70 protein-coding genes and 3 tRNA genes (2 of these 73 cut by a window edge) are annotated in these 53,243 nt (G+C 72.6%); 60 read left to right on the top strand and 13 right to left on the bottom strand.

Translation table 11 applies throughout. The features are described from left to right. Both OEB99_RS16865 and pheA read left to right on the top strand, forming a co-directional pair. On the top strand, positions 1–2,293 hold the 3' portion of the coding sequence (locus tag OEB99_RS16865) for a hypothetical protein (RefSeq protein WP_263578459.1). It extends 2,291 nt beyond the left edge of the window; the window shows 2,293 of its 4,584 coding nt (coding positions 2,292–4,584); the start codon falls outside the window, past its left edge; it ends in the stop codon at positions 2,291–2,293. Between the two features lie 34 nt (positions 2,294–2,327). Next, a complete protein-coding gene (gene pheA / locus OEB99_RS16860) occupies positions 2,328–3,281 on the top strand; it encodes a prephenate dehydratase (protein WP_263578458.1) in 954 nt (317 codons plus the stop codon). A gap of 1 nt (position 3,282) precedes the next feature. Here the strand turns inward: pheA and OEB99_RS16855 are convergent, their stop codons facing one another. Then, positions 3,283–4,434, bottom strand: coding sequence for a diacylglycerol/lipid kinase family protein (locus tag OEB99_RS16855; RefSeq protein WP_263578457.1), 1,152 nt, complete (start codon positions 4,432–4,434; stop codon positions 3,283–3,285). Positions 4,435–4,538: 104 nt separating this feature from the next. Here OEB99_RS16855 and serS point away from each other — a divergent pair, with 104 nt between their 5' ends. Genes serS through OEB99_RS16840 form a run of 3 tightly spaced genes read left to right on the top strand, consistent with a single transcriptional unit; the run spans position 4,539 to position 7,519 of the window. Further along, a complete protein-coding gene (serS, locus tag OEB99_RS16850) occupies positions 4,539–5,816 on the top strand; it encodes a serine--tRNA ligase (RefSeq protein WP_263578456.1) in 1,278 nt (425 codons plus the stop codon). Further along, entirely contained in the window at positions 5,813–6,655 is an 843-nt protein-coding gene (locus tag OEB99_RS16845) for an HAD family hydrolase (protein ID WP_263578455.1), read from the top strand. Before serS ends, OEB99_RS16845 begins: the two co-directional genes overlap by 4 nt. Before the next feature lie 18 nt (positions 6,656–6,673). Continuing rightward, positions 6,674–7,519 carry an EamA family transporter gene (locus OEB99_RS16840; RefSeq protein WP_263578492.1) on the top strand — a complete coding sequence of 282 codons (846 nt, stop codon included), beginning with the start codon at positions 6,674–6,676 and terminating at the stop codon, positions 7,517–7,519. A gap of 58 nt (positions 7,520–7,577) precedes the next feature. Here the strand turns inward: OEB99_RS16840 and OEB99_RS16835 are convergent, their stop codons facing one another. Then, positions 7,578–7,955, bottom strand: coding sequence for a hypothetical protein (locus OEB99_RS16835; RefSeq protein WP_263578454.1), 378 nt, complete (start codon positions 7,953–7,955; stop codon positions 7,578–7,580). Positions 7,956–8,010: 55 nt separating this feature from the next. Then, the gene (locus tag OEB99_RS16830) at positions 8,011–9,027 is read right to left on the bottom strand and encodes a zinc-binding dehydrogenase (protein ID WP_263578453.1); all 1,017 of its coding nucleotides are present in this window, start codon (positions 9,025–9,027) and stop codon (positions 8,011–8,013) included. A gap of 182 nt (positions 9,028–9,209) precedes the next feature. Between OEB99_RS16830 and OEB99_RS16825 the strand changes: the two genes are divergently transcribed. The 11 genes from OEB99_RS16825 (at position 9,210) to OEB99_RS16775 (ending at position 22,052) form a co-directional block, all read left to right on the top strand. Then, positions 9,210–13,160 (top strand): sensor histidine kinase, encoded by a 3,951-nt coding sequence (locus OEB99_RS16825; RefSeq protein ID WP_263578452.1) that lies wholly within the window; start codon positions 9,210–9,212, stop codon positions 13,158–13,160. 26 nt (positions 13,161–13,186) lie between these two features. Next, entirely contained in the window at positions 13,187–13,636 is a 450-nt protein-coding gene (locus OEB99_RS16820; RefSeq protein WP_263578451.1) for a roadblock/LC7 domain-containing protein, read from the top strand. A 5-nt stretch (positions 13,637–13,641) separates the two neighbouring features. After that, positions 13,642–14,046, top strand: coding sequence for a DUF742 domain-containing protein (locus OEB99_RS16815; RefSeq protein ID WP_263578450.1), 405 nt, complete (start codon positions 13,642–13,644; stop codon positions 14,044–14,046). Continuing rightward, on the top strand, positions 14,027–14,629 hold the full coding sequence (locus tag OEB99_RS16810) for a GTP-binding protein (protein ID WP_263578449.1): 603 nt from the start codon (positions 14,027–14,029) through the stop codon (positions 14,627–14,629). The genes OEB99_RS16815 and OEB99_RS16810 overlap by 20 nt, the downstream gene beginning before the upstream one ends. Positions 14,630–14,726: 97 nt before the next feature. Then, positions 14,727–15,137 carry a PIN domain-containing protein gene (locus tag OEB99_RS16805; RefSeq protein WP_263578448.1) on the top strand — a complete coding sequence of 137 codons (411 nt, stop codon included), beginning with the start codon at positions 14,727–14,729 and terminating at the stop codon, positions 15,135–15,137. A gap of 380 nt (positions 15,138–15,517) precedes the next feature. Next, positions 15,518–15,605: transfer RNA gene (locus OEB99_RS16800), tRNA-Ser, on the top strand. A 75-nt stretch (positions 15,606–15,680) separates the two neighbouring features. Further along, on the top strand, positions 15,681–16,961 hold the full coding sequence (locus tag OEB99_RS16795; protein ID WP_263578447.1) for a threonine/serine exporter family protein: 1,281 nt from the start codon (positions 15,681–15,683) through the stop codon (positions 16,959–16,961). 125 nt (positions 16,962–17,086) lie between these two features. After that, positions 17,087–17,177, top strand: a tRNA-Ser gene (locus tag OEB99_RS16790). A gap of 1,130 nt (positions 17,178–18,307) precedes the next feature. Beyond that, a complete protein-coding gene (locus OEB99_RS16785) occupies positions 18,308–18,982 on the top strand; it encodes a hypothetical protein (protein ID WP_263578446.1) in 675 nt (224 codons plus the stop codon). 90 nt (positions 18,983–19,072) lie between these two features. Continuing rightward, complete coding sequence (locus tag OEB99_RS16780; RefSeq protein ID WP_263578445.1) at positions 19,073–20,560, top strand: coiled-coil domain-containing protein; 1,488 nt, start codon at positions 19,073–19,075, stop codon at positions 20,558–20,560. 103 nt (positions 20,561–20,663) lie between these two features. Further along, complete coding sequence (locus OEB99_RS16775; RefSeq protein ID WP_263578444.1) at positions 20,664–22,052, top strand: pyridoxal phosphate-dependent decarboxylase family protein; 1,389 nt, start codon at positions 20,664–20,666, stop codon at positions 22,050–22,052. Between the two features lie 76 nt (positions 22,053–22,128). Here OEB99_RS16775 and OEB99_RS16770 read toward each other — a convergent pair whose 3' ends face one another. Next, positions 22,129–23,211: a ScyD/ScyE family protein gene (locus tag OEB99_RS16770; RefSeq protein ID WP_263578443.1), complete on the bottom strand. Its 1,083-nt coding sequence runs from the start codon at positions 23,209–23,211 to the stop codon at positions 22,129–22,131. A gap of 149 nt (positions 23,212–23,360) precedes the next feature. Here OEB99_RS16770 and OEB99_RS16765 point away from each other — a divergent pair, with 149 nt between their 5' ends. Together OEB99_RS16765 and OEB99_RS16760 are read left to right on the top strand one after the other, a co-directional pair. Then, positions 23,361–23,801, top strand: coding sequence for an OsmC family protein (locus tag OEB99_RS16765; RefSeq protein WP_263578442.1), 441 nt, complete (start codon positions 23,361–23,363; stop codon positions 23,799–23,801). A gap of 70 nt (positions 23,802–23,871) precedes the next feature. Further along, positions 23,872–23,944 (top strand) — tRNA-Arg (locus OEB99_RS16760). Positions 23,945–24,022: 78 nt separating this feature from the next. On the opposite strand, the gene OEB99_RS16755 is transcribed toward OEB99_RS16760, so the two are convergent. From OEB99_RS16755 to OEB99_RS16745, 3 genes are read right to left on the bottom strand one after another with little or no spacing between them, the layout of a single operon-like run. Then, on the bottom strand, positions 24,023–24,241 hold the full coding sequence (locus OEB99_RS16755) for a DUF3263 domain-containing protein (RefSeq protein ID WP_263578441.1): 219 nt from the start codon (positions 24,239–24,241) through the stop codon (positions 24,023–24,025). Beyond that, positions 24,238–24,654: an ImmA/IrrE family metallo-endopeptidase gene (locus tag OEB99_RS16750; protein WP_263578440.1), complete on the bottom strand. Its 417-nt coding sequence runs from the start codon at positions 24,652–24,654 to the stop codon at positions 24,238–24,240. Before OEB99_RS16750 ends, OEB99_RS16755 begins: the two co-directional genes overlap by 4 nt. A 60-nt stretch (positions 24,655–24,714) precedes the next feature. Beyond that, on the bottom strand, positions 24,715–25,425 hold the full coding sequence (locus OEB99_RS16745; RefSeq protein ID WP_263578439.1) for a helix-turn-helix domain-containing protein: 711 nt from the start codon (positions 25,423–25,425) through the stop codon (positions 24,715–24,717). Between the two features lie 210 nt (positions 25,426–25,635). Between OEB99_RS16745 and OEB99_RS16740 the strand changes: the two genes are divergently transcribed. The 12 genes from OEB99_RS16740 to OEB99_RS16685 all read left to right on the top strand — a co-directional run bounded on the left by OEB99_RS16740 (position 25,636) and on the right by OEB99_RS16685 (position 31,133). Next, positions 25,636–25,911 carry a helix-turn-helix domain-containing protein gene (locus OEB99_RS16740; RefSeq protein WP_263578438.1) on the top strand — a complete coding sequence of 92 codons (276 nt, stop codon included), beginning with the start codon at positions 25,636–25,638 and terminating at the stop codon, positions 25,909–25,911. After that, positions 25,911–26,132, top strand: coding sequence for a helix-turn-helix domain-containing protein (locus OEB99_RS16735; RefSeq protein ID WP_263578437.1), 222 nt, complete (start codon positions 25,911–25,913; stop codon positions 26,130–26,132). The genes OEB99_RS16740 and OEB99_RS16735 overlap by 1 nt, the downstream gene beginning before the upstream one ends. A gap of 151 nt (positions 26,133–26,283) precedes the next feature. Next, the gene (locus OEB99_RS16730) at positions 26,284–26,559 is read left to right on the top strand and encodes a hypothetical protein (protein WP_263578436.1); all 276 of its coding nucleotides are present in this window, start codon (positions 26,284–26,286) and stop codon (positions 26,557–26,559) included. After that, positions 26,556–26,822: a hypothetical protein gene (locus OEB99_RS16725; protein ID WP_263578435.1), complete on the top strand. Its 267-nt coding sequence runs from the start codon at positions 26,556–26,558 to the stop codon at positions 26,820–26,822. The genes OEB99_RS16730 and OEB99_RS16725 overlap by 4 nt, the downstream gene beginning before the upstream one ends. Next, entirely contained in the window at positions 26,819–27,217 is a 399-nt protein-coding gene (locus OEB99_RS16720; protein ID WP_263578434.1) for a hypothetical protein, read from the top strand. The genes OEB99_RS16725 and OEB99_RS16720 overlap by 4 nt, the downstream gene beginning before the upstream one ends. Positions 27,218–27,409: 192 nt before the next feature. Next, the gene (locus tag OEB99_RS16715) at positions 27,410–27,595 is read left to right on the top strand and encodes a hypothetical protein (RefSeq protein ID WP_263578433.1); all 186 of its coding nucleotides are present in this window, start codon (positions 27,410–27,412) and stop codon (positions 27,593–27,595) included. Continuing rightward, positions 27,592–27,966 (top strand): hypothetical protein, encoded by a 375-nt coding sequence (locus OEB99_RS16710; RefSeq protein ID WP_263578432.1) that lies wholly within the window; start codon positions 27,592–27,594, stop codon positions 27,964–27,966. The genes OEB99_RS16715 and OEB99_RS16710 overlap by 4 nt, the downstream gene beginning before the upstream one ends. A 151-nt stretch (positions 27,967–28,117) precedes the next feature. Continuing rightward, the gene (locus OEB99_RS16705; RefSeq protein ID WP_263578431.1) at positions 28,118–29,137 is read left to right on the top strand and encodes a YqaJ viral recombinase family nuclease; all 1,020 of its coding nucleotides are present in this window, start codon (positions 28,118–28,120) and stop codon (positions 29,135–29,137) included. Position 29,138: 1 nt separating this feature from the next. Beyond that, positions 29,139–30,053 (top strand): recombinase RecT, encoded by a 915-nt coding sequence (locus OEB99_RS16700; RefSeq protein ID WP_263578430.1) that lies wholly within the window; start codon positions 29,139–29,141, stop codon positions 30,051–30,053. Beyond that, positions 30,050–30,499 carry a hypothetical protein gene (locus OEB99_RS16695; protein WP_263578429.1) on the top strand — a complete coding sequence of 150 codons (450 nt, stop codon included), beginning with the start codon at positions 30,050–30,052 and terminating at the stop codon, positions 30,497–30,499. Before OEB99_RS16700 ends, OEB99_RS16695 begins: the two co-directional genes overlap by 4 nt. Then, on the top strand, positions 30,496–30,678 hold the full coding sequence (locus OEB99_RS16690) for a hypothetical protein (protein WP_263578428.1): 183 nt from the start codon (positions 30,496–30,498) through the stop codon (positions 30,676–30,678). Before OEB99_RS16695 ends, OEB99_RS16690 begins: the two co-directional genes overlap by 4 nt. Beyond that, complete coding sequence (locus OEB99_RS16685; RefSeq protein ID WP_263578427.1) at positions 30,675–31,133, top strand: ASCH domain-containing protein; 459 nt, start codon at positions 30,675–30,677, stop codon at positions 31,131–31,133. The genes OEB99_RS16690 and OEB99_RS16685 overlap by 4 nt, the downstream gene beginning before the upstream one ends. A gap of 11 nt (positions 31,134–31,144) precedes the next feature. Here the strand turns inward: OEB99_RS16685 and OEB99_RS16680 are convergent, their stop codons facing one another. Next, the gene (locus OEB99_RS16680) at positions 31,145–31,354 is read right to left on the bottom strand and encodes a hypothetical protein (RefSeq protein WP_263578426.1); all 210 of its coding nucleotides are present in this window, start codon (positions 31,352–31,354) and stop codon (positions 31,145–31,147) included. 44 nt (positions 31,355–31,398) lie between these two features. On the opposite strand from OEB99_RS16680, the gene OEB99_RS16675 reads away from it, so the two are divergent. The 9 genes from OEB99_RS16675 (at position 31,399) to OEB99_RS16635 (ending at position 36,356) form a co-directional block, all read left to right on the top strand. Further along, positions 31,399–31,629 (top strand): hypothetical protein, encoded by a 231-nt coding sequence (locus OEB99_RS16675; RefSeq protein WP_263578425.1) that lies wholly within the window; start codon positions 31,399–31,401, stop codon positions 31,627–31,629. After that, positions 31,626–31,997 carry a hypothetical protein gene (locus OEB99_RS16670; protein ID WP_263578424.1) on the top strand — a complete coding sequence of 124 codons (372 nt, stop codon included), beginning with the start codon at positions 31,626–31,628 and terminating at the stop codon, positions 31,995–31,997. Before OEB99_RS16675 ends, OEB99_RS16670 begins: the two co-directional genes overlap by 4 nt. Then, on the top strand, positions 31,994–32,839 hold the full coding sequence (locus OEB99_RS16665; protein WP_263578423.1) for a DUF2303 family protein: 846 nt from the start codon (positions 31,994–31,996) through the stop codon (positions 32,837–32,839). Before OEB99_RS16670 ends, OEB99_RS16665 begins: the two co-directional genes overlap by 4 nt. A 78-nt stretch (positions 32,840–32,917) precedes the next feature. Next, a complete protein-coding gene (locus OEB99_RS16660) occupies positions 32,918–33,121 on the top strand; it encodes a hypothetical protein (protein ID WP_263578422.1) in 204 nt (67 codons plus the stop codon). After that, positions 33,118–34,308, top strand: a complete 1,191-nt coding sequence (locus OEB99_RS16655) for a hypothetical protein (RefSeq protein WP_263578421.1) — start codon at positions 33,118–33,120, stop codon at positions 34,306–34,308. The genes OEB99_RS16660 and OEB99_RS16655 overlap by 4 nt, the downstream gene beginning before the upstream one ends. After that, entirely contained in the window at positions 34,305–34,631 is a 327-nt protein-coding gene (locus tag OEB99_RS16650) for a hypothetical protein (protein WP_263578420.1), read from the top strand. Before OEB99_RS16655 ends, OEB99_RS16650 begins: the two co-directional genes overlap by 4 nt. Then, on the top strand, positions 34,628–35,125 hold the full coding sequence (locus OEB99_RS16645) for a hypothetical protein (protein ID WP_263578419.1): 498 nt from the start codon (positions 34,628–34,630) through the stop codon (positions 35,123–35,125). The genes OEB99_RS16650 and OEB99_RS16645 overlap by 4 nt, the downstream gene beginning before the upstream one ends. Then, positions 35,125–35,823, top strand: coding sequence for a hypothetical protein (locus OEB99_RS16640; RefSeq protein ID WP_263578418.1), 699 nt, complete (start codon positions 35,125–35,127; stop codon positions 35,821–35,823). The genes OEB99_RS16645 and OEB99_RS16640 overlap by 1 nt, the downstream gene beginning before the upstream one ends. Continuing rightward, entirely contained in the window at positions 35,823–36,356 is a 534-nt protein-coding gene (locus OEB99_RS16635) for a hypothetical protein (RefSeq protein ID WP_263578417.1), read from the top strand. Before OEB99_RS16640 ends, OEB99_RS16635 begins: the two co-directional genes overlap by 1 nt. A gap of 14 nt (positions 36,357–36,370) precedes the next feature. On the opposite strand, the gene OEB99_RS16630 is transcribed toward OEB99_RS16635, so the two are convergent. Then, entirely contained in the window at positions 36,371–36,844 is a 474-nt protein-coding gene (locus OEB99_RS16630; protein ID WP_263578416.1) for a hypothetical protein, read from the bottom strand. Between the two features lie 51 nt (positions 36,845–36,895). Continuing rightward, a complete protein-coding gene (locus OEB99_RS16625; RefSeq protein WP_263578415.1) occupies positions 36,896–37,630 on the bottom strand; it encodes a hypothetical protein in 735 nt (244 codons plus the stop codon). A gap of 201 nt (positions 37,631–37,831) precedes the next feature. Between OEB99_RS16625 and OEB99_RS16620 the strand changes: the two genes are divergently transcribed. The 4 genes from OEB99_RS16620 (at position 37,832) to OEB99_RS16605 (ending at position 40,281) form a co-directional block, all read left to right on the top strand. Beyond that, positions 37,832–38,548 (top strand): hypothetical protein, encoded by a 717-nt coding sequence (locus OEB99_RS16620; protein ID WP_263578414.1) that lies wholly within the window; start codon positions 37,832–37,834, stop codon positions 38,546–38,548. After that, complete coding sequence (locus OEB99_RS16615; RefSeq protein ID WP_263578413.1) at positions 38,545–38,763, top strand: hypothetical protein; 219 nt, start codon at positions 38,545–38,547, stop codon at positions 38,761–38,763. The genes OEB99_RS16620 and OEB99_RS16615 overlap by 4 nt, the downstream gene beginning before the upstream one ends. A gap of 265 nt (positions 38,764–39,028) precedes the next feature. Beyond that, positions 39,029–39,235, top strand: a complete 207-nt coding sequence (locus OEB99_RS16610) for a hypothetical protein (RefSeq protein ID WP_263578412.1) — start codon at positions 39,029–39,031, stop codon at positions 39,233–39,235. Next, entirely contained in the window at positions 39,232–40,281 is a 1,050-nt protein-coding gene (locus tag OEB99_RS16605) for a hypothetical protein (RefSeq protein WP_263578411.1), read from the top strand. Before OEB99_RS16610 ends, OEB99_RS16605 begins: the two co-directional genes overlap by 4 nt. 129 nt (positions 40,282–40,410) lie before the next feature. Here OEB99_RS16605 and OEB99_RS16600 read toward each other — a convergent pair whose 3' ends face one another. Next, positions 40,411–40,812 carry a hypothetical protein gene (locus OEB99_RS16600; protein WP_263578410.1) on the bottom strand — a complete coding sequence of 134 codons (402 nt, stop codon included), beginning with the start codon at positions 40,810–40,812 and terminating at the stop codon, positions 40,411–40,413. Between OEB99_RS16600 and OEB99_RS16595 the strand changes: the two genes are divergently transcribed. Genes OEB99_RS16595 through OEB99_RS16570 form a run of 6 tightly spaced genes read left to right on the top strand, consistent with a single transcriptional unit; the run spans position 40,786 to position 46,154 of the window. Continuing rightward, positions 40,786–41,493, top strand: coding sequence for a hypothetical protein (locus OEB99_RS16595; protein WP_263578409.1), 708 nt, complete (start codon positions 40,786–40,788; stop codon positions 41,491–41,493). The genes OEB99_RS16600 and OEB99_RS16595 overlap by 27 nt on opposite strands. A 21-nt stretch (positions 41,494–41,514) precedes the next feature. After that, complete coding sequence (gene terL / locus OEB99_RS16590) at positions 41,515–43,044, top strand: phage terminase large subunit (RefSeq protein WP_263578408.1); 1,530 nt, start codon at positions 41,515–41,517, stop codon at positions 43,042–43,044. A 31-nt stretch (positions 43,045–43,075) separates the two neighbouring features. Then, entirely contained in the window at positions 43,076–44,650 is a 1,575-nt protein-coding gene (locus OEB99_RS16585) for a hypothetical protein (RefSeq protein WP_263578407.1), read from the top strand. After that, positions 44,650–44,838: a hypothetical protein gene (locus OEB99_RS16580; RefSeq protein ID WP_263578406.1), complete on the top strand. Its 189-nt coding sequence runs from the start codon at positions 44,650–44,652 to the stop codon at positions 44,836–44,838. The genes OEB99_RS16585 and OEB99_RS16580 overlap by 1 nt, the downstream gene beginning before the upstream one ends. Then, entirely contained in the window at positions 44,838–45,083 is a 246-nt protein-coding gene (locus tag OEB99_RS16575; protein WP_263578405.1) for a hypothetical protein, read from the top strand. The genes OEB99_RS16580 and OEB99_RS16575 overlap by 1 nt, the downstream gene beginning before the upstream one ends. 3 nt (positions 45,084–45,086) lie before the next feature. Beyond that, the gene (locus OEB99_RS16570) at positions 45,087–46,154 is read left to right on the top strand and encodes a phage minor head protein (RefSeq protein ID WP_263578404.1); all 1,068 of its coding nucleotides are present in this window, start codon (positions 45,087–45,089) and stop codon (positions 46,152–46,154) included. Here the strand turns inward: OEB99_RS16570 and OEB99_RS16565 are convergent. Next, positions 46,151–46,480, bottom strand: coding sequence for a hypothetical protein (locus OEB99_RS16565; protein ID WP_263578403.1), 330 nt, complete (start codon positions 46,478–46,480; stop codon positions 46,151–46,153). The two genes, OEB99_RS16570 and OEB99_RS16565, sit on opposite strands and share 4 nt — an antisense overlap. Positions 46,481–46,516: 36 nt before the next feature. On the opposite strand from OEB99_RS16565, the gene OEB99_RS16560 reads away from it, so the two are divergent. The 11 genes from OEB99_RS16560 (at position 46,517) to OEB99_RS16510 (ending at position 52,925) form a co-directional block, all read left to right on the top strand. Continuing rightward, positions 46,517–47,803, top strand: coding sequence for a hypothetical protein (locus tag OEB99_RS16560; RefSeq protein WP_263578402.1), 1,287 nt, complete (start codon positions 46,517–46,519; stop codon positions 47,801–47,803). A gap of 3 nt (positions 47,804–47,806) precedes the next feature. Continuing rightward, the gene (locus OEB99_RS16555) at positions 47,807–48,157 is read left to right on the top strand and encodes a DUF2190 family protein (protein ID WP_263578401.1); all 351 of its coding nucleotides are present in this window, start codon (positions 47,807–47,809) and stop codon (positions 48,155–48,157) included. 11 nt (positions 48,158–48,168) lie between these two features. After that, a complete protein-coding gene (locus OEB99_RS16550; RefSeq protein ID WP_263578400.1) occupies positions 48,169–49,317 on the top strand; it encodes a Mu-like prophage major head subunit gpT family protein in 1,149 nt (382 codons plus the stop codon). Positions 49,318–49,407: 90 nt separating this feature from the next. After that, positions 49,408–49,776, top strand: a complete 369-nt coding sequence (locus OEB99_RS16545; RefSeq protein WP_263578399.1) for a hypothetical protein — start codon at positions 49,408–49,410, stop codon at positions 49,774–49,776. 3 nt (positions 49,777–49,779) lie between these two features. Then, positions 49,780–50,202: a DUF6093 family protein gene (locus OEB99_RS16540; RefSeq protein WP_263578398.1), complete on the top strand. Its 423-nt coding sequence runs from the start codon at positions 49,780–49,782 to the stop codon at positions 50,200–50,202. Positions 50,203–50,208: 6 nt separating this feature from the next. Next, positions 50,209–50,613, top strand: coding sequence for an HK97 gp10 family phage protein (locus OEB99_RS16535; protein ID WP_263578397.1), 405 nt, complete (start codon positions 50,209–50,211; stop codon positions 50,611–50,613). Next, on the top strand, positions 50,610–51,026 hold the full coding sequence (locus tag OEB99_RS16530; protein WP_263578396.1) for a hypothetical protein: 417 nt from the start codon (positions 50,610–50,612) through the stop codon (positions 51,024–51,026). The genes OEB99_RS16535 and OEB99_RS16530 overlap by 4 nt, the downstream gene beginning before the upstream one ends. 13 nt (positions 51,027–51,039) lie before the next feature. Beyond that, positions 51,040–51,282 carry a hypothetical protein gene (locus OEB99_RS16525; protein ID WP_263578395.1) on the top strand — a complete coding sequence of 81 codons (243 nt, stop codon included), beginning with the start codon at positions 51,040–51,042 and terminating at the stop codon, positions 51,280–51,282. A gap of 6 nt (positions 51,283–51,288) precedes the next feature. After that, on the top strand, positions 51,289–51,786 hold the full coding sequence (locus OEB99_RS16520) for a phage tail tube protein (protein ID WP_489667141.1): 498 nt from the start codon (positions 51,289–51,291) through the stop codon (positions 51,784–51,786). An 87-nt stretch (positions 51,787–51,873) separates the two neighbouring features. Continuing rightward, positions 51,874–52,569 carry a hypothetical protein gene (locus OEB99_RS16515; protein WP_263578393.1) on the top strand — a complete coding sequence of 232 codons (696 nt, stop codon included), beginning with the start codon at positions 51,874–51,876 and terminating at the stop codon, positions 52,567–52,569. Between the two features lie 86 nt (positions 52,570–52,655). Further along, positions 52,656–52,925, top strand: a complete 270-nt coding sequence (locus tag OEB99_RS16510) for a hypothetical protein (protein ID WP_263578392.1) — start codon at positions 52,656–52,658, stop codon at positions 52,923–52,925. Here OEB99_RS16510 and OEB99_RS16505 read toward each other — a convergent pair. Beyond that, a protein-coding gene (locus tag OEB99_RS16505; RefSeq protein ID WP_263578391.1) for a hypothetical protein crosses the window boundary here: on the bottom strand, positions 52,893–53,243 show its 3' portion. The gene runs 114 nt beyond the window's last position; the window shows 351 of its 465 coding nt (coding positions 115–465); the start codon falls outside the window, past its right edge; its stop codon occupies positions 52,893–52,895. The two genes, OEB99_RS16510 and OEB99_RS16505, sit on opposite strands and share 33 nt — an antisense overlap.

Raw genomic sequence — 53,243 nt, 5'->3', positions numbered from 1 at the left:
CGCGGTCGCGGTGGTGGTGCTCGGCCTCGTCGCGGCGATGCTCGGGGTGTCCTGGGCGGACCACACGTGGTCCGGTGCCTCCCCGGACGAGGGCGACGCCCTGGTCCGGTCGGTGCCGGGCGCCCTCGTGATGGTCGCCGCGGGGCTCGCGGGTGCGCTCCTCCTCGGGGTCGCCGTGCTGCCGAGCCAGGTCGCCGCGGGCGACGTGCCGCGCGGCGAGGCGACCCCAGTGGTGCAGTCCGGGCAGCCGATCGTCGTGGTCGGCACCGCCGGTCTGAGCTGGGCGGACGTGGACCGGACCGCGACCCCGGCGATCTGGGCCCTGGTGCGTGACGGCGCCGTGGTCGGCGGGATCGCGCCGGGCGTGACCGGGACCGACCGGCGCTGCCTCGCGTCGGGCTGGCTGTCGATGTCCGCCGGGCTCGCCGTCCTGACCGGCCAGCGGGACGGCTCGGACTTCGGTTGCCTGCCGTGGTCGGTCGAGGCGTCCGGCGACGGTGCGGACGTCACCGGCTGGTCGGACCTCGCGTCGCTGCAGTCGCGATCGCCGTACCAGCCGCACCTGGGCACGCTCGGTGACGCCCTCTCCGACGCCGCGGTGTGCTCCACGGCGGTCGGACCGGGTGCCGCGCTCACGCTCGCCGACTCGACCGGCGCGGTCGGCCGGTACCTCGATCTCGACGCGGCGCTCGCGGATCCGGTGGAGGCGTTCGACTGCCCGGTCACCGTCGTCGACGCCGGTGCCGTTCCCGCGATGGCGGACCCGTCCGCGGCGGTCGACCCCGCCGCCCCGCCCGGTACCGCTCCGGGCGCCGAGCGCGACGCGGCGCTCCAGGAGCTGGACGCGACGGTCCGTCGGGTGCTCGCCGCGGCGCCGCAGGACGCCGTGGTGCTGCTGGTGGACGTGGGCAACCCCAGCCCTGAGCGGCCCGTGCTCGGCGTCGGCGCGGTGACCCCCTCGGCGGGGCTCGGGGCGCGTTACCTCTCCTCGCCCTCGACGCGGTGGGAGGGCGTGGCGCGGCTGCTCGACGTGCCCACCACGGTGCTGGTCGCCGCCGGGGTGCCCGAGCCGGCCGACTTCACCGGGTCCACGCTGACCGCCGCCGGCACGCGGCCCTCCGACGTGGCCGGCGTGGTGGACGGCCTCGGCGACCTGACCCGTCGGGACCACGCGCTGCGCGGCCTGTCCGGCTGGTTGACCGGCACGCCGATGGTCGTCGCGCTGCTGCTGCTCGCGCTCGCGGCGCTGGTGGGACCGGCGCTGCGATCCCGGTCGGCGCGGGCTGCCGCGGTGCTCGGCCGGGTCCTGGAGTGGTCGCTCGTGCTGCTCGCGGCCCTGCCCGTCGGGCTGTTCGTGATGACCACGTGGGCCTGGTGGCGTGCCGACGACCCCGGCACGGCCCTGTGGCTCGCGATGGCCGGGGCCACCGCGACGGTCGCCGCCGTGGCCGCGCTCGCGCCGAGCCGCCCGGTCTGGGCCGGGCCGGGCGTGCTCGCCGCGATCACCTTCGGCGTGCTGACCCTCGATGCGCTGCTCGGCACCCCGCTGCACCGGGGGAGCCCGCTCGGCCCGTCGCCGACCCTGGGTGGTCGGTACTACGGGTTCGGCAACCCCACCTACTCGGTGTACGTCGTCGGCGCGCTGGTGCTCGCCGCGGTGCTCGGCTGGTGGTGGGCGTCGCGCGGCCACCGGGTCGTCGCGATGGTGCTGTCCGGCGCGGTCGGTCTGGTCGCGCTGCTGGTCGACGTGCTGCCCGGGCTCGGGGCGGACGTCGGCGGCGGGCTCGTGCTGCTGCCCGCGGCGGCCGTCGTGGTGCTCGCCGTCGGCGGCATCCGGGTCACCTGGTCGCGTCTGCTGCTGATCGGGGTCGCGGGCGTCGTGCTGGTCGGCGGGATCGGCGTGCTGGACTGGCTGCGCCCGGCCGACCAGCGCACCCACCTCGGCAGGTTCGTCCAGTCGCTGCTGGACGGCACCGCCTGGAGCACCATCGAGCGCAAGGCCGGGTATGCCGCCGCGACGCTCACCACCGGTCCGGTCGCCTGGCTGACCCTCGCGGTGCTGGTGCTCGGCGTGCTGCTGGTCTGGCCCCGCGGGCGGTTCGCGTGGCACCCGCAGTGGTACCGGCGGGTCGTGGCCGACTGGCCGGTCATGACGCCGCTGCTCGTCGGGCTGCTCATCGCGGCGGTCGCCGGGTCGCTGGTCAACGACTACGGGACGCGGATCGCGACCGTGCTGCTCGCGTCGGCGGTGCCCCTGCTGGGGCTCGCCGTCGTGCGCTCCTCGACGCACTAGGCTCGGCGCGACCGGACGGGGAGGGAGCACGGGCATGGCCGCAGAGCTCGGGCGAGCCCGGTACGCCTATCTCGGGCCCGCCGGGACGTTCACCGAGGCCGCGCTGCGCCAGGTGGTGAGCCCGGACGAGGCCGACTACCTGCCGCAGGTGGACGTGCTCGCGGCGATCGCCGCGGTGCGCGCCGGGACCGCGGACTTCGCGGTGGTCGCGATCGAGAACTCGGTCGAGGGCGGGGTCACCGCGGTGCTGGACAGCCTCGCGGTCGGTGAGCCGCTGATGATCCTGCGCGAGATGCTCGTGCCGGTCACGTTCGCGCTCGCCGCGCGCCCGGGGACGGACCTCGGCGCGGTGCGCCGGATCTCGGCCCACCCGCACGCGTGGGCGCAGTGCCGGGGCTGGCTCGCCCAGAACCTGCCGGGCGTGGTGCACGTGCCGGCGACCTCCAACACCGCTCCGGCGGCGCTGCTCGCCGGGGCCCGCGAGGACCTCGGGTTCGACGCTGCTCTGGTGCCGCCCTCGGCGGTGGAGCACTACGGGTTGGCGGTGGTGGCCGAGCACGTCTCGGACAACGAGGCGGCGGTGACCCGGTTCGTGCTGATCGGCCGGCCCGGTGACGTGCCGGCGCCGAGCGGTGCGGACAAGACGACACTGGTCGTGCACCTGCCGTCCAACCAGGCCGGCGCACTGCTGGAGATGCTCGAGCAGTTCGCGACCCGTGGGGTGAACCTGTCCCGGATCGAGTCGCGGCCGATCGGGGACTCCCTGGGGCGCTACTCGTTCTCGATCGACGCCGAGGGTCACCTGGCCGACGAGCGGATGGCCGAGGCCCTGATCGGCCTGCACCGGGTCTGCCCGCACGTGCGGTACCTCGGCTCCTACCCGCGGGTGGACGCTCCGTACGGCGACATGCGGCCCGGCACGTCCGACGAGGACTTCCGCTCGGCCCGGGCCTGGGTGCAGTCGCTGCGCGAGGGACGCGCGACCTGACTCAGGCGACCCGCACGGTCAGCCCGTGCTTCTGGATGTTCGCCTCGAGCTCGAACGCCTCGCCGATGATGTCGCCGTCGACCTGGACCTGCTGAGCATCGCGGCTGCGGACCCGGACCCGCCGGGCCCGTGCGTGGTCGATGTGGCCCATCGAACCGGGCAGGTCCGCCCGCACGCCGAACCGTTGCGCGACGACCTCGCCGAACAGCTGGGTCCAGCCGAGCATGCCGCCGCGGGTGTCGATCGCCCCGACGTCCAGCCAGCCGTCGTCGAGCACCGCGTCCGGCAGCAGCGTGATGCCGCCCGGCAGCCGGCCGCAGTTGCCGACCATGAGCGAGCGCAGCCGCAGCTGGTACCAGGGTCCGCCGTCGAGCTGCGCCTCGAGGCGCATCCGCCGGGAGTGCAGGTGCCGGACGCCCGCCAGGAAGTAGGCGATCCACCCCACCTTGGCCTTGAGCTCCTCGTCGGCGTCGGCGACCATCGCGGCATCGAAGCCCACGCCGCCGATCACCAGGAAGATGTGCCGCCGGGACGGGTCGTCGGCGGCGGGTGCGGTCTTCTCCGGCGCCGCCGCGCCCGGGTCGAGCTCGGAGACCGGGTCCGCCACGTCCTTCTCGTCCCGGACCACGGTGAGCCAGCCCACGTCGATCACCCGGTCCCGGCCGCCGAGCGCGACCCGCAGCTGCGCCTCGACGTCGTTGAGCGGGAGGTCGAGGTTGCGGGCCAGGAGGTTCCCGGTGCCCTGGGGGAGCAGCGCCATCGCGGCCGAGGTCCCGTTGAGGCCCTCGGCGACCGCCCGGACCGTACCGTCGCCGCCCACCGCGACCACCACCTGGGCCCCGTCGGCGACGGCCTGCTTGGTCTGGCCCACGCCCGGGTCCTCCGGGGTGGTCTCGTACCACAGCGGCTCGGGCAGGTAGCGGCTCGCGCACGCCTGGACGCACTGCTCGCGGAGCTCGGCCGCCCCGGGCTTGGACGGGTTCGCGACGAACGCGACCTGTGGACGGTCGACGCTCGCCGCGGTGATCCTGGCCGGTTCCGGCGAGGCCGGTGCCTCGAGGCCGCGCAACCACTGGCGGTTCTGCAGAGCCAGGGTCACGGCGACCAGTGCCACGAGCACGGCTACGAGACTCACCCACCCCTGCCAGCTCATGGGGACCACGGTAGGGCCGCGGGGCGATGGCGGCCCGGTGAAGGCGCGACCGGGCCCGCGGTATGCGGGAGCGGCTCGTGGGCGCGGCTCGCTACCCTTCCAGGGTGATCGACCTCCAGCTGCTGCGGCAGAACCCCGACGTCGTCCGAGCCAGCCAGCGCGCGAGGGGTGACGACGAGTCTGCGGTCGACGCGGCGCTCGACCTCGACACCCGCCGCCGCGCCGCGCTCACGTCGTTCGAGCAGCTGCGGGCCGAGCAGAAGCAGATCGGCAAGCAGGTCGCCGCCGCGCAGGGCGAGGAGAAGGCGGCCGTGCTGGCCCGGGCCAAGCAGCTGTCGGCCGAGGTCAAGGAGCGCGAGGCCGAGGCGGCCCGGCTGGCCGCCGAGCTCGACGAGCTGATCATGACCATCGGCAACGTCATCGTCGACGGCGTCCCGTCCGGCGGCGAGGACGACTACGTCGTGCTGCGGCACGTCGGCAGCCCGAGGGACCTCGCCGCAGAGCTGGGGCGCCCGCCGCGCGACCACCTCGAGCTCGGTGAGGGGCTCGCCGCGATCGACACCGAGCGCGGCGCCAAGGTCTCCGGCGCCCGGTTCTACTACCTGACCGGGGTCGGCGCCCGGCTGGAGCTCGCGCTGCTCAACCTCGCGATGGACACCGCGATGGCGCACGGCTTCACGCCGATGATCACGCCGACGCTGGTCAAGCCGGAGATCATGCGCGGCACCGGTTTCCTCGGCAAGCACGCCGACGAGGTCTACCGGCTCGAGGCCGACGACCTGTACCTGGTCGGGACGTCGGAGGTCGCGCTCGCGGGCTACCACGAGAGCGAGATCGTCGACCTCACCGCCGGTCCGATCCGGTACGCGGGCTGGTCGGCCTGCTACCGGCGCGAGGCCGGCTCCTACGGCAAGGACACCCGCGGCATCATCCGCGTGCACCAGTTCCACAAGGTGGAGATGTTCGTCTACACCACGGTGGAGGAGGCCGAGGCCGAGCACGCACGCCTGCTCGCGGCCGAGGAGGAGATGCTCGCCAAGGTCGAGCTCCCCTACCGGGTGATCGACACCGCGGCCGGTGACCTCGGCTCGAGCGCGGCGCGGAAGTACGACTGCGAGGCGTGGCTGCCGACCCAGGACCGCTACCTCGAGCTCACCTCGACCTCGAACTGCACGACCTTCCAGGCCCGGCGGCTGGCCGTACGGGAGCGCACCGACTCCGGCACGCGCACCGTGGCGACCCTGAACGGGACGATGGCGACCACCCGCTGGATCGTGGCGATCCTGGAGAACCACCAGCAGGCGGACGGGTCGGTCCGGGTGCCCGAGGCGTTGCGGCCCTACCTCGGCGGCCTCGAGGTGCTGCGTCCCGTGGCCCGGTGACCGGCCAGGTGGCCGCGCCGGACGAGCCCTGGCTGGTCGCGCTCGACGTCGACGGGACGCTGCTGGACTACGACCAGGAGCTCTCGCCGGCCGTGGTGGAGGCGGTCCGGCAGGTCATGGACGCCGGCCACCACGTCGTGGTCGCGACCGGCCGCTCGGTCATCGCGACGCTGCCCATCACGACCCGCCTCGGGCTGACCGCGGGCTGGGCGGTGTGCTCGAACGGTGCGCTGACCCTACGGCTGGACGCCTCGCTGGTGGCCGGCTACGAGGTGGTGGAGGAACGCACCTTCGACCCGGGGCCCGCGGTGCGGCTGATGGCCGCGCGCCTGCCGGACGCGCACTTCGCGGTCGAGGAGGTCGGCGTCGGTTTCCGGGTGAACAAGCCGTTCCCGCCCGGGGAGCTGCACGGCGAGCACACCGTGGTGGGTCTCGAGGAGCTGTCGGCGGCGCACGTGACGCGCCTGGTGGTGCGCAGCCCGGAGCACACGCCGGAGGACTTCCACGCGCTCGCGGCCGAGGCCGGGCTGTCGGACGTGACGTACGCGATCGGCTGGACCGCGTGGATGGACGTCGCGCCGGCCGGCGTGACCAAGGCCGCCGCGCTCGAGCCGTTGCGCGACCTGCTCGGCGTCGCAAACCGCACGCTCGCGGTCGGTGACGGCTTCAACGACCTGGAGATGCTGCGCTGGGCTTCGCGCGGCGTGGCGATGGCCCACGCACCCGAGGCGGTGCGGGACGCCGCCGACGAGGTGACCGGCACGGTCTCCGAGGGCGGGGTGGCCCGGGTCCTGGCGACGCTGCCCGGGCTCGACCGGTCGACCGGCCCGGTGGGCTGAGTGCGCACGGTCGACCGGGTGCCCGCGCCGGCGCTGTTCGTCCTGTCCGGCCTGACCCAGTACGTCGGCGCTGCGCTCGCGTTCAGCCTCTTCCCGGCGCTGGGCGCCGCGGGGGTCGCGTGGTTGCGGGTCGTGGTCGCGGCCGTCGTGCTGATCGCGTGGCGCAGGCCCTGGCGGCGGCGCTGGGCGGGCCGCGAGCTGGCGCTCGTCGCCGCGTTCGGCACGACCCTGGCGCTGATGAACCTCTTCTTCTACCTCGCGATCGACCGTCTGCCGCTCGGCACCGCGGTGGCGCTGGAGTTCCTCGGCCCGGTGACCGTCGCGGCGGTCGCCGGTGGGCGACGCGAACGGCTCGGCATCGGTCTGGCGGCGGCCGGGGTCGTGCTGCTCGCCGGGGTCACGCTCGAGGTCGGCGGTCCGGAGGCCGGTGCCGGCCTGCTCGCGATCGCGGGCGCGGCGGCCTGCTGGGCCGGGTACATCGTGCTCGGCCGGCGGGTCGCGGTGAGCGACGGCGTCACCCGCCTCGGCGTCGGCATGGCGGCGGGCGCGCTCGTGCTGTCGCCGCTGCTGGCACCCCTGGCGGCGCCGGTGCTCGGCTCGCCGCGGCTCGCGGCCGCCGTGGTGGGCGTCGCGGTGCTGTCCTCGGTGGTGCCGTACGCGATCGAGCAGGTCGTGCTGCGGCGGGTGCAGGCTGCGACGTTCGCCGTGCTCCTGGCGACCCTGCCGGCGACGGCGGCGGTCGTGGGCGCCGTGGCGCTGGGGCAGTGGCCGCACCCGCTCGAGCTGCTCGGGCTCGCCGCGGTGTCGGGTGCGATCGCGATGACCGCACGCCGAACCGACCCCGGGACCGCCGAACCGGCGTGACCGGGGGGCGTCGAGCCGGGCCGACTCCGGGTCCGCCGTGCCGGCCCCGCGCGGCGGGTCAGCCGGCGAAGGGCACGTGCTCGGCCCGCGCGTCGTACCGCAGGTGGACCAGCGCGACTCGAGCGGACTCCTGGTCTGCCAGCAGCGCGACGGTGACGCCGTGCGTGAGGCCGTCGAGCCAGCCGACGAGGCGTCCGCGGAGGGTCGCCGCGTCGGTCCCCGGGTCCACCGGCGGCAGCGCGGGTGGCTCGGGCACCGCGAGCGCGACGGCCCGCCCCGACTGCGCGTAGAGGTCGAGGAGCCGGTCGCGCCCCGCGTCACCGTCGGGCACGTCGTCCACCGCCCGTCGGAGCGTGGCCAGTGCGGCTGCCAGGCCGGGAAGAGCACCGTGGTCGGCCGTGCGTTCGTCCGAGATCTCCGGGATCAGCTCGCTCATGCCACCAGTGTGACTCTGGTCACAGGAGAGTGGGTGCTCCTTGCTGGTTCTGGCGCTAGTCCTGTTGGAGGTCCGGCTGTTGGTCCGGCTGTTGGCTCGGTCCGCGGTCCGGGGTCAGCACGACGTTCCCGAAGGCCGCGCCCGAGGCGAGCATCCGGTGGGCGTCGTAGGCGCGCGACAGCGGGATCCGGTCGTGCACCACGGGGCGCACCTGCCCGCCGGCGACGAGCGGCCACACGTGCCGCAGCACCTGAGCGACGATCTCCGCCTTCTGCTCCGGGGGTCGCGAGCGCAGCGTCGTGCCGAGCACCGTCAGACGCCGGGACAGCAGCCGACCGAGGTCGAGCTCGGCTCGACTGCCCTGCTGCAGGCCGATCACGGCGAGCCTGCCCTCCACGGCGAGGACGTCGAGGTTCCGGTCGAGGTAGGCGGCACCGACCACGTCGAGCACGACGTCCACGCCGCCGGGGACCCGCTCGTGGAGCACCTCGACGAAGTCCTCGCTGCGGTGGTCGATCACCAGGTCAGCGCCGAGCGCCGCGCATCTCGCCGCACGCTCGGGGCCACCCGCGGTCGTCGCGACGTGTGCGCCGAGAGCCTTGCCCAGCTGAACCGCGAACGAGCCGACCCCACCGGAGCCGCCGTGCACCAGCAGCCACTCGCCCGGCGCGAGCCGGGCGGCGCTCAGGGTGCTCCACACCGTGCAGGCGGCCTCGGGCAGCGCCGCGGCGTCGACCAGCGGGACGCCGGGTGGCGCCGGGAGCACCTGCGCATCGGCGACGGCGGCCTTCGTGGCGTACCCGCCACCGTCGAGCAGAGCGACGACCTCGTCGCCGACCCGCCAGCGGGATCCGGGTCCGATCGCCGACACGACACCCGAGACTTCGAGACCTGGCCACATCGGTGCGCCGGGTGGGGGAGGATAGTGTCCAGCAATCTGGAGCAGGTCGGCTCGGTTGACGCCTGCCCCTGACACGTCGATGATCACGTGCCCGGGAGCGGGCACCGGATCCGGAAGGTGATGAAGCTCGAAACTGTCGGCCTGCGGCGTGTCAGGATTGACGACCTGCATGGTTCGAGTCTGTCAGGTGGGTGAAAACCGGGCGAACCCTCGCGCTCGGACCAGTTGCTGGCACGAACGGGCTAATGCTCGGCACCTCGGCGGCCGATGGGACCCCGACGGCAGGTCACGGTCCTGGACCGCGCCGTCATCGCCATCCGGTCCGTCGAGAGGCGGACAGTGAAGGAGACGTCATGCTTCGCAGGTTGAGCATCCGAGGCAAGGTCCTCGTGGCCTTGATCGTGCCCCTGCTCGTGCTTGCTGCCGCCGTGGGTCTGATCTCGTACCAGTCGATGCAGGACGCGAACGACGCCCGAGACGTCGCCGACGTCGCGCGGCTCGTCGACCCGCACGCCGCCGTGGTGCACACGATGCAGCACGAGCGCGACGTCGCGACGGAGGCCGTGAGCGGCCTGCGCACCCCGGGTGAGGTCACGGCAGCGCAGTCGAACACCGACATCGCGCTCAGCAAGCTCGAGGTCCAGCTCGCGACGACTCCGGCAGACCTGCTCGAAGGCCGCATCGCCTTCCTGCGGGACGCCGTGAACAGCATCCATGACGAGCTCGAAGGACTCCGCTCGATCCGTGGCGTGGGATCCGAGTCGACCATCAACCAGGCGTACACGTCGCTGATCCTCAACGTGATCGCAATGCCGACGACGGTCGCGGACCAGCTGTCCGACCCGGTGCTCGGCCCGAAGCTGCGCGCCTACGGTGCCCTGCTGGTCGCCGACGAGTGGCTCGTGCACGAGGAGGCGCTCGCGCCTCGTGTGCTCGCCGACCCCGAGGGCGCGGGCGAGATGGTCGGCCAGCTCGCCGGCCTGGTCTCGACCACGAACGTCGAGCTCGCCTCGGCCGAGGCGACGCTCGCCACGGTCACCGACGAGCAGCTGCTCAGCCCGCAGAGCGACCAGGAGTCGAGCTACCGGCTGGCGCTGGCGTCCGGCTCGCTCACCGCCGTGTCGCAGATCGACCCCGAGGCGTACCTGCAGTACACCGACGCCCGGATCGCCGAGCTCCGTTCCGTCCAGGGCCTGATCATCGACGACATCGTCGCGACGGCGGACGTCGCGGCCAGCGAGGCCGAGCGTGAGGCCTACATCACGATGGGCATCGGGATCCTCGCGGTCGTCCTGACCCTCATCTTCGGCATCGCGCTGGCCCGCCAGATCGTGCGCCCGATGCGTCGCCTGATCCGCGCCGCCGGCCACGTTCGCGACGAGCTGCCGCGCCTCGTCGAGCAGGTCGCCGTCCCCGGCCAGGGCCCGGACATGGCGATCGCCAACATCCCGGTCACCTCCTCCGACGAGGTCGGCCGGCTCGCGACCGCCTTCAACGAGGTCAACGCGACCACGCTGCGGGTCGCCCAGGAGCAGGCCGCACTGCGTGGTTCGATCGCGGAGATGTTCGTCAACGTCGCGCGTCGCGACCAGGTGCTGCTGAACCGGCAGCTGACCTTCATCGACGCCCTCGAGCGCTCCGAGGAGGACCCGAAGGTCCTCGCAGACCTCTTCCGGCTCGACCACCTCGCCACCCGGATGCGCCGCAACGCGGAGTCGCTGCTGGTGCTGGCCGGCATCGACACCGGCCGACGACTGCGCGACACGCTCCCGCTGTCCGACATGGTCCGGACCGCGTCCTCGGAGATCGAGCACTACGAGCGCGTGGTGCTGGACCTGCCGATCGACCCCCTGATGCTCGGCCACACCGCCCTGCCGGCCGCGCACCTGCTCGCGGAGCTGCTGGAGAACGCGACGATGTTCTCCGAGCCCGGCAGCCCGGTGTACGTGTCGACGGGCCGCGACAAGGAGCACGTGCTCGTCTCGATCGTCGACGAGGGCCTCGGCATGAGCCCCGAGGAGATCGCCTCGGCCCACGCCAAGATCCGGTCGAGCTCCCCGAGCGAGGTGCTCGGAGCCCAGCGACTCGGCTTCTTCGTGGTCGGCCGGATCGCCGCGCGCCTCGGCGCGCAGGTGGAGCTGTCCCAGGGCGCCAACGGCGTCGGGACCATGGCGACCGTGCGGCTCCCGCTCGTGCTCTTCGCCGACATGGCCGACGTGCCGATGGAGGCGCCCGCCCGCCCGCTCGGCGTGCCGCAGCAGAGCCAGGGCCCGGTGGCCCCGGAGCCCGAGGTCGTCCGCCCGGTCGACCTGGCGGCGCTCACCGACGGCGCCACCGAGCGTGGTCTGCCGCGCCGCCGGACGCTCCGCGCCGACACGGACGGGCCCGCCCCGAGCGAACCCACGCCGGACCAGCCCCTGCCGAACCAGACGATCCCGGTGGCCCCCGCGGCCGAGGCGCTCGCCGGTGCGGCGGGCGTGGTCTCGGACGACTGGGCCCCGACGATCCGGGAGAGCACGCCGCTCACCGGTCGCCGCCGGACCGGCGGGGACGCTGCCGACGCACCTGCGGCGCCGGCGCCGTCCGGCTTCTCCCCGGACGTCGAGCCGGCGGGTGCGGCACCCGGCGGCCTGCCGCAACGTGCCCCTGCGCTGCCTGCTCGCGGCGCCGCGCCGGTCCCCGAACCGCCCGTAGCCCCGGGGGCCGAGTCGCGGACCTCGATGTTCACCGGCTTCCGCTCGCGGCGCGCCGAGTACGTCGCGGCGAGCCTGAAGCCGATCGAGGAGACGCCGGCCCACGAGGTCGCGCCGACGCCGGCCGAGGCAGAGACCCCCGGCGCCCCGGTTGCCGAGGCGCCGATCCACGGCGGCTACGCACTCGAGTCTCAGCGGGCCCCGCTGGACGCGCCGCTCGACGCGCCGTTGCACGCACCGCTCGACGCGCCGTTGCACGCGCCGCTGGACGCGCCGCTGGTCGTGCCTCAGCTCGAGGTGGACGAGCCCGAGCCGTTCGTCGTCCCGATGCTCGAGGACGACGTCGACGAGGAGCTTCCGGTCGCCGTCATGCCGAGCACCGACGCACCGTCGTGGGCTTCGGCCGAGGTGGACGACGACCCCGACTGGGCCACGGCGGCACCGGCCGCCGACGCGGGCTACGACCTCACCTGGGCTCCGGCCCAGGCCCCGGCCCCGGCCCCGGCGCCGGTCGCCCGGCCCGTCGCGGAGCAGCCGTACGTGCCGACCCCCGCGCCCGTCGCGCCCCCCGCGGCCCCGGCGCCCGAGCCGGTCCCGGCCGAGCTCGTTCCCGGGATGTCCGGCTGGGCCTCGCCCGGACCGGTGCAGGACTTCGCGAGCCTCGTCCAGGGAGCCGAGGACGAGGTCTTCGAAGAGCCGCCGGCGCCCAAGAAGCAGCGTCGTGGACTGTTCGGTCGTCGCAAGCCGAAGGCCGAGCCGCCCGCCCCGCTGGTCACGAGGACGCCTTCAGCCCAGAGCGCCCCGCCGGCCGCGCCGTACGCGCCCGCAGCGCCGGTCCCGGTCGCGTCTCAGGCGCCGGCCGCGCCGGTCCCGGTGCGGGAGCCCGCGCCTCAGCCGCCTGCACCTCCCGCACCTCAGCCCGCTGCTCCGGTGGCGAGCGGGTGGTCCCCGGCCGTCGGCTGGGCACCGGCGGAGAGCGAGTCGGCCGCGACCCAGGCGTTCACCGACCTGGCACGGTCGGCACCGGCCCGGCCCGAGCCGGTCGCCGAGCCCGACCTGCCGGCGGCCCCGGCGGCGCCCGCTGCGCCCGCGATGACCTCGTGGAACCCGGATGCCGAGGAGACGGCATCGCCGTCGTGGCGGCTCCCGCTCCCGGGTGAGCCGGACTGGCCCGGTGCTCGCAGCCGGACCGAGTCCCCGGCGGCTCCCGCAGCCCCCGCAGCCTCTGCGTCCGCGCCCGCCGCGGACCCCGCGGACGCCGCGCGGCACGCCAAGCCGGTGGTCCCGTCGCAGCACTCGGCGACGTTCGTGCCGAACGACGGTGCGGACAGCCACGCGACGTACCTCGCCCAGCGCGCCGGCATCGCCCAGCAGGCGCTTGCCGAGCTGAGCCAGCTGTCGACCTACCGACCGCAGACGGTCGGCTCGTCGGCCGCGCCGCTCACCCGCCGTACGCCGACGGCCATCCCGTCGACGCCCGCCGCGACGCCCGCCCGCAAGGGGGCGCCGCGGGACGCCAACCAGGTTCGCTCGCTCCTTGCGAGCTTCCAGTCCGGTACCTCACGTGGTCGCCAGGAGACCGCGCCCAGCGAGAGCCACCGGAGCTCATGATGACGGAAGTCCAACGAGGAGGATCCGTGACCACTCTCAGTGCCGATGCCGCCAACTACGCGTGGTTGCTCGACAACTTCGTCCAGACCGTCCCGGGAGCGCGGCACACGATCGCCGTGTCCGCCGACGGCCTGCTGATGGCGATGTCGCGCGACCTCGACCGCACGAGCGGTGACCAGATGGCCGCGATCGTCTCCGGCATGTCCAGCCTCACCCGAGGCGCGGCACGTCAGCTCGCGGCCGGCGAGGTGCGCCAGGCCATCGTCGAGATGGACGAGCTGTTCCTCTTCCTGATGAGCGTCTCGGACGGGTCCGTGCTCGCCGTCGTGGCCGACGCGAGCTGCGACGTCGGCGCGGTCGGCTACGAGATGGCGATGCTCGTGACCCGCACCGAGCAGGTGCTCACCCCGCAGCTGGTCTCCGAGATGCGCAACGCACTGCGCGTCGACGGCGCCCAGCGGACCACGGTGGCGTGAGGCCGATGTCCGAGACCCCGACCCCCGGTCGCCACTCCGGCGACAGCGGCATGGAGACGCGCACCGTGCGTCCCTACGCCGTCACGGGCGGGCGGGTTCGCGCCGCTGGCACCGACCTGCCTCTCGAGGCCCTGGTCGAGATGCTGCCTTCGGCGGCGCAGGCCCGTGGACTCCCGCCGGAGAAGCGGGCGATCCTGCAGCACGCCGCCCACACCTTCGTCAGCGTCGCCGAGCTGTCCGCTCTGCTGCGCATGCCGATCGGAGTCGTCCGTGTCCTCGTCACGGACCTCTCCGAGGACGGTCTCGTCCGAATCCACACCTCGACTCCGGTGAGTGTGCACACCGGCCAGTCACCCGCCCTGTCCCTCAGCGTGCTGGAGAGTGTTCTCAATGGCATTGCAGCCCTCTGATACCGCCGTGAGCAACGCAGCGGTCGCGCGGGTGGCCCCCACGGTCGTCAAGATCGTCGTCGCGGGTGGCTTCGCCGTCGGCAAGACAACGTTCATCGGATCGATCTCGGACATCGAGCCCCTCAACACCGAGGCGGCCATGACCGAGCACTCGGTCGGCGTCGACGACGCCGGCGGGGTGACCGACCGCAAGACCACGACCACGGTCGCGATGGACTTCGGTCGGATCTCGCTGCCCGGTGACCTCTGGCTCTACCTGTTCGGCACCCCTGGGCAGGACCGGTTCCTGTTCATGTGGGACGACCTGGTCCGCGGCGCGATCGGCGCCGTCGTGCTGGTCGACACCGAGCGGCTGGACCAGTGCTTCCCCGCGGTCGACTACTTCGAGAGCCGGGGCATCCCGTTCGTCGTGGCAGTGAACTGCTTCGACGGCATCGCCCGGCACCGTCTCGAGGACGTCCGCGAGGCCCTCGCCGTTCCCGCGCACGTCCCGCTGATGTACACCGACGCCCGGTCGAAGGCCGCCACCAAGCAGGCCCTCATCACCGTGGTGAAGGTCGCCATGGAGCGGCTGCGCGGCTGACCTGCCGTGCCCGACGGACCGTGAGGTACGCGGGTCACGTCCCCGGCGCGGGGCTGGCTAGGCTGCGCAGCGGGACAGGCCTGAGGGACGGACCGCGATGCTCATCTACGCCGACGGAGGCGCGCTCGCGCGCGCCTTCGTCGACTCCCCCGAGAGCGACGCGTGGCGCGAGCTGGTGCGCACGGCCGGCGACCGGCTGGTCACGTCGCCGCTCGGGCTGACCGAGCTGCGCCGGGTGGCGGACCCGTTGGGACCGCGGGCGCGCGAGGCCGCGCGGGAGCTCGCCGGACGGACGACCGTCCTGCGGTTCAGCGACCAGGCGGTCAAGTCGGCCGCGATGGCGTCGTCGGCGGCGCCGCCGTTCACCGCGATGCACATCGGCATCGCGGCCTCCGACCCCGACGTGGACACCGTGGCGACCTACGACCTGCTGCTCGCCCGGATGGCCGTGATCTACGGCCTGGCGGTGCTGAGCCCGGGTCGTCCTGACCGCTGGTGGGAAGGCTGATCTCTCGATCGGCAGGAAGCTCCGTCAGGAGCTCGATGTGGAGGTCCGCAGAACCTCAGTGGGCACGCCGCGACTCGGCGATGTGAACGGCCCGCCCGATGCCGACGGCCACGATGGGCGAGGCAGCGAGCCAGGTCACGAGACCGACCCAGAACCACGTCATGTCGCTCTCCCGAGTGATCGGGACGCCGCCGACACTGGCGACGTTGCCGGCGACATCATGTCACCACTGATCCTGTGCCCCTGCGGTGAACGCGCGGACGACACCCGATTGATCGACAGGCGGACATCGGGTGGCGGGCAGGTGAACCCCGACGGCATCCGGTTCCGCTCCTCCGCTGGCAGAATGGCGGGCGCTCCGCCGCAGCGCGGTGGGGCGAGGAGGGCTGGCTGAGCGGCCGAAGGCGACGGTCTTGAAAACCGTTGAGCAGTGATCCTGCTCCGGGGGTTCGAATCCCCCGCCCTCCGCACCGGTGGGTGGGCTCGCCCAGGTCCTGGGACGCGTCCTGGTGGAGCAGCCCGCCGAAGCCCGAGGATGGTGCCATGTCCGGTGACACCGCGCCCCAGCATGAGACCGACCTCGAGCCGGTCGAGCTGATCCGTCAGTCCGGCACCGTGCTGCGCATGGGCAAGGCGATGCTCAGCACCGGTCACGGCAGCTACCGCGTGAAGGCCGCCATGGCCCAGGTCGCCCAGGCGCTCGGCGTGGACCGGCACGAGGCGCACGTGACCCTGACCGAGATCACCGCGACGTCGCACCGCGGTCCGATCTTCCGCACCGAGGTCGCCGAGGTGCGCAGCATCGGGGTCAACGCCGACCGCTTGCAGGCGCTGTCCGACCTGGCCAACAGCATGCGCCCCGGCATGACCCTCGACGCGGTCAACCGCGAGCTGGACCGGATCGAGTCGATGACGCCGCTGTACCGGCCGATCATCAACGCGCTCTCGGCCGGCGTGGCGTGCGGGGCGTTCGCGTTCCTCAACAACGGCGGCTGGGTCGAGGTGATCGGCGCGACGCTCGGCGCGAGCGTCGGCCAGTACTCGCGGCGCTGGCAGCTGCACCGCAAGGTCAACCAGTTCGGCGCGACAGTGGTCGCCGCCGCGCTGGCGTGCCTGACCTACCTCGGCTTCCTGATGCTGCTGGACCTGGTGGTCGGGGGCGCGGCGGAGCGGCACGAGGCGCTGTTCGTCTCCTCGGTGCTGTTCCTGGTGCCCGGGTTCCCGCTGGTCACCGGTGCCCTGGACCTGGCGAGAGCGGACTTCTCGGCCGGCGTCGCGCGGGTGACGTACGCGATGACGATCATGATCTCCGCGGCACTGAGCGTCTGGGCGCTGACCCTCGCCACCGGGCTGTCCGCGGACCCGGTGCCGAGGCCGGAGCTCGACTGGTGGGCGATGTTCGGCCTGCGTCTGCTGGCGAGCTTCTTCGGGGTGTTCGGCTTCGCGCTGATGTTCAACTCGCCGATGCGGATGGCCGTGTGGGCGGCGTCGATCGGCATGGTCGCGAACGTGGTCCGGCTGACCGTCGCCGACCAGGGCGTCGCGATCCAGGCCGCCACGATGGCCGCGACGGTGCTCGTCTCGCTCCTGGTCGCGATGGTCGGGCCGCGGACCGGCATCCCGCGGACGGCGTTGTCCGTCCCGGCCGTGGTGATCATGGTCCCGGGGGTCGCCGCCTACCGTGCCGTGTCGGCGTTCAACGACGGCTCGATCGAGGTCGCGCTGACCAACGGGGTGCAGGCGTTGTTCGTCACGATCGCGATCGCGATGGGCCTGGCCGCGGGCCGGATCCTCACCGATCGGAGCTGGGGTTTCGAGCGCTGAGGCCGCCGATCCGGCGTCGGAGCCGGACCGGGGTGGCACGGTCGCGGAGGCCGCGACCGGACGCTTTGCTCCGTGCTCGTGGCGACCGGTACCCTGACGGGCAGCCCGGAGCGATCCGGCGCCTTGGAGACGTCGCATAGTCAGGTCTAGTGCGCGGCCCTGCTAAGGCCGTGAGGGGGGCAACCTCCTCCGTGGGTTCAAATCCCACCGTCTCCGCCGGGGGTCCTGACGAAAGTCAGGGCCCGCGTGTGACAGAACCCCCTCGTGGGTGACCGGACTCGGTCTCCAGAGGGGGTTCTTGCGTGTCGGGGGTCAGCTGCGCCCCACGCTGAGGTCGGGCGTGGGGCGCGCCGCGGTCCGGTGACCGAGACGGTCACGGTTGAGTCGTCGGCCTCCGTGCCCCGAGGAGGAGGCGAACGACCACTATCACTGCGGCGACGACCGCGAAGTTGGCCCAGGGCAGAGGGTGTCCCGCGGCTAGGAGCGAGAGCTGGAACGCGAGCAGGATCACGACAACGAGGCCCGCGTCACGCCACGCCTTGCGGTTCGGAGGCTTCACGTCACACGACCTTTGGTGGTAGCTGACCTGGTGGTCGCGTGAAGCATGCCGACCTTGATCAGCTCGGTCAAGGCAAGCAGTGACACGTGTCATCGGTGACCGCCACAACGGGTCCCCTGGGGGTGGTCGATCACTCCGGCAGGGCGCCTGCCACAAGCCCGCCGCCGCCCATGGCCAACGCCTGAAGCTCGCCAACGAACGGAGCCCACCCTGAAGCGCCCTCCGCGGCTGTCCTGGCCGCCCTCAGCGTGGGCTCGGCCAGGGCAAGGCCGCCGCAACAGCGGCGACGGCGAGCAACGGGAAGGACGCCATCGTCACCGTCCGGACCACGGGCTCGCCTGGTTGCGGCGGCACGCTGATGAGCACGGTCTACATCGCGGTCACCGGTCGCGGCTACCTGCATCAGCACGGATGCGGCGCCCTCGCCCCGGCGGACGAGGCGTCGCGGACGCTCAGGCGATCATCGCGGCATGTTCCGACGCGGACACGTTCGTGGTGCCGCCACGCTGACCAGTAGCCCCTGGCCCTTGCGGTTGCGGCCGTCGGGGCATTGCTGCAGGTCAGGTCAGGTGTGTGGTCACGGTGGCCCCACATGCGTGGTTGGGCCTCGAGCCGCCGGTACAGTCGTGCCGCCGGCCAGCGGGATCGGAGTTTGGTCACCACCCCGCCGGGAGTGCTCCACGAGCACTCATCGTTGGCGTTGCCCCTCGTCGGGCCTCTGGTCGAGGTCCGCGGGGGGTTCTTGTGGGCATCGTCGCTCGCGCGACGCCGACGTGCAGGGGGAACGATGAGCGGAGCCACGTCATCGGCGGGCGGGCGTGCGTCGTCGGGCGACGGTCCGGTCACGACCGCAGAGCGGGTACCCGAGGGGCCGGTCCGAGCAGCGCGACCGCGACGTCGCGCCCACCCGTTCCTGCTCGGTGCCGCTGCGGTGCTGGTGGCGTTCGTGGTGTGGTGGTTCGCCACCCCGCATCCGGCGATGTTCCTGAGCGGCACGGGTGACATCGGTCTGTGCGCGACCCGCATCACGGCGGACGACCGCGACTTCGTGACCGGCAACGTGACGTTCACCGCCCCGCGGGACGTGCAGGTGCTGTCCGTGCGCCTGGTCGACCCGGTGAACGTCACCCTCGCGGACGCGAGGATCGCACCGACGGTGCCGCAGCCCGATGGCGGCGGCGTCATCCCCGGGTTGAGCCGGGGGTGGCCGCTGACCGTGTCCGACCGGGCGGACCTGACGCTGGACTGGTCCTCCGAGCGGGACCTCGACGGAGCGCACCTGACCGCGGGCGTCACCGAGGCTCCGATCCTGCACGTCCAGGTCGTCGACCCGAGCCAGGACGCGTCGTTCCGCGCCTGGGAGGTCGAGTACCGGATGGCCGGCACCCGGTGGGTCTCGAGGTTCACGCACGCGTTCGCGATCTCGGGCACGGTCGGCGTGAACGCCTGCGACCAGGGGTGAGTTCGGACCGGTGACGCGGCGGGCCAGGATCGGGGCGCTCGGCGGCGCGGAGAGCCTGCTGCCCCTTCCCGGGTCGCTCCCGGTTGGGCCATGCTCGACCCCGACCACGTGTGCGAGGGGGAGGCGGTCATGGGCGACCTCGATCCGGTTCTGACGAAGCTCGACCAGCTCGCCGCGACGCTGCAGGCGTTCGCGGACGTCGAGAAGGCTCGAGCGGACGCGGACAAGCAACGGGCCGACGCGGAGAGCGCGCGGGCGACCGCGGAGAGCTCCCGGGCCGACGCCGAGAAGGCCCGGGCCGACGCCGACAGCGTCCGCGCGGCGACGGAGAGCGCCCGCGCCCAGGCACAGACCGATCTGGACACCGCGCTGGCCGACCTCGAGGCCAAGCGGATCGCCAACGACAAGGCCCGGGTCGAGGCCGACGCCGCACGGGTCGACACCCTGGTCGGGCAGCTCGGCAAGGCTGTGCCGGACCTCGCGTCCCTGGAGCCGAGCACCGTGACGTTCGCGCAGGGCAGCGCACTGCGCCAGGCCGAGTCGACCGCCCTCGCGCTCGAGGGGGTCGCTGCCGACATCGCGGCGACGGTGACGGCCGCGCTGGGTGGCACGTCAACCGCCGACAGCCAACCTGCCGGTGCGTCGCCCGCCGACCCGTCGCTCGCCGACACGCCTCCGGGCGAGGAACCCCCGGCCGACCCGCCCCCGCCGGTCCTCCTGACGTCCGTGACGGCGCTGCGCGACGCCGTCCAGCAGCACGCGCGACTCAGCACCGAGGCGGGTCTCCTCGTCGCGAGGGCACAGACCGCGTGGACGGACGCACAGGCCGCCCTGGCCGCCGCGAGCGCCGTGGTCGAGACCGTCGCGCCGGAGGCCCGGATGGCGCTGATCCCGGATGCGGTCCTCACCGCTGCCGGCGTCGCCGGGAGCGCGTTGACCCAGGTCGCGTCGCTGTTCCAGGTCGACGCCGCGGTGACGACCGACAGCCGGGACGTGCGTGCCCTGACGGTGCATGCCGCGGTGGCAGGCGAGCTCCTCACGCGCGGCGCAGTGGTCACGCACGACGCGATCGCGCTGCCCGCCGGCGACTCCGCCCTCCTGGGTGTGCTCGAGACACTGGCCTCGGCGAGCCTGGACCTCGCCGAGGTGGACGCCGCGGCCGCGGCCGCACTGCAGGCGCTCGGGACACCGGACAAGGACGACGCGGCAGCCGTCCGGCGCGTGGCAGCGCTGCGCGAGGCGAAGGCCGCGGTCACCGCGGTGTCCGGCCGGATCGCGACCTTCGTCGCGGAGGCGACCGGTGGCCCGCTCGCAGCCGCGCTGACCGCCGAGGCGCTCGTCGGCGCGAAGTCCGCCGTGCTCGTGATCGACGGCGCGAGTGCCGAGACGGGACAGATCGTGGTGACCCGCCGGATCTTCGCGCCGCGCGTGCAGACCGCGACGACCGTGTCCGCCGACTACTTCCTGTTGCACGAGGGTTGCCTGAAGGCGGCGGGCCGTGCGCGCCGGAGCGCGACCTTCCAGGGGAAGATCACCCGGAACGGGGGCGCCTGGAAGCCGTTGCCGACGCTCGTCTGATCAGGTCCGCGCCCGGCGGTGACGCGTGACCCCGACCGCGTCCACGGCGCCACCGCCCGGACCACCGCTTTCGCGTCGAGAGGTACGGGCCTAGCGTCGCGCCATGAAGCCCGTCGACGACGCCCCCGCCCTGCTTCGCCACGCCGCGTACCTCGGTGGTTCCTGGATCGCCGGGCTGCCGGATCGCCGGGTGGTCGCCACCCAGCATGCCGACGACGTCGCCGCGGCGCTCGGGGCGGAGCTCCCGGCCGGGCCGACGCCCGCCGCGGAGGTGATCGACCTGCTCGCCGCCGCTGCCGAACCGGGCCTCAACGCGACCGGGAGCGGGCGGTTCTTCGGGTTCGTGCTCGGCAGTGCCTTCCCGGTGGGCGTCGCGGCCGACGTGCTCACCGCATCCTGGGACCAGAACTGCGGCATCCGAGCGCTCGCGCCGGCCGCGCTCGGCGCGGAGGACCTGGTGCGCGAGTGGACGCTGGACCTGCTGGGTCTGCCGTCCGGGTCGGCGTTCGGTCTGGTGCCCGGCGGCATGTCCGGCAACTTCACCTGCCTGGCCGCGGCGCGGCACGCGGCGCTCGAACGGGCCGGCTGGGACGTGGAGCGACGGGGCCTCCTCGGTGCGCCGCCGGTGCACGTGCTCGTCTCGGCCGAGCGGCACGAGACGATCGACCGGGCGCTGCGCTTCCTCGGCCTCGGCGAGCCGACGCCGGTGGACGTCGACCCCCAGGGGCGGATCAGGCCCGAGGCGTTGCGGGCCGCGCTGGACGCGGTGCCGGAGGGCGAGGCGCTGATCGTCTGCCTGTACGGCGGGCACATCCACTCCGGCGACCACGACCGCTACGCCGACCTGATCCCGATGGTCCACGAGCGCGGCGGCTGGGTGCACGTCGACGGCGCGATCGGGCTGTGGGCCGCGGCCAGCGAGCGTCTGCGGCCGCTGACCGCGGGCATGGCGCAGGCTGACTCGTGGTCGACCGACGCGCACAAGACCCTGAACGTGCCGTTCGACTGCGGCATGGCGATCGTGGCCGACCCGCACGCGTCGGCCGGGGCGATGGCGATGGACGCGGCGTACCTGGTCCCGGACGGCTCGGGCCGCGCGGAACCGCCCGCGGTGGTCCCGGAGTGGTCGCGCCGAGGTCGGGCCTTCCCGACCTGGGCGGTGCTGCGTCACCTCGGCCGGTCCGGGGTGGACGACCTGGTGACCGGGCTGCACGAGAACGCCGTGGCGTTCGCGGAGCAGGTCTCGGCACTTCCCGGCGTCACGGTGCTGCACGACGTGGTCGCCACGCAGCTGACGTTCGCGGTCGGCAGCGACGAGCGGGCCGACGCGGTGGTGCGGCACGTGCTGGCCGACGGCCGCACCTGGATCTCCGGGTCGAGCTGGCACGGCCGGCGGGTCGTACGCGTGTCGGTGAGCAGCTGGGCCACGGATGCGGCCGACGTGGCGCTCGCGGTCGAGGTGCTGCGTGAGGCGCTGGAGGCCACGGCGTAGGTCACCGAGGCGGTGCGCCACGGGGACGCACCGCCTCGGTGGGGCCGGCCGTGGTGAGCGCCGGCAGTGGTGACTGCTAGAGGTGCATCGAGACCAGCTGGCCGCCTGCGCCGAGCGCGTTGATCGTCGCGTACAGCGTGGAGCCGTGGATCTCGACGTCGGCCGCCAGCGGCGCCGGCATCACGAGCACCGGGGTGGTCGAGCCGACCGGCACCTTGTAGACGCCCTCGCCGAACAACGACGCGATGTACAGCGCGCCGTCGCCGTCGAAGGCGATCCCGGTGGGAGTGAGGATCCCGCCCAGGACCATGCTCTCCGCACCGGTCGAGGTGTCGACGCGGTAGACCGCGCCGCGTGCGCCGAGCGCCGGGCTCTCCGGGCCGCCGGGCAGCGTGGACACGTAGACCGCGCCGTCAGGGCCGATCACCACGTCGGTCGGTACCGGTTCGAACGCGTAGGTCAGGCCTGCGCAGTCGGCCACACCGAGCGCCGCGGCGCCCTCGTCCGTGATCAGGGCGGGCTGCGGCGGGAGCACGGCGAGCGTGCTGGCCGCACCGTTGCGGAGGTCGACCTTCACGATCGTGTTGGCACCGGCGTCCGCGATGTACGCCGTGTGCCCCTTCACGGCGATGGCGTACGGGTGAGAGTCGAGCGCCCCGGTGTAGGACGCGGGTGCCCCGACGCCGGCGAGCGCGGCGACACAGGCCGGGTTGGCGGCGGCGTCGTCGGCCGAGAGGCCGTAGGAGTTCACCGCGTCCGGGTTGGTCGACGTCTCCAGCTCGGCGAGCTGGTCGGTGACGGTGCGCACGTGTCCCTTGCGGTCGATCGCCAGGAGCGCGCCGGCGAGGGCCGTGGGGTCGCCCTGCCCGGCGCCCTGGCTGATCAGGACGTAGCGGGTGGTCCCCCGGTGGTCGACGCCGGCGACGTCCCACTCGGGGTTCGCGTAGATCACGTCGGTGCCCTTGCGGTCGACCGACGTGAGCAGCCCGGCGAACTCCTGGCTGACCGTGGCGGTGCGGCCGGGGCCGATGTCGAGGTGGAGCGGGCCGATGAGGTTGTCGGCGAGCACCGTCGGGTCGTCCGTCTTCGGTGCACCGACCGCGGCGCCGGCGGGGAGGAGAAGGAGCAGGGCGGTGGTTGCTGCGATGGCGATCTTCATCGATCACCCTCCGTTGGGTGGGGGAGTCGAGCGGGGGACACCTGCGAATCGGACATTACGCCCGCCGATCACCGTGCAAAAGACCTTGGCCTCCGATCCGGCGGTGGACGCGCCGGGCGTGGGCCGCCGCGGCACGCCACGATGGCTCCATGAACGCGATGCCTGAACCTGGCCCCGGCGAGGTCCTGGTGGTCGAGACGCCCGCCGGCCACTTCACCCAGGAGGTGCGGGTCGGCGCGCACACCTGGACCGCGGACGAGCCCCTGGACGCCGGCGGCGACGACGCCGGCCCCGCGCCCTACGACCTGCTCGGCGCCGCGCTCGGCGCGTGCATCTCGATGACCCTGCGGATGTACGCGGACCGCAAGGGCTGGCCGGTCGAGGCGATCGGCGTGCTGGTCGGCCGCGAGAAGGTCTCGGTCGAGGTCGACGGGGCTCCGACGATGCGCGACCGGTTCACCTGCACGCTGCGCCTGGCCGGGGACCTCTCCGACGAGCAGCGGGCCCGGCTGGCCGAGATCGCCGACCGCTGCCCGGTGCACCGCACCCTCGAGCGCGGCGCGCTCTTCGAGACGCGCCTCGCGGACTGACCCTCGATCGGGAGACGATTGGGCTGCCGGGCACCTGGGGCTGTATCCTCGTGCGCGGCCTTGTGGCCATGCGCCCGTAGCTCAACGGATAGAGCATCTGACTACGGATCAGAAGGTTGGGGGTTCGAGTCCCTCCGGGCGCGCAGGAACGAAAGGCCCCGTCATCAGCGGAAACGCTGCGGCGGGGCCTTCGTCGTCAGAGGCTCTCTGTAGCCATCCCGTCAGCCATCGCGACGCCGCCGCACCCGGATGCGGCGCAGCCTGTGCACCACCAGGGGAGACGCGGCGACGGCCTCCGGGTCGTCGAGGAGGCGGTTCAGCCGCTGGTAGTAGGCGGTCGGGGAGAGGCCTAGCTGCTCGTGGATCGCGGCCTCCTTGGTGCCGGCGTGCCGCCAGTGCTGGCCCTCGATCGTCAGGATGGCCCGGTCGGTGTCGGTCACAGCGCCTCCTCGCGCAGGGCGATCACGTTCTCGATGTAGTCCCGCTCCTCGCGGGTCAGGTTCATCAGGCGAGTGCGCACCATCGCCGGGTCGACCCACAGGTCCTGGGCGAGCTCGGCCTCGCAGCATGCCCAGACGATCGCCTCGGCTAGCGCCACGAGCGGGATGAGCTTGCGCGCCGCGGCCGCCTCAACCTCAGCCTCCACGGCGGCCGGCTGACAGCCGGCATGGCCGCGCTCGAGGTGCTCAAGCTCGTGCGTCAGGGTCGATCGACGCTGGGCCTGCTGCTGGCGACGGTCGAGCCAGATGTGCTCACCGTCAGTGGTGCCGAGGATCCCGTCGGGCAGGTCGGCGAGGTGCACCTCCACCTCGGGGCGATCCGCGAGAGCGCGCCATGGGTGGAAGTCGATCACGGTCCGTGAGGCTAGAGGCGGCCGCCGACGTTGATCACCCGTTCGGGTGACGGACCTGCGCTACTGCTCGTCCGGAGTGATGTTGCCGCGCCGCGCGGCCAGTCCCCAGGCCGCCTTCGGGAGAGCCACTCCGTGGCCCGTGGGCTTGCGTTGCGGTCCGTCAGCACCCTCACCGGCGGGCGCCGCGATGGCCGCCGCGGTCTGGCGAAGCTCACCGAGGGTGACGCTGTCGGCGAGTTGACCGAGGAGCTCCACCTCGGCTGCTCTCCGCGCATCGATCTCCGTCTCGGCCGGGGCGCTCCCGGCCGCGGTGGTGGGGGTGGAGTCTCCGTCGTCGGTCTCACGCTCGCTCTCGGCGTCGTCGCCCTGCGACAGGGCGTAGCGGCGCATCCGGTAGGTGAGCTCGGCTAGGAGCTCTTCGTCGGTCAGGTCGCGCGCCGAGGCGACCGGAGTGGTCGAAGCCGGCGGCGCGCTCATGTCGGGGATGTTGTTCTCGACGAACTGCAGCATCAGGTCCTCGAACTGGTCCTCGAACCACGGCTCTGACGGTGCGCGGAGGAGCAGCTCGACGCCCCCACGGCTCCAGCCCAGCGCGTTCTCGAGCGCGTGCTGCGTCCTGAGGGGGAACGGGCCCTCTGCGCGCTCGATCTTGCCGACAGTGCTGGCTCCCGGTCCGCCGCGCGACTTGAGGTCGCCCTGGTTGAGCCCGAGGCGCCGGCGCCGCTTGGCGGCGAAGTCTGCGAGGAGCTCCCAGCCACGCTGATCATCCATGGCCCCACGCTCTCGCACGCCAGCGTGACAAGTCCAGTTACCTGGCGACAACTTGGCGCCAGGCGAAACGCGAGATCAGCGAATTACACGCCGGGGATTCGGCAGGCCAGGCCTTGTTTGCCTTCCTGGCTGGCCGTTCTTGTCACGACTTGTCGGTAACTCAGCGCCAGAAGGGTTGCATCTGTCAGAACTTGTCGCTAAGTTGGCGACATGCCAGCGATGGAACCCCTCGGACCGATGGTCCGGATCTCCGACCTCCGCAAGGCGCACGGCTGGACGCAGGAGCAGCTCGCCGGGCGCATCGTCGAGCAGGGCGTCCCGATCACCGGCGCGGGGATCTCGAACGTCGAGGCGGGGAACAAGCAGGCGTCCGACCGCCTGCTGACCGCCTGGGCGAGGGCGCTCGGCGTCGAGCCGCTCGACGTCTGGCACGGGCCTCTGCGCAAGCCGGTCGTCCCGGGGATGCCCGCGACGAGGAGCGCCTGATGGGCGCGGGAACCCTGCCGGCTTGGCCGGAGTGGATGACCCTCCCGGAGGCCGCCGCCTACCAGCGCGCCGCGGGTATCTCGACCCTGCGCCGCGCGATCCACGCCACCGACGCGGCGGAGTTCCCGCCGCCTCTGCGCGCCAAGCGTGGGGCGAAGGGCGTGCTGATCATCCGCCGGGTCGACCTGGACGCATGGGTCGAGTCCCTGCCTGACGCCTGACAGAACGAAACGCCGCCCCCGGCGTGCAGGCCATTGGGGGCGGCGTCCGAACGAACGAGAGGAGTCTCCCATGGGGAGGACCCGCACAACCAGCACCCGGACCATCACCGCGCGTCCCACCGGCCGTGACGCCGGTGGCCGTCCGCTCCCGGTGCGCACCTTCGTCATCGACCGCGCCCCGGAGGACTGGGGCGACGGGCGCTCGCGCATTTTCGCCGAGAACCGCACCGTGCGCTCGCCCCATGGCGGCTTCGAGTTCACGCCCAGGGTCGTCCTGACCGCCTCGATCGAGGACGCGTCCGTCGTCGTCGACACCGACACGGGCGAGCGGCTCACCCCGCCGATGGCGCGCGCGGCAGCCGAAACCATCGCCAACGCTCCGTCGATGGTCGGGCGCCGAGTTCACGTCGAGGCGGTGGCCTCATGACCGCCCTCGCCGTCCGCTCGGCCGCGTCGCTGTCCGACGCCAACCTCCGGGCCTCCGCGATGGGCCGCGTGTCCGCCGCCGCCGAGAAGTACGGCCACGACTCCCCGCAGGTCGCGCAGGCCCTGGCCCGCTGGGCACGCATCGACGCCGCCCGCGTCGAGCCCGACGACCTGACCGCGCTCGTCGAGGCGCTCGGCGTGTCCGGGCACCTGCTCTCGAACGCGCGGGCCGAGCGCGAGCACCGGGACGGGGTGACGCCATGACCGCCCTCGCGCACCCGGGGATCGCCGAGTGGGCCGCGATGTCCGCCACCGAGCAGGACCTCGTGCGCGCGCAGACCCTCGCCCGCAAGCTCCGGCTCGGCGGCGTGACCGTCACCGGCGTGCAGATCCTCATGCACCGGATCGCGCTGTACGTCGACGACGTCGCCGAGGCGGTCCTCGTCCTGGGCTGGTCGCAGTCGCTGCGGATCTTCGGTGACGTCCGCGAGCCGCTCGCCGTCGTGCAGTCCGACCCCGGGCCGGAGCACACGTCCGACCGGATCATCGGCCCGGCGCCCAGCCCGGTCACGCCCGGCGAGGACATGGAGGGCCTGCGGTCCCAGGCCGCTGAGCTCGCCCGAGAGATTGCCCGCGACGAGGCGGCGAGCGAGCGATGACCACCCGCCGGCTCGTGCTCCTCGCGACCGCGGCGTCCGCCGCGATCGTCCTCATCGTCGCCGCCCTCACGATCGGAGGGGTTCTGTGAAGGCTCGGATGAAGCTCGCCGCCAAGCGCCTGGTCTGCATGATCATCGGCCACAAGGCACTGGACCCGGAGTACGAGTACCCGAAGTGCACGCGGTGTGAGCGGTGGGTCGCGTGACGTCGTCGCTGCGCGCCGAGCGCGACCGCGTCGAGGGCGCCCGCACCACCAAGGGCATCGCCCGCGGCGTCGGGCTCGGGCTCGCGTGGGTCTGGCTGCCACTGCTCGTCGCGCTGGTCTGGCTGTGGCTCACCGGCCAACTCGACGCGTGGCTTGCGGGGTGGTTCGGATGACCGCCTCGGTGCAGGACGACATCTTCGACGTTCTCGACGCAGTCGCCGACGACGAGTCGTTGCCGATCAAGGGCGACTCCCGCGACGCCGTGCGTGTGGCCATCAACCTCGCCAGGCGCAAGCACGGCGGCCGCGTCTCGTCCGGCGACCTCCGCGAGTTCTACCCGCCCTGGATCGTCGACAAGCAGATCGGCCCGACGCTGCGCCGCCTGAAGCTGCGCGGCTGGCTCATCGAGATCAGCCACAACGCCCGCTACGGGTCGCGCCGCAACGGCGACAAGCTCGCGCCGGTCTACCGGGTCGACCGCCCCATCCCGGCCGGCGCCGTCAACCCCGGCCGCACCCGCCGGCCCAAGGCGGTCAAGCCGTGAGCCGCACCGACCACGCCAGGCCGCGCCGCGCATGGGGCGCCATCGCCCCGCAGCACGCCGACCGCGCACCCCAGCACCAGCCCCGCCCGCGCCAGCGGCGCACCGCCACCCGGCTCGCCGCGGTCCTGCGGGCACTGCGAGAGGACCACCGATGACCACCACCGCCGTTCGCCCCGGCACCTGGGCGTGCCCGGACGCGACCCTCGTCCTGCCCGCCGACGCACCGCGCGAGAAGTGGCTCGCCGCCCGCCGCGCCGGCATCGGCGGCTCAGACGCCTCGACCGTCGCCGGCGTCAACCGCTGGGGCTCGCGTTACGAGCTCTGGCTCGACAAGACCGGCCGCCTGCCCGAGCAGCCCGAGACCCCCGCCATGCGCATGGGCAACCTGCTCGAGCCGCTCATCGCCCAGCTGTTCACCGAGGAGACCAGCATCGCGACCCAGCGCAAGGGCCTGATGCGCTCGCGCGCCCGCACCTGGCAGCAGGTCTCCGTCGACCGCCTCACCGACGACCACGGCCTGCTGGAGTGCAAGGCCACCAACTGGCGCCTCGCCGAGGAGTGGGACGACGGCCAGGTCGCCGACCACGCCGAGATCCAGGTGCAGCACGCCCTGGCCGTCACCGGCCGCTCCCACGCGTGGGTCGCGGTCCTCATCGACGGGCGTGACTTCCGGTTCGAGCGCGTGGAGCGCGACGAGCGGCTCATCGAGGTCCTCACCGACATGGAGGACCGGTTCTGGCGCGACCACGTCCTGGCCGACCTGGCCCCAGCGATGGAGGCCAACGCGCTCGACGTCGTCAAGGACCTCTACGCCACGGTCGTCCTCGACGCCCGGCAGGCCGAGGCCCCCGACGTGGTGCGCGACGCTCTCGCTCGGCGCGAGTCCGCGATGAAGGCGATCAAGACCGCCGAGGTCATGAAGGCGATCGCGGAGGCCGAGCTGATCGAGGCCGTCGGCGACGCCGAGGCCCTGCTCGACGGGGAGCGGACCCTGCTCACCCGCAAGGCCAACGGGACGTTCGCCGCGGCGCGGTTCGCCGCCGCGCACCCCGACGTGGCCGCCCAGTACATGACCAAGGCCGCGCTCGACCTCGACCGGCTCAAGGACGAGCGGCCCGACCTGTACGCGCAGTACCGCGCCCGCGTGCTGCGCCCGACCAAGGAGAAGTGACATGGGACGTGACGTCGCACAGCGTGTGCAGCACAACGCGGAGGTCCAGCAGGGCGAGGCCCCGCAGACCCTCGCCCAGATGATCGAGCAGATGCGTCCGCAGATCGCGCGGGCCCTGCCCAAGCACATGGACCCCGACCGGCTCGCCCGGATCGCGCTCACCGTGCTGCGCCAGACCCCGCAGCTCGCGCGCTGCAACCCGCAGTCGTTCCTCGGGGCCCTGATGACCTCCGCGCAGCTCGGCCTGGAGCCCGGCCCGCTCGGCGAGGCCTACCTGGTGCCCTACGGCAACAACGTGACCTTCATCCCCGGGTACCGGGGCCTGGTCAAGCTCGCCTGGCAGTCCGGGCAGCTCAAGTCGATCGCCGCGCACACCGTGCACGAGCACGACGAGTTCGACTACGCCTACGGCCTGGACCCGGTCCTGCACCACAAGCCCGCGCTCAACGGCCGCGGCGAGGTCATCGCCGTCTACGCCGTTGCGGTCCTCAAGGACGGCGGGTCCGCGTTCATCGTCATGTCCCGCGAGGACGTCGACGCGATCCGCAAGCGCTCCCGCGCGTCCGGCAACGGCCCGTGGGTGACCGACTGGGACGCGATGGCCCGCAAGACCGCCGTGCGCCAGCTCGTGCGGTGGCTGCCGCTGTCCTCCGAGCTGCACAACCTCGCCACCGCGGCCGCGCTCGACGAGTCGGTCCGCACCGGCGAGGACACCACCCGCGACCTCGACGAGGTCTCCCCGGGGTTCATCGACGTGACCCCCGTCGAGCAGCACGAGGCCGACCCGGTCGACGTGACCGACTCCGAGGTGCTCGACGACGAGCCGCCCGCCGACGAGCTCCCGGTCGAGGAGCCCCCGGGCGGCGAGGAGTCCTGGCCCGAGGTGAAGGCGCCCGGCGGGCGTGGTCGGCGATGAGCCGGGGCACCATGCTCGGCACGCAGACCTGGTCGACGACGATCACCGTGCTGACCTGCCCCACGTGCGGCATGCCGTTCGGCATCAGCGTCGACTTCGAACGCCGGCGCCGGGCTGACCACCAGGACTTCTACTGCCCGGCCGGGCACGAGCAGGGGTTCTACGGCAAGTCCAAGCAGGAGCAGGAGATCGACCGGCTCCGCGACGAGCGCGCCCAGGCGGACCGCCGGCGCCGGCTCGCCGAGGACTCCGAGCGGTTCTACCGCGACCAGGCGACGGCCGCACGTCGCTCGGCTGCGGCCCACAAGGGCCACGCAACCCGGATCCGCAACATGATCGCGAACGGCGTGTGCCCGGTCCCCGGCTGCCACCGGTCGTTCACCAACGTCCGACGCCACATGGCGACGAAGCACCCGGACTACCACACCCACGAGGCGACCTCGTGAGCACCTTCACCCTGCGCCCCGTCCCCGGCGACGCCGAGCACCGCGACCTGGTCTGCACCTGCGGGATCCGCGTCGACCGGTTCCTCGCGACCGACCGGCGCGCCATCGAGCAGGCCAAGCGCACCCACCTGTGCCGCGGGCAGCGACCTCACCCGGACGGCAGGGGGCGAGCGGCGTGACCCTCCGCGCGATCACCGTGAAGCAGCCCTGGGCCTGGGCGATCATCCATGGCGGCAAGGACGTCGAGAACCGCACCCGGAACATCGCCGGGACCTACCGCGGGCTCGTCGCGATCCACGCGGGGCTCACCGACGACGAGAGCGACCTGTCGTCCGCGCTCACCCGCGCCGCATGGGTCCAGTGGTGGACCGAGGCGCGAGAGGCCGGCGTCGACGTCGGACCGCAGCTCGGCCACGTCCTCGCCGTCGCCGAGCTCGTCGACGTGCACGAGGCGCCGCCGCCTGAGGTCCAGTGGTGCGGGTGCTCCCGGTGGGCCGAGCGGTTCTTCGTCCACCACCTCGTGCTTGCCAACGTGCGTCCGCTGCCCACGCCCGTCCCGGCTCGCGGGTTCCTGAGCCTGTGGACCTTGCCCGACGACGTCGAGGCCGCCGTGCGAGAGCAGGTGGCGCTGTGAGCGCTCCAGCCTCAGCTGTCGGACTTGACCTTCGCCTTGGAGACCAAGGTGATCTCGAACGCCTCCGGGCCCGCATTCGGATCATCGTCGTTCCACACGAGGTCGATCTCCTCGTCATCGCCGACCCCGGCGTCGAGCCCAGCCTCCAAGAAGGTCCTCAGCTCGCCCCACGTCGCACCTTCGAATTCCAGCCTGAAGGTCTTGCTCAGCGCTCCACCCATGCTCGCATCGTCGCAGACGCGACCCGCTCGCGGGAGCCACTCTCGTGAGCCCCCGCGCCCCCTACGCGACCGGCGACCCGGTCCAGGTCCTGCACTCCTGCGCCGGGCGCGGCACCGAGCTCGCGACCTTCACCGTCGAGCGCGTCAAGCCGCTCGCCACCAACGGCCGCTGGCGGGTCACCACGACCCGCTGCGACGGCACCCAGCTCGACATCGAGGTCGGCCCCGATGGACGAGACCGCAACGACTACGCACGCCCCGGGAGGCACTCATGACCGACAGCCCAGACCCGCACGTGCGGCCCTTCGCCGACTGGCTGCGCGAGCAGTCCTCGGGCCGCACCCACGACGAGCTCACCGACGGGCTGGCCGAGCTCGTCCGGGCCGTCAAGGACACCGGCAAGAAGGGTGTCCTCACGCTCACGATCAGCATCGCCCCGTTCGACAAGGCGACCACCAACACCCTGACCGTGACCGACGTCGTCAAGGTCGCCCTGCCCCAGCACGACCGCCGCAAGTCGATCTTCTACGGCGACGACGCCGGGAACCTCACCCGCGAGAACCCCCTGCAGCCCACCTTCGAGGGCCTGCGCGAGGTGCCCGCCTCACCCACCCGCACCGACCGCAAGGAGCAGCGCGCATGAGCGCCGAGGACACCATGACCACCGACACCCAGGACGCCATCAACGCCGGCGTGAAGATCGCCGAGCCCAAGCCGCTCGAGGAGCACAACCGGTTCTACGCCCTGACCCCGGCCGACGGGTCCGCCCCGGTGATCGTCGACCTCCTGGACAAGGCGCAGCACCTGGCCGAGACCCCGCTGCGCAAGACCGGCCTGGTCATCCTGCACACCGCCACGAGCCTGGTGGCCTACATCAACCGCCACCACACCGAGGGCACCGAGGTCTGGGCCGACGTCGAGCGCTCCGCGATCCGCGCCGTCATCAACGGCAACGCCACCAACACCCCGGGGCACGGCGACCACATCGCCACGCTCATGCTCCGCAAGACCCCGTCGTGGCTCGCCTGGGAGAAGGCGTCGGGGCAGATGGGGTCCCAGGTGCGCCTGGCCGAGCTCATCGAGGACCGAGCCATCGACATCGTCAAGCCCGCCTCCGCCGACCTGCTCGAGGTCGCCCAGACGTTCAAGGCCGCACGGTCGGTCGACTTCGAGTCCTCCCAGCGCCTGTCCACCGGGGAAGTCGCGATCGTCTACCGCGAGCAGGTCGACGCGAAGGCCGGGCGCAAGGGCGAGCTCACCATCCCGGAGACCTTCGAGCTCGCGCTCGTGCCCTACGAAGGCTCCCCGACCTACAAGGTCACCGCCCGGCTGCGCTACCGGATCGCCGAGGGCCAGCTCTCCATCGGGTTCGTGCTCGACCGACCCGAGGACGTGCTGCGCGCCGCGTTCGACGACATCGCCGTCGAGGTCGAGAGCGGCATCGACGAGGGCACCCCGGTCCTGACCGGCTGGCCCGGCGCCTGACCCACCGCCGGCGCCCTGGCGTGGCCCGACCGCGCCAGGGCATCTGGCACCACCTCGACCAGCGAAGGGAGCAGGGTCATGGCGACCCCCGAGCCCAACACGACCCCGATCGCCCGGCCTCGGGTCCCGATCCGCAAGCTCGACGACGACCGACACCGCGCCGAGTGCCAGCACTGCCCCTGGACCATCGAGGGCGCGACCACGGTTCGCGCCGAGATCGAGGGCACCGTCGCCTACCACCCTCACCAGCACCAGGCCGGACGCATCGAGGCGACCCGATGAGCGCCCGCCAGTCCTGGGACGTCGTGCGCACCTGCCCCGAGTGCGGCTGGACGTCCAAGCGCACCACCGCCGGCCTCGCCAACCACGCCCTGGCCATGCACTCCTGCAACAAGCACCGCGCCTCCGAAGCCGCCCGGGCCCGCGGGCTGGCCCGCTCCGCCGCGGTCGATCGCACCCCCAAGCCCTGCCACCACAAGCGCACCCAGCACCAGCACGGAACCCACGCCTGCTACGTCCTCGACCGCTGCCGGTGCATCCCCTGCGCGACGGCCAACTCCGACTACGAGACCCAGCGGACTCGCAACATCGCCTACGGCCGCACCGCCATGGTCGACGCCGAGCCCGTCCGGGAGCGCCTGCGGGCCCTGCTCGAGGCCGGGATGGGCCTCAAGCGCATCACCGCCGTCCACGGCATCTCGTCGGGCACCCTGACGAAGATCCTCTACGGCATCACCCGGGCCGATGGCACCCATCGCCCGCCCGCGTCCAAGGTCCAGCGACGCACCGCAGAGCGCGTCCTCGCGATCCCGATGCCGAGCATCGACCAGCTCGCCGGCGGCCAGATCGTCGACTCCACCGGGACCGCCCGCCGCGTCCAGGCGCTCGTCGCGCTCGGCTGGTCCGTGCAGCAGCTCGCCGAGCGCGCCGGGGTTAACCGGCAGGCCATCGACTCCGCGCTCGCTGGCACGCCCGTGCTCGCCCGGAACGCACGCGGGATCCGCGACCTGTACGACACGCTCGGCAACTCCCGGCCGAACCCGACGACCATGCCCGCAAAGATCGCGGTCTCGCGCGCCCTGAACCGCGCCCGCACCGAACAGTGGGCACCGCCAGCGGCCTGGGACGACGAGCAGCTCGACGACCCGAACACCCCGCCACCGGCCGGCTATGGCCGCCCCGGCGAGTGCAACGTCGCCGGCTGCGCCGAACCCCACGGACGCGGCATGAAGGCCTGCTGGACCCACTACGAGGCCAACCGCCACTGCACGACGCCCACCGAGCGCCGGCACCCGGTCGACCTCGACGAGTGGGCGCACCTGGTCCGCGGCGGAGTGAACCCGGCGACCGCCGCCGTGCGGTGCGGCGTGGGTGCCAAGAAGCCCGTCGGCACGATCGAGACCCTCGCACTGCGCGCCGAGCGCGAGGACATCCTCAGCCTCATCCGCGAGACGAGGGCCGCCGCATGACCGCCCCCGCGCACCCAGCCCGGGCCCCGCACCTGACCCTCGTCCGCGACCCGCTCGAAGCCCTCGACTTCGCCCCGGCGGTCCCGTGCGAGCACCGCAAGCACGACGCCCGCCACCCCGGCGACCAGCCCGCAGCCTGGTCCGTGCTGTGGCTGTGCCCCGGGTGCGAACGCGTCGCCACGCTCCACCTGTGCGAGCCCGGCCGCCGGCTCATGGCCGACGCCGACACCGTCGGGTGCGTCCTGCCGTCCTGCGGGTACGTCGCCCGGTGGGCCGACTTCGTCCTGGCCATCACACCCCTGCAGGGAGGCGACCACCTGTGAGCACGCTCCTGGCCATCGACCCCGGCAACACCGCCTCCGGGTGGGTCCTGATCGACGTCGCCACCCGCCGGCCCCTCGACCACGGCAAGACTCCGAACGACGAGCTGCTCACCGCGCTCGAGCTCACCTCGCTCGGCGCCGCGGACTTCGCCGTGATCGAGATGGTCGCGAGCTACGGCATGCCGGTCGGCGCCGACGTCTTCGAGACCTGCGTGTGGATCGGGCGCTTCGCCCAGGCCCGCACCGCCCGGACCGGCGACGAGCCCGCCCTCATCAAGCGCCACCCGGTCAAGGTCCACCACTGCCACTCCGCCAGGGCCAACGACGCGAACGTGCGCCAGGCCCTGGTCGACCGGTTCGCGCCGAGCGCACCGAACCACGGGAAGGGCACCAAGGCCGCCCCTGGGTGGTTCTACGGGTTCGCCGCCGACGCCTGGCAGGCCTACGCCCTGGCGGTCTACGCCGCCGACGAGCCACACGAGGGGACGGCCTGATGGCCCGCACGCACGGCAGGATCCTGTGCCGGATCTGGGACAACCCGGAGTTCCTCGCGCTCGACCACGAAGCGCAGCGGCTCTACATGTTCCTGCTCTCGCAGCGCGACCTCACGTTCGCCGGCCTGATCCCGATGCGCTCACGCCGCTGGGCCGCGAAGGTCCGCGACACCTGCGCCGAGGACATCGAGGCCACCCTCTGCGACCTCGCCCGGGCGCACTTCGTCCTGGTCGACGACGACACGGAGGAGGTGCTGGTCCGCACCTACGTGCGCAACGACGAGGTCTACCGCCTGCCCAAGGTGATGATTCGCATGCGCGAGGACGCCCGGCAGATCGAGTCCCAGCGGCTGCGCACAGCCCTGCGTGACGAACTGCAGCGGCTGCCCCTTGACGAGCTGTCCGACGAGCCCGGCCGCAACGACGGACCGAGCACGCGAGCCCAGGTCACCGCCGTGGTCGACGCACTCCTGAGCGACCTGGCAGACCCTTCCCGAAAGGGTTCCGGAAAGGGTATCGGGAAGGGTTCCCGAGACCTTCCCCGAAGGGTTCCCGATACCCCCCGCGTGCGCGCGGGCGTGTTCCCCCTACCCCCTACCCCCAGCCCCCAACCCCTAGATGGGTCACCTCAAGCGTCAAACGTCACTGACGTAACGCGCGAGCCGACCGACGCCTTGACCCCTGGAGGTCACTCCTGATGGCCACACCCGAGCAGATCCAGGTCATCGCGGCGTCGATTAACGCCCACCACCCCGACTGGCCCGTCAACTCCCTGGTCACGTTCCTCGGCCGCAACCACGGCCACCGGTCCTACCGGGTCCTGTCCATCGCAGCCATCGTCGTCGCCACCGACCCGACTACGACCACACCCGCGCTGCTGAACAACCCGGGGGCGTGGTGGGCCGCAGCTGCAACTGCAATCCCGAGCGAGGCAGCCACGAGCGTGCCGTCCGCGGCGACCGAGCGCTGCCCCGTCGATGGCCACGAGCACGAGATCGCCGGCCACTGCCGGGCGTGCGAGTCCGAGCGCAAGGGCGCGGCCGGCTGGCTCGAGCCCGAACCCGTCCCGGCTCCGACGGCCGAGTCCTACGCCCGGGGAGCCGCGCTGGTGCGTGAGGCGCTGGCCAAGGCGCGCGCCGACTGGACCCCCACCATCGCGGCCGAGAGCAGCGACCCCCACCAGCCCGATGCCGCGATGAGGGCCGCCCATGACGTCGAGGAGGACCTGTGACCGCCAGCGAGCGCCTATCCGACGCGCTTCCTCGACGCCCTCTTCGAGCCCAGCCACTCCAGACCGCGAGCAACGAGATGGAGGGCGCCGAGGCCGAGCGTCGCCACGAAGAGCAGCGCGGCGATCGTTCCGGCAAGGAAGCCGAAGATGCGGAGCGCGTCGCGAACGTGACCCCACCACACGTCGCTGCTGACGTCGACTTCCGAGATGACGAGCATCACCCACGCTGCTGCCGCCCACGCGATGGTGCGGTTCACGGCCCGCTCGGCGAAGCGCTCGCTCTTGCGATCCGCGAGGAGTTCGAGTGTGGCGCTCTCGATCGCCTCGGCCAGCTGAGTGCGCGCGGGGCCTTCTGGCATTGCCCTCCACAGGTCCGCGTCAGCGCGGATGCGCGCTTGAGCCCGCCCCTCGCGGCTGAGGGCCGGGATCCGCGGAAGGAGGACGAGCGATGCTGCAAGGAGCGTCACGAGTGCCGTAGGGATGTCCACGAGTCCCCATCGACACGGTGTCGGGCGCTCCTGAGCGACGGTTCCCTGCTCCTAGGCGAAGACCCCGTTGGCCCACGCCACGATGGCCGTCACGACGAGCGTGCCGAGCATAGTGAGGACGGCAACCTTGAGGTCGCGTCGCTGGTCCCATCGTTGAGAGCGGCGTGCCGTTCTCGTGACGGCGTCGATCCTCACGCCACCGGTGCTGGGCGTGATCCCGTGATCGCGGCCCCACTTCGCGTACCGGGACACCAGGTCGTGGCCCGCCAGAACCGACACGATGGCCGTCACGACGACCATCGGGATCTCCGGCCAAGACGTGATCGCGACCCACACAGGCAGCGCGATGAGGGCCGCGATGAGCACGACTCGGACGGCGTTGTAGATCCGGAGCCACTGGACGCGTCGGCGCCCGTTTTCGGTGATGAGCAGCATCACCCGACGCTTGAGCTCGGCGTCCAAAACGGCGGTACAGCTCAGCCAAGCGCCGGTCCTCCAGAGCGTGACGTTGACCTCTCCCACCGCCCCGGGGCCCACAGGGGACGCCTGGATTCGGATCGCAGCGAGGTCGGCATCCGACGCCTCGAGGAGGTTGGTCACCGGGATGGCATAGTCCCCGTCTCGAGGCAGACCCGTCGGCCGCATCACGGAGGCCTGCCCATGCCGTTCCGTAACGACGTCGACGATCTGCTGCACGTCTGTCACGTCGAGTACGAAGCGGTTGAACGCGACCGTGTTGTCGCTTTCGAAGAGCACCTTCGGTCCGAAGAGCCAGTCCCAGGCCATCCGGCAACGCTAGCGGCTCTCCTTCTCGTCCCGCCGGTGAAAGCCGCGGCGTCCCCTGCGCGGGAGACCGCATGACCTGGCCCTGCGCAGCGCGCCCCTCCACCGGCTTCGTCCACCGCGACGGCCCATGCCGGTGCTTCACCGGCGGCCCGCCACCCGAGTTCCCCACCACCACCGACCCCGAAGAGCAGGAGGCCACCCATGACCGCCCATGACCCCTGCCCGAAGTGCCACCAGCCCCACCTCACCCCCCACGGGCATCCCTCCTGCACCGGGCACTCCAAGCGCCGCCACGGCGGACCCTGCACCAACCCCCGCGTCACTGGCCTCGACGTCTGCCGCTCCCACGGCGGCGCATCCCCCCAGTCCCGCGCCAAGGCAGCCCGCGCCCGCGAGACCCAGGCCGCCGAACGAGCCGTCGCCACCCTCGGCCTGGCCGTCGACATCTCCCCGACCGAGGCCCTGCTCGAGGAGGTCCGGTGGACCGCCGGCCACGTGCAGTGGCTGCGCGGCAAGGTCCAGGAGCTCGACGAAGCACGCCACCTGGCCGACCACGCCGAGGAGGACGACGACGCCGAGATCGAGTCCGCAATCGGCGACGGACGCCATGCGCTCGTCTGGGGCACGACCAAGGTCAAGTCCGGTGGCGACGACGCCGGCACCACCCAGGAGGCCAAGCCCTCGATCTGGTACGCCCTGTACGCCGCCGAACGCGCTCACCTCGTCACCGTCTGCGCGGCCGCCATCAAGGCCGGCGTCGAGGAGCGCCGCGTGCGCCTCGCCGAGCAGCAGGGCGACCTCGTCGCGACCGTCATCCGCCGGATCCTCGACGCCCTGAACCTCACACCAACCCAGCTCGAGCAGGTGCCCGTCGTGGTGCCCCGCGAGCTCCGCGCCATCACCGGAGGAGCAGCATGAGCACCGCTGACAGCGTCACCGTGACCATCACCGTTGACACGTCCCGGATCGCGGCCGCGTTCCGCGGGATGGAGCTCTACCGCTACGCAGTCCTCGAGTCGGTTCCGCGCAGTCGCCGTTGGCGCCGACACCGCGCTGACGTGTGGGAGACCCCTGCTCGCTCGAAGATGCACGCCGCCTACCGCGCGAAGACCCGGCGGAGGGGACGCCGATGACCCGCGACCCATGGCAGGGCGACCGCTGCCCTCACCCCGGCTGCGGACGCCCCTGGCCCGTCGAGTCCATGCGACTCGAGTGCCTGCACCGGCACGGAATCGTTGCCCACATCTGGGAGCACACCCTCGCCGAGACGGTCGAGACCTGCGTCGAGTGTGGAGAGAGCCGCCCGCTCCCCCTCCCGCCCGATCCGGTGCTCCAGGACGAGCCCACCCCCACCGGCCGGATCCACACCCCCAAGCCCGGCAGGCCGGTGACCGGACTGTGAGCGCCAGCCTCGTCACCCACGTCGGCTACTGCCGCGCGACCGGGAAACGGAAGTTCGCGACCAAGCGCGACGCCAGGATCATCCGCCGCCGCACCGCCGGGCACGGGCTCTCGGTCTACCACTGCACAGCCTGCGAGTACTGGCACATCGGGCACCACGGAGACCTGTCCCGCGACGAGCACCGCCAGAGGAGGAGCGCGTGACCGACGACCGCCACGAGCACGAGTGGACCCGCGCCAAGGGCGCCGACGGCATCCGCGCCTGGGCCTGCAACGACTGTGACGAGACCTGCGCGACCTGCACCACCTGCGGCGGCCCGTCGGGCACTACCCTCCTGCTCTGCCGCCCCTGCGAACGCCACGCCGCCCGGGTCCTGGACGACATCACCCACGCCCTCGGCTACTACCGCACCGACCCCCGCTCGCTCATCTCCTCGCCTGGCAACATGCGCCTCGCACCCGGGGGAACCCCACCCGGCGGCATCACTCGCCCCGCGGACGTCCGCGAGCAGCTGTGGGGCTGGGTCGCCCGCTGGACCGAGCACACCGGCCCGTCCAACGCCTCGGCGATCGACTACCTCAAGGCCCACCACATCTGGGCCGCGCACAACCCCGACGACTCCGGCTGGCCCGCCTACCTCAAGGACGCCAAGCGCCTGCGCACCGCCGCCCGGCGCATCGCCGGTCTCCTGCCCCAGTTCCACCCCGAGCCCTGCGTGCACTGCGGCGGCCCCGTCGTCCAGGACTGGTCCGACCCCGACTGGAAGCCACTCCCGCGGGGCCTCTCCGACACCGTCCGGTGCCTCGGATGCGGCATGACCTGGGCCGACCGGGCGCAGTGGCGGTTCTCCACCCGCCAGCACATCGTCGAGCTCCCCGGCGTGCGACCCGACTCACTCGTGACCCTCGCCCAGGCCCGGATGGTCTGGCCCGACGTCCCCGCCGGCACGCTGCGGCAGTGGGCCAAGCGCGCCCGGGACGAGTGGGCCGACGCGGTCGGCATGGTCCGCACCTGGTGGGCGGCGCGCTGCGACTTCGGCGGCCCCGAGTGGGTCGAGTGGGCCCGGGCCGGGTGGACCGAGGACATGCTCGACGACGCCCCCGATCTGCCCGCGGTCCTCATGCGCCAGCGCGGCACCCGCCGGGGCGAGCCGACCTACCGGGTCGGAGACGTGCACGCCCTCGTCGAGCGGTGGGCCGACGAGCGAAGGGCCGGCCGGGCGCCGTCGGTCGCGACACGCCGGGCCTGAGGCCTCGTTGACGTTGCGTCGTCGCTGGTGAGAGAGTTGTAACGCCTTCGGGGTCTTCAGTGCGCCCCGAATCCCCCGGATCAAGGCCTCGCACCGTCCCCCTGTGTGCGGGGCCTTCCCCGTCGCCTGCTACGGGTTCGAGTACCCCTTCATCGACTCGTCTGCATAGACCGCGGCCCACTGGCCCTGCGGGAATGCCGCGATCACCCGGGAGTTCTGGCCGATCACGATCAGTGCCCCATTGTCGGCCACCTGCAGATTCATCACGCCTTCGAAGGCGACCGTGTCAGCCGGCTGGCGAGATGTGCTGAAGTACGACAGCACGACGGTCACGTTCTTCATCGAGTTTCCTTCCGATCCGTCGGCGGTACGCGTTCGGGCACCGCTCACGGTCATCATGCAGGTCCCCACCCACATGGGGGCGCGCTCCGGCCGCCGCACACCGACGCGGGAGCCGTGCTCGACCCGGAGCCCCTCGGCCTGCGAATTGGCTAGCATCGACGGGTGGGCAATCCAGCGGCTGAACTCCACGAGATTCTGAGCGAATGGCGTGCGGCCACGGGCGGCACCGTTCAGGGACGGCGCGGCGTCGACGCGCGGGTGTGGTCGGAGGGCTTCTCCAAGCACATCCGCGCCATGGCTCTCATCGGCGAGATCGACTCGGCCCTCGCCGAGCTCGAATCGAGCGGCCGCCACACCGACCTCTTCCGGTCCACAATGCCGACGCTCGCCGCAAGCGTCCTCGCTTTGACCGCAGGTTCGTGGAACGGCAACAGTCAAGCGGCCGCCGAGGTGCCGTTCGAGATGCTGCAGGTGCTCGCGCAACTCGCGGATACGCTCGAGCACCGGGGGAACGCTCGACTGGACCCCGCCGCGATCGAGAGTCTGAACGGACTCCTCACGGAGATCCTCTCCGCCGCAGACGACGACGAGTCGCTCGACCCTCTCCTCGCGAATCACATCCGGACTGTCGTCCGGCACTTGCAGACGTGCGTGGACGAGTACGACCTCTACGGCGAGAGCACAACAATGAGCGCTTGGACCTCGGTCTGGGTAGCAATGCAGGCCGCGGCGCACCAGTCGACCTCTCATAGGCCGCGCTGGGAGGCTTTCAAGGATCGCTTCTTCTGGCCGACTGCTGCGGGTCTTCTCGCCAACACACCTTCGCTCGTCCTGCAGGTCCAGCAGATCACACAGACATCGGGCGGGTAACAAGAATGGGGGTCTGCCCCCGTGACCGTCGCCTGGGCCGAGCACGCCGCCCGCCAGTTCGAACCGGCCCGGCCGCCGCGTTGGGCCACGCCCGCGGACATGGCGGCCGATCTCGACCCGCGGTTCCGCCGCACACCGGCGATCGACCACATCGACGCCGCGATCACCGAGACCCTCAACACCCTCGACGGCCGGCTGATCGTGTCGATGCCACCGCAGGAGGGCAAGTCCACCCTCGCGACGAAGTGGACACCCGTCCACCGCCTCGTCGACCACCCGGACGACCGCATCGTCGTGGCGTCCTACGCCCTGAGCCCGGCACGGCGCATGGGCCGCCTCATCCGCGGCGAGATCAACGCGCACTCCGCCGAGCTGGGCCTGCGCATCGCCGACGACGTGGGCGCCCAGGCCGAGTTCGAGCTCGCCGGCCACGAGGGCGGCATCTACGCCGTCGGCATCGGCGGCGGCCTGACCTCCCGGCCCGCGGACGTCCTGATCATCGACGACCCCCTCAAGGACCGCGAGGAAGCAGACTCGGAGGTCTACCGCGAACGCGCCTGGGAGTGGTGGACCGACACCGCCAGCGCCCGCCTGGCGCCCGGCGCCCCGGTCATCTTGATCCTGACCCGCTGGCACCACGACGACCTCGCCGGCCGCCTGCTCGCCGCCGAGGACGGCGGCGCCTGGCGCGTGGTGAACATCCCCGCCCAGGCCGACCACCGGCCAGAAGCCGGCCAGACCGACCCGCTCGGCCGCGAGCCCGGCGAGTTCATGATCTCCGCTCGCACGTTCCTGGACCGCTCGACCGGGCAGCGCGTGCCGCGCACCCGCGCCCAGTGGGAGCGTCGCAAGACCCAGGCCGGCCCCCGCACCTGGGCGTCGCTGTACCAGGGGCGGCCCACCCCGGACACCGGGGACCTGTTCCCCGCCGAGTGGGCCCGGTACGACCACGAGCTGTGGGTCGAGCGGGCCGACGGGTCCAGGATCATCACTCACCGGGCCTTCGAGCTCGTGCAGAGTTGGGACCTCGCGTTCAAGGACCGCAAGTCCAGCGACTACGTCGTCGGCCAGGTGTGGCTGCGCATCGGCGCCGAGGCGTTCCTGGTGGACCAGGTGCGCGACCGACTGTCGTTCACCAAGACGCTCGCCGCGATCAAGGCCATGTCGGCTCGCTGGCCTCAGGCCACGGCCAAGTTCGTCGAGGACAAGGCCAACGGGCCCGCAGTGATCAACGCCCTGCACCGGACCATCGGGGGCCTCATCCCGATCGAGCCCGAGGGGTCCAAGTACGCCCGCGCCGCCGCGGTGAGCCCGCTGTGCCACTCCGGCAACGTGGTGCTCCCCGAGGCCGAGCTGCTGCCGAACGTCGAGGACCTCATCACCGAGGCCGCAGCGTTCCCCAACGGCGCCCACGACGACGCGGTCGACGCGCTGTCCCAGGCCATCAACCGGATCCTGCTCATGCCGCTGCTGGACGAGGACGACGCCTGGGTGACCGGCGATGACCTGATCGACGACGACGACCCGCACGCCATCGTCGGCGGCTACTGACCAACGGAAGGCGGTGGGCCGGGTGGGTGTGATGACGCGCGTCGGGGAGGCCGTCGGGCTGCGGCCGACCGCCATCGTCGAGCAGGCCGTCGCCCGTGCGAACGCCGCCGAGTCCCTGCTCGAGGTCCTCACCGAGTCCCTCGCCGACCTGGAGCTCCAGCTCGACGACACTGGCTGGGACCGGATCATCGCCGGCTCGCGCGAGCAGTTCTCCCGCGCCGGGCTGACCCGCTCCGCCGAGGCCTGCCGGGTCATGGCCGTCGCGCACCCGCTCGTGAAGCGCGGCGTGAACCTGCGGATCGCCTACGTGTGGGGCTCCGGGGTGCAGATCACCGCCCGCGCCGGCGCGGACGAGACCCAGGACGTCAACGCCGTGGTGCAGGCGTTCCTCGACGACGACGGCAACCAGGGCGCGTACACCGGCGACCAGGCGCACGAGCGCCTCGAACGGTCCGTCGCGACCGACGGGAACGTGTTCATCGCGCACTTCACCAACCCGCGCACCGGGTTCGTGCAGGCCCGGCGCATCCCGTTCGCCGAGATCGCCGACCCGATCACCAACCCCGACGACGCGTCAGAGGCCTGGTACTACCGCCGCGAGTGGTCCGCGACCGTCGTCCGCAACGACGGCACCACCGCGACGCAGATGCTGCAGGCCTACTACCCGGCGCTCGGGTACTGGCCGGCCACCCGCCCCAAGCAGCTCAACGGCGCCCCCGTGATGTGGGACGCCCCGGTCCTGCACGTGAAGGTCAACGACCTGGACGGGTGGGACTTCGGCATCGGCGACGTGTACGCCGCGCTGCCGTGGGCGCGCCTGTACCGGGACTTCCTCGCCGACTGGGCCACGCTGGTCAAGTCCCTGTCCCAGTACGCCTGGCGCGCCACCTCGAAGGGCTCCAAGGCCCAGGCGCTGCGCCAGAAGCTCACCCGCCGGCCCGCCGAGACCGCCCCGGACGGCAACCCGAACAACGTCGGCGCGACCGCGGTCATGGGCAACGACGTCACGCTCGAAGCCATCCCGAAGACCGGCGCGACCGTCGACTCGGACTCCGGGCGCCCGCTCGCCGCGATGATCGCCGCCGGCCTGGGCATCGCCGTCACCGTCCTGCTCGCCGACCCCGGCCAGACCGGCGCCCGGGCCGTCGCCGAGACCCTGGACCGGCCCACCGAGCTCGAGATGGGCATGCGCCGCAGCGTCTGGGAGGACGCCTACCGGCGGTCCCTGGCCTACGTCATCACCGCCGCGGTGCGCGCCCCGCAAGGCCCGCTGTCCGGGACGGTGCTGCGCGACACCGACACCGGGCGGATGGTCACCACCCTGACCGGGGACGTGGACCAGACCGTCGAGTTCGACTGGCCGTCGATGGACGACCTGCCCGTCGACCAGTTCGTCAAGGCCATCGTCGAGGCTGACGGCACCAGCAAGATCCCGCCCGAGGTCACCGCCCGGCTGCTCATGCAGGTCCTGGGGGTCAAGGACGTCGACGACATCCTCGAGTCGATGCTCGACGACCAGGGCAACTGGGTCGACCCGATGCTGTCCGCCGGGCAGGCCGCGATCGACGCGTTCCGCCGCGGCGAGGACCCCGCCCAGGTGCTGTGATGGCGACCGGACGGCTCGTGAAGGTGGCGATCGAGGTCCTGGCGGTCGAGCGCGAGGTGTGGTGCCCGCGGTGCGCGAAGTCCACCGGCGCCTACCTCGCGTTCGTCCAGCACCTGCCGAACGGCACGATGACCGCCGGCCGGATCCGCCGCTGCAACGAGTGCGGCGAACCCATCCCGGGAGCGTGATGACTGCGCCGCTGGGCGTCGAGGTCGGCATGACGCTCGACACCACCGCCAGGATCCGCGAGGCCGACTACGTCCGCTCCGCCACCAGCGGCCGCACCTACCTCGTGACCCGCGTGCACACCGTGAGCAAAGGCCCGAACGCCGGCCAGCGCCAGCGACTGCGAGCCGTCGTGGTCCCCGAGGATCACCCCGAGCCGGGCGACCAGGTGTTCGAGTTCACCTGGTACCGACGCGGCGGGACGTGACCTGTGGCCGTCGAGGAGGAGACCCTGCGGCTCGCGTCCGGGCTGCGGATCGTCATCGCCGAGCAGACCGACGCCTACGAGCGGCGCCTGGTCCGCCAGTGGGCACGAGCCTGGGACGCGCTGTACGCGACCTGGTCCGACGCGATGATGGACCTCGCCTCCGCCGGCATCGACGGGCACTGGCCCTCCCGGTGGGTCGTGTCCCGGTCACGCAAGGCCGAGCAGGCTCTCGCAGCGGCCCTGGACTCACTCACCGAGATCGTCAGCACGTCCGAGGTCGAGATGTTCGACGCGGTCGGCAAGATCGTGCAGCTCACCCCCGAGCACCAGGTCCGGATCATCGCCTCGCAGGTCCCCCAGATCCCCGAGGCGCAGGCCCTGCTGTCCATCTCGTTCGACCGGGTCGACCAGACCGCGCTGGACGCGATCGTGGAGCGCACCACCAAGCAGATCACCGCCGTCACCCGCCCGCTACCCGCCATGGTGCAGGCACAGATGCGCGAAGTCCTCGTCTCCGGTGTCGCCGTGGGCGACAACCCTCGCAAGGCGGCGCGGATCATGGTCCGCCGCGCCGAAGGTGCGTTCAACGGCGGGCTCACCCGGGCCCTGACGATCGCGCGGACCGAGATGCTCGACGCCTACCGCTCCTCGGCCGCGGCTACGGAATGGGCGCACGAGGAGCTCGTCGGCGGGTGGAAGTGGCTGGCAACCCTCGACTCACGCACCTGCCCGTCGTGCTGGGGCATGAACGGCACCGAGCACAACCTGCAGGAGACCGGGCCGGACGATCACCAGTGCGGCCGCTGCGCGCGCATCACGGTCGTCAGGCCGTGGTCCGAGCTCGGGTTCCCGGACATCGAGGAGCCGGCGTCGATCTTCCCGGACGCGCAGGCCGAGTTCGCTGCGCTGTCCCGCGACGAGCAGCTCGCGATCATGGGACCGACCCGCCTGCAGGCCCTCGACGACGGGCTGATCGGCTGGGGCGACCTGTCCACGCGGCGCAGCACCGCCGGGTGGCGTGACTCGTGGGCGCCGACCCCCGTGGGCCGACTGCTCGCGAGCCGCGGCTAGCACTCCTCCGGTTCGTCCGCGGGCGGGCAGTACAGGAGCTCCCCGCACAGCTCGCACCAGTACTGCGAGACCCCGCCCGGGCCCATGCCCAGCACCTTGAGCCGCCACATGTGCAGCGGCTCGGCGTCCGGGTCGGGTAGGTCGAGGTCCGGGTCGGCCGTGACCGGCTCCGCGCCGTCGTTGCGCGGGCAGGCCGGGTTGTGGCACGTGTCCACGTCCTCGACCCACCGCTCGGTCCGGCCGTCTTCGTACTGCCTCGCCACCCGTAGCGACACGACCTCGACCGGTCCGCCGCATTCCGGGCACGCCCGCGGCTGCTCGCTCACCGCCCCAGCATCCCACCGCCACGCCGAGGAGGCGCCATGTCCACAAGGATTCGCGAGGCCCGGCCGTTCGCCGAGGCCGCGACGCCTTCGGCGAAGCCCGGCAAGGGGCGGATCCTCGTCCGGCTCGTCGACGCCGGGCGCGGCTCCTCCGGGGTCTACCCCGCCGAGACCCTGCAGGCAGCGGCCGAGGCGCGGGTCTTCCCTGCCGGGACGCTCATGTTCATCGACCACCCCACCGAGTCCGACGAGTGGGAGCGGCCCGAGCGGTCCGTGCGCGACCTCGCGGCAGTGCTGATCGAGGACGCGCGGTTCGACGCCGGGACCCAGGCCCTCGTGGCCGAGGCCGACGTCTACTCCGCCTGGCGTCAGCCCATCGCCGACATGGCAGGCGACATCGGGGTCTCCATCCGCGCGCTCGCCGAGGCCGAGCAGGGCGAGTGGGAGGGCGCGCCGGCGCTCATCATCACCAAGCTCACCGAGGGCCTGTCGGTCGACTTCGTCACCTACGCCGGCCGCGGCGGCAAGGTCCTGGAGGTCCTCGAGTCCCGCGCCACCGCCCGGGCGGTCCGCCGCGGCGTCGCCGAGGCCACCGCGAACGACCGCCGCGAGCAGCTCTCCGACGCCGTGCGGTCCGCCTACGGCTCGCGCGACGCGAACACCTGGGCGTGGGTCCGCGACTTCGACGAGGCCCTGGTCTGGTTCGAGGTCGAGACCCCCGACGGCATGGCCACCTGGCAGCAGTCGTACACCCCCGCGGAGAACGACATGTCCGTCCAGCTGACCGGTGAGCGCATCGAGGTGCGGCCCACCACCACCTACGTCCCGGTCAACCCGGCCGGGCAGTCCACCACCACCCAGGAGTCCGAGGAGGACACCATGCCGCAGATCGAGGAGGCGCGCCTGCGCCAGCTCGAGGAGGACGCCGGCCGGGTGACCACGCTCACGACCGAGCGTGACACCGCGGTCACCCGCGCGGAGGTCGCCGAGAAGGCGCTCGCCGCCATCGAGAACCGGGGCAAGCTCCGCCCGGTCGTCACCAAGGTCATCGGCGAGTCCGAGGCCATCCCGGTCACGCTGCGCGACCAGCTCGTCGCGTCCGTCGTCGAGGGCTTCGACGGCACGACCACCGAGGCGCAGGCCACCGAGGCCGCGACCGCGGCCCTCAAGGCCAAGGAGACCGAGGTCGCCGCGATCGCCGAGATGCTCGGCGCCGGCAGCGTCCGCGGGCTCGGCGGATCCACCACCACCGGCGACGTCCCGTCCCAGGCCGACGTCGACGAGGCCGCCGCTCGCGCGTTCGGCCACACGATCAAGGAGGCGTGAGCCATGGCCACCAACGTCATCTACGAGTACGGCCGCCGCCTGGCGGTCCCCTGCACCTTCCCGGCGACCCCGGCCTCGGGCGACCCGGTCATCTTCGGTGACCTGCCCGGCGTCGCGATCGGCGCCGAGGACACCGACGGCAAGACCGTCGTGCAGTTCGAGGGCGTCGCCGACGTCTCGGTCAAGGCCATCGACGGCGGCGGCAACTCCGCCGTCGCGGCCGGCGACGTCATCTACTACGTCAACGGCGACACCCCCGCGCTGTCCAAGAAGTCCACCGGCGTGCGCTACGGCGTCGCCATGGAGGCCATCACCTCGGGCAGCACCGACACCATCAACGTCCGGATCGGCTGAGGAGGCCCCCCATGCTGGACAACATCGAGGTCCTCACCGGGGCGGCCGCGGTCGCCGAGGGTGAGCAGACCGGCAACGAGGGCGGCTTCCGCGCCCCGGCGCGCGGCCCGCAGTTCGCCAAGCGGCTCATCGAGGCCGCGGACATCTGGGGCGAGGCCCTGCACGCCGGCGGCCTGGCCGGCTTCAAGGCCCGCGCACGACTCGTCGAGGCGCTCGCGACCCCGGACTTCCCCTACCTGCTCGGCGGGGTCATCGATCGGGAGCTCCTGCGGGAGTACAACCAGGCGCCGTCCGTGTGGTCGAAGTTCGCCATGCGCACCACCCTGCGGGACTTCCGCGAGAAGAACCTGATCGACCTGCTCGGCGGTCGCGGGATCCTCGACCCGGTCAAGCCGGGCGAGGAGTACAAGGCCCGTGCGGCCACCGAGTCGAAGTACGCGATCTCGGTCGGCAAGCGCGGTGCCCGGTTCGCGCTGACCTGGGAGATGCTCGTCAACGACGACCTGGACGCGTTCCGCACGCTGCCCGGCCGCCTGTCCGACGCCTCCCACGTCACCGAGGACTACCTCGCCACCTCCCAGCTCGTGACCTCCACGGGCGCCAACACCGCGTTCTTCAAGGCCGCGAACGGCAACGCCCCCACGGCGCTGGCGCTCACGACCGACAACCTCGCGGCCGCGATCACCGCCGTCCAGAACCGCAAGGACTCCGACGGCAACCCGATCGACCTGTCCGCGGGCGTGGTCCTGCTCGTGCCGCCGTCGCTCGAGATGACGGCCATGCAGATCGTCAACGCGGTCGAGATCCGCGTCACCGACGGGTCCAACCAGCTCGTCACCGCGAACTACCTCAAGTCCAAGGTGACGATCGTGGTCGACCCGTGGCTGACGGTCATCGCGACGGACGGCAAGGCGGCCACCCGATGGTTCCTGCTCCCGCAGCCGACCGCCCCGCGGCCGGCGATCGCGGTCGGGTTCCTGCGCGGCCACGAGGTGCCGGACCTGCGCGTGAAGTCCGACGCGGGCATGCGCGTGGGCGGCGGGGTCATCGACCCCACCGAGGGGTCGTTCGACTTCGACGACCTGCAGTACCGCGTCCGCCACGTCATCGGCGCAGCCACGGTCGACCCGAAGGTCACCTACTGCTCCGACGGGTCCTGACCCGACCCCCTGAGGAGGGGCTGAGCCGCCTTCCCCGCGGCTCGGCCCCTCCCGGGCGCCAACACCACCGACGCACCCGAGGAGGCCGCCGTGATCGACTACGCCACCGCGACCGGCCAGGTCCGCCTCCTGATCGCCGACGTCGACGAGACCGCGCCACTGCTCGACGACGACGCGGTCAACGGGTACCTCGCCCTCAACGGCGTCACCGACCCGACCGACACCTCCGACAAGGCCGCGACCCGCCGGGCGGCCGCGGACGCCCTGGACGCCATCGCGTCCTCGGAGTCACTGATCTCCAAGAAGATCCGCACCCAGGCCGGCGTCTCCACCGACGGCCCGGCAGTGGCAGCGGACCTGCGCAAGCACGCGGCACAGCTCCGGGCCCAGGCTGAGGAGTACGACGACGGCGGGTTCTTCGAGACTGTCGAGTTCCAGCCCTACCCGACGGTGGGCTGACCCGTGCCGTTCCCCGCCACCCGCGTGATCCACACGAAGTGGGCGGCCCACCACCGCCCGACCGCGATCGCGACCCTCACCGGGACGTGCACGATCACCACCGAGGCCGGGTCGGACTGGACCCCCGAGGACGGAGCGGTCGCGGGCACCCCGACCACGCACTACACCGGCCTCTGCTCGGTGTCCCGGGCCCAGCGCACCGCCCGCCTGACCGACGCCGCCGGGCAGACCATCGCCCCGACCGAGTACGTCGTCGGCATCGACCCGGACGCCGCGGCCATCCCGAACGGTGCCCGCGTGCACGTCGACTCCTGCGACGACCCGCGGCTGACCGGCCTGAACCTCGTCGTGCGGACCACCGCCTACGACACGGTCCTGCTCGAGCGCGTCCTCGGCTGCGACCTCGACCTCGCGAACCAGGGGTGATCGGCCGTGGCCACACGCTTCCAGCGACGCCGGGCCGCATCAGACGCCGCCTGGTCGGCCGGCGGGGTCTTCGTCGACGCCTCGGAGGTGAACCAACTCGTCGCCGACTTCGAAGGCGCGACCGACCGCATGATCGACGAGCTCAAGCCCGTCGTCGCCGCCACCGGGCTCCGGGTCGTCGCTGACGGCAAGGCCGCGGCCGCGGTCGACACGGGGTTCCTGCGATCCAGCATCGGGATCGACGTCGACCCAGACGGGCTCGGGTTCGAGGCCGGGCCGACCGCCGCCTACGGCGGGTACGTCGAGAAGGGCACCTCCGTCATGGCGCCCCGCCCCTTCATGGGCCCGTCGTTCGAGCGCCACCTGCCCCGGTTCGAGCAGGCCGCCGAGCAGATCGTCGGCGACCTGTGAACCCCGCCGACCTGCACGCCGCGGTCGTCGCGAGGCTCACGACGGAGATCGCGACGATCAGTGTCCACGACGCCGACGTGCCCGGCTCGCCGCCGGCGGACGCGAAGGGCCGGGTCCTGCCCTACGCGGTCGTCTGGGGCAGCGCTGGGTGGGCACCCGAGGAGGCCCGTACGGTCGACGGAGACGCCCACGGCGCCCTGTCGTGGCCCTGCCCGGTCACTGTCGCCGCCGGCGACCCCACCTGGTGCCTGCGAGCCGCCGCCGCCGTCCGGGCCGCGCTCGATGGGTACCTCATCACCGGCGCCGGGATCCTGCGCGAGCAGCCCGGCACCCCATCCATGGACCGCGACCCGAACGTCACCCCGACGCGCTGGTTCGTGCCCTTCACCTTCCGCATCGGCCCATACCTCTGAGGAGGAACCCACCATGCCCGGACGCATCGTCTCCGCCTGGCGCACCGACACCACGCCGCCCCGGTCCGTCGAGATCCCCGAGCACTGGCTCGGGCACCCCACCCTCGGCAAGAACTACTCGGCCGAGCGCCCCACCGAGCCGGCTCCCACCGAGGAGCCGCCCACCGACTCCGCGACCGACCCGGTCGCCGAGACCCCCGCCACCCCGGCCCGCAGGGGCCCGAAGACCCCGGTCGCCGGGGACAAGGAGGACTGATCCCCGATGCTGACCCTCGCCGATGGACGCATGCGCGTCACCATCCTGACCGCCGAGCCAGCGGACCTCAGCGCGATCACCACGACTGAGCTCGGCGCGGGGCTCTACGCCTCGCCGCTGATCAACAAGCCGGACTACCGGATCAGCGCCCGCGGCTCGGACACCGTCCCCGACCAGCCGCTGGAGGCCTCGGGCAACGCCGTGACCTACGGCAACTCGAACTTCGACGGGATCATGACGGCCCTGCGCCACCTCCTCGCTGACGGCACGGTCGACGCCACCAACGACACGCTGTGGCCGCTCGTGCAGACCAAGGGCACCCGCCTGTGGGTCATCGAGCGCGAGGGGCCGCTCGCCACCCAGGCCGACGCCGCGGCCGACGAGTACGAGTGGTTCGAGGTCATCACCGACGAGCCGCAGAAGCCGCAGAACGTGTCCGGCTACATCAAGCGGACCGTGCCGCTCGGCGTCCAGGACCACGGCTCCGGGACGGTCGCGGCCTGACCTCGACCCCCGCCGGGCGCGCGTCTCACAGGTCCGCGCGCCCGGCGGGTCACCACCACCGACCTGTGGACCTGTGAGGAGAGACCTGTGACCGACACGACCCCCGACGAGACCCTGACCCCCGAGGTCTTCGACTTCGACGAGTGGCTCGCGACCTCGACCGTCGCCCGCCGCCAGGTGATGATCTACAACGACCCGGCGCTCCTGGAGGAGTCCGAGGCGCTGCAGGCCCAGCTGGCCGCCGCCGAGACGGCCGCGGCCGCCGACGCCGGCGACCAGGCGATGGACGCCATCGACCCGCGTCCGGGCATCCTCGCCCGCATGGAGGAGCTCTACGAGCGGTGGGAAGCCTCAAAGACCACCTGGACCGTGCGCGCCCTGGCAGAGGACGAGGTCGAGGACTCGTTCGAGCCCGACAAGGGTGGGATCGCTGTGCCTCGTCAGCCGGTTCCGCCACTGGAGAAGGCCGGACAGAAGGCCCGTGACGACTACACCAGGAAGTACGTGGAGTGGTCGAAGGCCAACACCCGGGCCCAGCGTGAGCGACGGCTCGTGTTGATCGCAGCCGCTGTGACGAAGATCGAAGCGCCGGGCCGGGTCCTCGAGCGCGAAGCGGGCGCCCCGCCGGTCGTCACCGTCGACCAGCTCCGCGCGTTGCGCGAACGCCCGCACGGCGAGCAGTGGGTCGCCAAGCTCTACCACGCCGTCGACGAGGCCACGCACGGCGACCGCGAGGTCCCCCGCCCTACGTTGCCCGGGCGCTCCACGAGCGACCTGGGCTGATCCTCGCCCTCCGGGCGGCCCGAGCCTGGGGCACGCGCCCCGAGCTCTACCTCACCGGTCGAGGCAAGCCGAACCGGTGGACGCGCGTGGACCGCGGCCTGGCCGAGGGGCTCACCTACTACGACGAGCACCTGACCGCGAACGGCATCCCCGACTGGCTCGCGCTCGACGCGACCCAGGAGTGGGAGCCGGACGAGACATTTGACGGCTACGCCGCCGTGGTCGAGCTCGCCGAGGCCGAGTACCGCAAGGACGGCAAGGAGCGCCCAGCCGGGCTGCGGATCTTCGCCGTGCCGAAGCCGGCGCCTCAGGCGCTGGTGCGCTCAGCCGTCGAAGACGATCAGGAGGTTGTCTGACGCCAGGTCTGCCTCGGCCACGGCATCGGACGTCCGCTCCCCGACCTTGAGTGTGTAGAACCCGCCACCCGCGGGCACGTCGACCGTGAACGACCGAACGCATCCGTCGCTGATCTCGACGGGGTCACTGAAGTACCCCACTCCGACTGTCGTGCCGGTCGCGTCGAGCACTTGGCCTTGCACCTGGTCGTCGTTGAAGTCCGTGTAGTCCCCCCACGCCATGCACAAGTCGCCATCCGCGATGGCGTGAGCCGGGCTGATCGCGATCACGGCGCTCGCAGTCACAGGCGCGGCTGTCGCGGTGTACGTGGTCTCCGA

The organism is Actinotalea endophytica (assembly GCF_025717005.1).
GTDB lineage: Bacteria > Actinomycetota > Actinomycetes > Actinomycetales > Cellulomonadaceae > Actinotalea.
The sequence above is the reverse complement of the archived record's forward strand: the minus strand, read 5'-3'. Positions and strand labels throughout refer to the sequence as shown.

Excerpts from the sequence above, each read along its gene's own strand:
- OEB99_RS16670 (WP_263578424.1), top strand. The coding sequence starts at position 31,626 with ATGACCGACAGCCCAGACCCGCACGTGCGGCCCTTCGCCGACTGGCTG.
- OEB99_RS16520 (WP_489667141.1), top strand. The coding sequence starts at position 51,289 with ATGCTGACCCTCGCCGATGGACGCATGCGCGTCACCATCCTGACCGCC.
- OEB99_RS16765 (WP_263578442.1), top strand. The coding sequence starts at position 23,361 with ATGAACGCGATGCCTGAACCTGGCCCCGGCGAGGTCCTGGTGGTCGAG.
- OEB99_RS16780 (WP_263578445.1), top strand. The coding sequence starts at position 19,073 with ATGCTCGACCCCGACCACGTGTGCGAGGGGGAGGCGGTCATGGGCGAC.
- OEB99_RS16660 (WP_263578422.1), top strand. The coding sequence starts at position 32,918 with ATGGCGACCCCCGAGCCCAACACGACCCCGATCGCCCGGCCTCGGGTC.
- OEB99_RS16795 (WP_263578447.1), top strand. The coding sequence starts at position 15,681 with ATGTCCGGTGACACCGCGCCCCAGCATGAGACCGACCTCGAGCCGGTC.
- OEB99_RS16560 (WP_263578402.1), top strand. The coding sequence starts at position 46,517 with ATGTCCACAAGGATTCGCGAGGCCCGGCCGTTCGCCGAGGCCGCGACG.
- OEB99_RS16810 (WP_263578449.1), top strand. The coding sequence starts at position 14,027 with ATGGCATTGCAGCCCTCTGATACCGCCGTGAGCAACGCAGCGGTCGCG.
- OEB99_RS16735 (WP_263578437.1), top strand. The coding sequence starts at position 25,911 with ATGGGCGCGGGAACCCTGCCGGCTTGGCCGGAGTGGATGACCCTCCCG.
- OEB99_RS16625 (WP_263578415.1), bottom strand. The coding sequence starts at position 37,630 with ATGGCCTGGGACTGGCTCTTCGGACCGAAGGTGCTCTTCGAAAGCGAC.
- OEB99_RS16785 (WP_263578446.1), top strand. The coding sequence starts at position 18,308 with ATGAGCGGAGCCACGTCATCGGCGGGCGGGCGTGCGTCGTCGGGCGAC.
- OEB99_RS16770 (WP_263578443.1), bottom strand. The coding sequence starts at position 23,211 with ATGAAGATCGCCATCGCAGCAACCACCGCCCTGCTCCTTCTCCTCCCC.
- OEB99_RS16740 (WP_263578438.1), top strand. The coding sequence starts at position 25,636 with ATGCCAGCGATGGAACCCCTCGGACCGATGGTCCGGATCTCCGACCTC.
- OEB99_RS16825 (WP_263578452.1), top strand. The coding sequence starts at position 9,210 with ATGCTTCGCAGGTTGAGCATCCGAGGCAAGGTCCTCGTGGCCTTGATC.
- OEB99_RS16665 (WP_263578423.1), top strand. The coding sequence starts at position 31,994 with ATGAGCGCCGAGGACACCATGACCACCGACACCCAGGACGCCATCAAC.
- OEB99_RS16695 (WP_263578429.1), top strand. The coding sequence starts at position 30,050 with ATGAGCCGGGGCACCATGCTCGGCACGCAGACCTGGTCGACGACGATC.
- OEB99_RS16700 (WP_263578430.1), top strand. The coding sequence starts at position 29,139 with ATGGGACGTGACGTCGCACAGCGTGTGCAGCACAACGCGGAGGTCCAG.
- OEB99_RS16620 (WP_263578414.1), top strand. The coding sequence starts at position 37,832 with ATGACCGCCCATGACCCCTGCCCGAAGTGCCACCAGCCCCACCTCACC.
- OEB99_RS16705 (WP_263578431.1), top strand. The coding sequence starts at position 28,118 with ATGACCACCACCGCCGTTCGCCCCGGCACCTGGGCGTGCCCGGACGCG.
- OEB99_RS16650 (WP_263578420.1), top strand. The coding sequence starts at position 34,305 with ATGACCGCCCCCGCGCACCCAGCCCGGGCCCCGCACCTGACCCTCGTC.
- OEB99_RS16855 (WP_263578457.1), bottom strand. The coding sequence starts at position 4,434 with ATGAGCTGGCAGGGGTGGGTGAGTCTCGTAGCCGTGCTCGTGGCACTG.
- OEB99_RS16655 (WP_263578421.1), top strand. The coding sequence starts at position 33,118 with ATGAGCGCCCGCCAGTCCTGGGACGTCGTGCGCACCTGCCCCGAGTGC.
- pheA (WP_263578458.1), top strand. The coding sequence starts at position 2,328 with ATGGCCGCAGAGCTCGGGCGAGCCCGGTACGCCTATCTCGGGCCCGCC.
- OEB99_RS16635 (WP_263578417.1), top strand. The coding sequence starts at position 35,823 with ATGGCCACACCCGAGCAGATCCAGGTCATCGCGGCGTCGATTAACGCC.
- OEB99_RS16805 (WP_263578448.1), top strand. The coding sequence starts at position 14,727 with ATGCTCATCTACGCCGACGGAGGCGCGCTCGCGCGCGCCTTCGTCGAC.
- OEB99_RS16615 (WP_263578413.1), top strand. The coding sequence starts at position 38,545 with ATGAGCACCGCTGACAGCGTCACCGTGACCATCACCGTTGACACGTCC.
- OEB99_RS16525 (WP_263578395.1), top strand. The coding sequence starts at position 51,040 with ATGCCCGGACGCATCGTCTCCGCCTGGCGCACCGACACCACGCCGCCC.
- OEB99_RS16550 (WP_263578400.1), top strand. The coding sequence starts at position 48,169 with ATGCTGGACAACATCGAGGTCCTCACCGGGGCGGCCGCGGTCGCCGAG.
- OEB99_RS16585 (WP_263578407.1), top strand. The coding sequence starts at position 43,076 with ATGACGCGCGTCGGGGAGGCCGTCGGGCTGCGGCCGACCGCCATCGTC.
- OEB99_RS16575 (WP_263578405.1), top strand. The coding sequence starts at position 44,838 with ATGACTGCGCCGCTGGGCGTCGAGGTCGGCATGACGCTCGACACCACC.
- OEB99_RS16830 (WP_263578453.1), bottom strand. The coding sequence starts at position 9,027 with ATGCAGGTCGTCAATCCTGACACGCCGCAGGCCGACAGTTTCGAGCTT.
- OEB99_RS16580 (WP_263578406.1), top strand. The coding sequence starts at position 44,650 with ATGGCGACCGGACGGCTCGTGAAGGTGGCGATCGAGGTCCTGGCGGTC.
- OEB99_RS16680 (WP_263578426.1), bottom strand. The coding sequence starts at position 31,354 with ATGGGTGGAGCGCTGAGCAAGACCTTCAGGCTGGAATTCGAAGGTGCG.
- OEB99_RS16775 (WP_263578444.1), top strand. The coding sequence starts at position 20,664 with ATGAAGCCCGTCGACGACGCCCCCGCCCTGCTTCGCCACGCCGCGTAC.
- OEB99_RS16745 (WP_263578439.1), bottom strand. The coding sequence starts at position 25,425 with ATGGATGATCAGCGTGGCTGGGAGCTCCTCGCAGACTTCGCCGCCAAG.
- OEB99_RS16725 (WP_263578435.1), top strand. The coding sequence starts at position 26,556 with ATGACCGCCCTCGCCGTCCGCTCGGCCGCGTCGCTGTCCGACGCCAAC.
- OEB99_RS16720 (WP_263578434.1), top strand. The coding sequence starts at position 26,819 with ATGACCGCCCTCGCGCACCCGGGGATCGCCGAGTGGGCCGCGATGTCC.
- OEB99_RS16555 (WP_263578401.1), top strand. The coding sequence starts at position 47,807 with ATGGCCACCAACGTCATCTACGAGTACGGCCGCCGCCTGGCGGTCCCC.
- OEB99_RS16640 (WP_263578418.1), top strand. The coding sequence starts at position 35,125 with ATGGCCCGCACGCACGGCAGGATCCTGTGCCGGATCTGGGACAACCCG.
- OEB99_RS16835 (WP_263578454.1), bottom strand. The coding sequence starts at position 7,955 with ATGAGCGAGCTGATCCCGGAGATCTCGGACGAACGCACGGCCGACCAC.
- OEB99_RS16710 (WP_263578432.1), top strand. The coding sequence starts at position 27,592 with ATGACCGCCTCGGTGCAGGACGACATCTTCGACGTTCTCGACGCAGTC.
- OEB99_RS16815 (WP_263578450.1), top strand. The coding sequence starts at position 13,642 with ATGTCCGAGACCCCGACCCCCGGTCGCCACTCCGGCGACAGCGGCATG.